Source organism: Streptococcus sp. bf_0095 (assembly GCF_004166885.1).
GTDB lineage: Bacteria > Bacillota > Bacilli > Lactobacillales > Streptococcaceae > Streptococcus.
In genome coordinates, this window is record NZ_RCYU01000001.1 from 344,572 (window position 1) to 402,242 (window position 57,671).

At 41.6% G+C, this 57,671-nt stretch carries 48 protein-coding genes, 1 pseudogene and 1 other annotated feature (2 of these 50 only partly in view); of the genes and pseudogenes, 43 read left to right on the top strand and 6 right to left on the bottom strand.

Translation table 11 applies throughout. From position 1 onward, the window contains the following. The 3 genes from EAI95_RS01765 to EAI95_RS01775 all read left to right on the top strand — a co-directional run. On the top strand, positions 1–563 hold the 3' portion of the coding sequence (locus EAI95_RS01765; RefSeq protein WP_048788845.1) for an aspartate carbamoyltransferase catalytic subunit. Its footprint begins 355 nt before the window's first position; the window shows 563 of its 918 coding nt (coding positions 356–918); its start codon lies off the left edge, out of view; its stop codon occupies positions 561–563. 90 nt (positions 564–653) lie between these two features. Continuing rightward, positions 654–1,751 (top strand): carbamoyl phosphate synthase small subunit, encoded by a 1,098-nt coding sequence (locus EAI95_RS01770; protein WP_129822014.1) that lies wholly within the window; start codon positions 654–656, stop codon positions 1,749–1,751. Beyond that, a complete protein-coding gene (locus EAI95_RS01775) occupies positions 1,748–3,475 on the top strand; it encodes an ATP-grasp domain-containing protein (RefSeq protein ID WP_238662881.1) in 1,728 nt (575 codons plus the stop codon). The genes EAI95_RS01770 and EAI95_RS01775 overlap by 4 nt, the downstream gene beginning before the upstream one ends. 55 nt (positions 3,476–3,530) lie before the next feature. Here the strand turns inward: EAI95_RS01775 and pepT are convergent, their stop codons facing one another. From pepT to EAI95_RS01790, 3 genes are read right to left on the bottom strand one after another with little or no spacing between them, the layout of a single operon-like run. Continuing rightward, a complete protein-coding gene (gene pepT / locus EAI95_RS01780; RefSeq protein ID WP_129822015.1) occupies positions 3,531–4,751 on the bottom strand; it encodes a peptidase T in 1,221 nt (406 codons plus the stop codon). A 14-nt stretch (positions 4,752–4,765) separates the two neighbouring features. Continuing rightward, on the bottom strand, positions 4,766–5,584 hold the full coding sequence (locus EAI95_RS01785; protein ID WP_129822016.1) for a Cof-type HAD-IIB family hydrolase: 819 nt from the start codon (positions 5,582–5,584) through the stop codon (positions 4,766–4,768). Beyond that, on the bottom strand, positions 5,581–6,333 hold the full coding sequence (locus EAI95_RS01790) for an XRE family transcriptional regulator (RefSeq protein ID WP_048716262.1): 753 nt from the start codon (positions 6,331–6,333) through the stop codon (positions 5,581–5,583). The genes EAI95_RS01785 and EAI95_RS01790 overlap by 4 nt, the downstream gene beginning before the upstream one ends. Positions 6,334–6,530: 197 nt before the next feature. Here EAI95_RS01790 and EAI95_RS01795 point away from each other — a divergent pair, with 197 nt between their 5' ends. The 40 genes and pseudogenes from EAI95_RS01795 to EAI95_RS02005 all read left to right on the top strand — a co-directional run bounded on the left by EAI95_RS01795 (position 6,531) and on the right by EAI95_RS02005 (position 54,922). Beyond that, the gene (locus EAI95_RS01795; protein WP_048716126.1) at positions 6,531–6,968 is read left to right on the top strand and encodes a GNAT family N-acetyltransferase; all 438 of its coding nucleotides are present in this window, start codon (positions 6,531–6,533) and stop codon (positions 6,966–6,968) included. A gap of 61 nt (positions 6,969–7,029) precedes the next feature. Next, the gene (gene lepA / locus EAI95_RS01800; protein ID WP_129822017.1) at positions 7,030–8,853 is read left to right on the top strand and encodes a translation elongation factor 4; all 1,824 of its coding nucleotides are present in this window, start codon (positions 7,030–7,032) and stop codon (positions 8,851–8,853) included. Between the two features lie 139 nt (positions 8,854–8,992). Then, complete coding sequence (locus EAI95_RS01805) at positions 8,993–9,652, top strand: hypothetical protein (protein ID WP_129822018.1); 660 nt, start codon at positions 8,993–8,995, stop codon at positions 9,650–9,652. 283 nt (positions 9,653–9,935) lie between these two features. Further along, complete coding sequence (locus EAI95_RS01810; RefSeq protein WP_129822019.1) at positions 9,936–10,577, top strand: hypothetical protein; 642 nt, start codon at positions 9,936–9,938, stop codon at positions 10,575–10,577. Between the two features lie 87 nt (positions 10,578–10,664). Continuing rightward, complete coding sequence (locus EAI95_RS01815; RefSeq protein WP_129822020.1) at positions 10,665–11,159, top strand: YkgJ family cysteine cluster protein; 495 nt, start codon at positions 10,665–10,667, stop codon at positions 11,157–11,159. Further along, positions 11,159–11,851, top strand: a complete 693-nt coding sequence (locus EAI95_RS01820) for a YjjG family noncanonical pyrimidine nucleotidase (RefSeq protein WP_129822021.1) — start codon at positions 11,159–11,161, stop codon at positions 11,849–11,851. The genes EAI95_RS01815 and EAI95_RS01820 overlap by 1 nt, the downstream gene beginning before the upstream one ends. A gap of 792 nt (positions 11,852–12,643) precedes the next feature. Further along, complete coding sequence (locus tag EAI95_RS01825; protein WP_129822022.1) at positions 12,644–13,384, top strand: hypothetical protein; 741 nt, start codon at positions 12,644–12,646, stop codon at positions 13,382–13,384. Between the two features lie 132 nt (positions 13,385–13,516). Further along, on the top strand, positions 13,517–13,789 hold the full coding sequence (rpsP, locus tag EAI95_RS01830; RefSeq protein ID WP_006596292.1) for a 30S ribosomal protein S16: 273 nt from the start codon (positions 13,517–13,519) through the stop codon (positions 13,787–13,789). A gap of 19 nt (positions 13,790–13,808) precedes the next feature. Next, entirely contained in the window at positions 13,809–14,048 is a 240-nt protein-coding gene (kphA, locus tag EAI95_RS01835) for an RNA-binding protein KphA (protein WP_003001620.1), read from the top strand. Positions 14,049–14,348: 300 nt separating this feature from the next. Next, positions 14,349–15,206, top strand: a complete 858-nt coding sequence (locus EAI95_RS01840; protein WP_129822023.1) for an alpha/beta hydrolase — start codon at positions 14,349–14,351, stop codon at positions 15,204–15,206. A gap of 76 nt (positions 15,207–15,282) precedes the next feature. Continuing rightward, positions 15,283–15,801 (top strand): ribosome maturation factor RimM, encoded by a 519-nt coding sequence (rimM, locus tag EAI95_RS01845; RefSeq protein WP_023023341.1) that lies wholly within the window; start codon positions 15,283–15,285, stop codon positions 15,799–15,801. Continuing rightward, positions 15,791–16,507, top strand: coding sequence for a tRNA (guanosine(37)-N1)-methyltransferase TrmD (trmD, locus tag EAI95_RS01850; RefSeq protein ID WP_023023340.1), 717 nt, complete (start codon positions 15,791–15,793; stop codon positions 16,505–16,507). Before rimM ends, trmD begins: the two co-directional genes overlap by 11 nt. A gap of 132 nt (positions 16,508–16,639) precedes the next feature. Beyond that, positions 16,640–18,847, top strand: a complete 2,208-nt coding sequence (locus tag EAI95_RS01855) for a CAP domain-containing protein (RefSeq protein ID WP_238662882.1) — start codon at positions 16,640–16,642, stop codon at positions 18,845–18,847. A gap of 623 nt (positions 18,848–19,470) precedes the next feature. Further along, complete coding sequence (locus EAI95_RS01865; RefSeq protein WP_129822025.1) at positions 19,471–21,258, top strand: CAP domain-containing protein; 1,788 nt, start codon at positions 19,471–19,473, stop codon at positions 21,256–21,258. Between the two features lie 425 nt (positions 21,259–21,683). Continuing rightward, entirely contained in the window at positions 21,684–22,427 is a 744-nt protein-coding gene (locus EAI95_RS01875; protein ID WP_129822026.1) for a DeoR/GlpR family DNA-binding transcription regulator, read from the top strand. Further along, positions 22,424–23,335, top strand: coding sequence for a 1-phosphofructokinase (gene pfkB / locus EAI95_RS01880; protein ID WP_129822027.1), 912 nt, complete (start codon positions 22,424–22,426; stop codon positions 23,333–23,335). Before EAI95_RS01875 ends, pfkB begins: the two co-directional genes overlap by 4 nt. Beyond that, a pseudogene (locus tag EAI95_RS01885) lies at positions 23,332–25,298 on the top strand (fructose-specific PTS transporter subunit EIIC). The gene pfkB and the pseudogene EAI95_RS01885 overlap by 4 nt, the downstream one beginning before the upstream one ends. 143 nt (positions 25,299–25,441) lie before the next feature. Then, entirely contained in the window at positions 25,442–25,816 is a 375-nt protein-coding gene (locus EAI95_RS01890) for a DUF1149 family protein (RefSeq protein ID WP_006596301.1), read from the top strand. 3 nt (positions 25,817–25,819) lie between these two features. Next, positions 25,820–26,668 carry a DegV family protein gene (locus EAI95_RS01895; protein ID WP_129822028.1) on the top strand — a complete coding sequence of 283 codons (849 nt, stop codon included), beginning with the start codon at positions 25,820–25,822 and terminating at the stop codon, positions 26,666–26,668. Between the two features lie 9 nt (positions 26,669–26,677). Continuing rightward, a complete protein-coding gene (dapB, locus tag EAI95_RS01900) occupies positions 26,678–27,445 on the top strand; it encodes a 4-hydroxy-tetrahydrodipicolinate reductase (RefSeq protein ID WP_129822029.1) in 768 nt (255 codons plus the stop codon). Further along, complete coding sequence (locus EAI95_RS01905; protein ID WP_129822030.1) at positions 27,442–28,662, top strand: CCA tRNA nucleotidyltransferase; 1,221 nt, start codon at positions 27,442–27,444, stop codon at positions 28,660–28,662. The genes dapB and EAI95_RS01905 overlap by 4 nt, the downstream gene beginning before the upstream one ends. Then, a complete protein-coding gene (locus EAI95_RS01910; RefSeq protein WP_129822031.1) occupies positions 28,659–30,530 on the top strand; it encodes an ABC-F family ATP-binding cassette domain-containing protein in 1,872 nt (623 codons plus the stop codon). The genes EAI95_RS01905 and EAI95_RS01910 overlap by 4 nt, the downstream gene beginning before the upstream one ends. Before the next feature lie 10 nt (positions 30,531–30,540). Further along, a complete protein-coding gene (locus tag EAI95_RS01915; RefSeq protein ID WP_129822032.1) occupies positions 30,541–31,071 on the top strand; it encodes a DUF308 domain-containing protein in 531 nt (176 codons plus the stop codon). A 135-nt stretch (positions 31,072–31,206) separates the two neighbouring features. Continuing rightward, positions 31,207–32,166 (top strand): ROK family glucokinase, encoded by a 960-nt coding sequence (locus EAI95_RS01920; RefSeq protein WP_129822033.1) that lies wholly within the window; start codon positions 31,207–31,209, stop codon positions 32,164–32,166. A 236-nt stretch (positions 32,167–32,402) separates the two neighbouring features. Beyond that, a complete protein-coding gene (locus EAI95_RS01925; RefSeq protein WP_129822034.1) occupies positions 32,403–33,242 on the top strand; it encodes a thymidylate synthase in 840 nt (279 codons plus the stop codon). A 238-nt stretch (positions 33,243–33,480) separates the two neighbouring features. Beyond that, positions 33,481–40,476, top strand: coding sequence for a CshA/CshB family fibrillar adhesin-related protein (locus EAI95_RS01930; RefSeq protein WP_129822035.1), 6,996 nt, complete (start codon positions 33,481–33,483; stop codon positions 40,474–40,476). 150 nt (positions 40,477–40,626) lie between these two features. Continuing rightward, positions 40,627–41,139, top strand: coding sequence for a dihydrofolate reductase (locus EAI95_RS01935; RefSeq protein WP_129269219.1), 513 nt, complete (start codon positions 40,627–40,629; stop codon positions 41,137–41,139). Positions 41,140–41,349: 210 nt separating this feature from the next. Continuing rightward, positions 41,350–42,582 (top strand): ATP-dependent Clp protease ATP-binding subunit ClpX, encoded by a 1,233-nt coding sequence (gene clpX / locus EAI95_RS01945; protein WP_023023314.1) that lies wholly within the window; start codon positions 41,350–41,352, stop codon positions 42,580–42,582. Between the two features lie 11 nt (positions 42,583–42,593). Further along, entirely contained in the window at positions 42,594–43,190 is a 597-nt protein-coding gene (gene yihA, locus EAI95_RS01950) for a ribosome biogenesis GTP-binding protein YihA/YsxC (protein ID WP_023023313.1), read from the top strand. Positions 43,191–43,363: 173 nt separating this feature from the next. After that, entirely contained in the window at positions 43,364–44,035 is a 672-nt protein-coding gene (locus tag EAI95_RS01955) for a glucosaminidase domain-containing protein (protein WP_232011430.1), read from the top strand. A 191-nt stretch (positions 44,036–44,226) separates the two neighbouring features. Beyond that, on the top strand, positions 44,227–45,024 hold the full coding sequence (locus EAI95_RS01960) for a formate/nitrite transporter family protein (protein WP_126404285.1): 798 nt from the start codon (positions 44,227–44,229) through the stop codon (positions 45,022–45,024). Between the two features lie 62 nt (positions 45,025–45,086). Further along, positions 45,087–45,222 (top strand) — a sequence feature (ribosomal protein L10 leader region). Positions 45,223–45,260: 38 nt separating this feature from the next. Beyond that, positions 45,261–45,761 (top strand): 50S ribosomal protein L10, encoded by a 501-nt coding sequence (gene rplJ / locus EAI95_RS01965; protein ID WP_048691273.1) that lies wholly within the window; start codon positions 45,261–45,263, stop codon positions 45,759–45,761. A 76-nt stretch (positions 45,762–45,837) separates the two neighbouring features. After that, a complete protein-coding gene (gene rplL, locus EAI95_RS01970) occupies positions 45,838–46,206 on the top strand; it encodes a 50S ribosomal protein L7/L12 (RefSeq protein ID WP_003016256.1) in 369 nt (122 codons plus the stop codon). Between the two features lie 606 nt (positions 46,207–46,812). Further along, entirely contained in the window at positions 46,813–47,265 is a 453-nt protein-coding gene (locus tag EAI95_RS01975; protein WP_129822036.1) for a hypothetical protein, read from the top strand. 185 nt (positions 47,266–47,450) lie between these two features. Beyond that, positions 47,451–49,187, top strand: a complete 1,737-nt coding sequence (locus EAI95_RS01980; protein WP_129822037.1) for an ABC transporter ATP-binding protein — start codon at positions 47,451–47,453, stop codon at positions 49,185–49,187. Positions 49,188–49,200: 13 nt separating this feature from the next. Then, entirely contained in the window at positions 49,201–50,982 is a 1,782-nt protein-coding gene (locus EAI95_RS01985; RefSeq protein ID WP_129269205.1) for an ABC transporter ATP-binding protein, read from the top strand. Between the two features lie 120 nt (positions 50,983–51,102). Further along, positions 51,103–51,657, top strand: a complete 555-nt coding sequence (locus EAI95_RS01990; RefSeq protein ID WP_048716068.1) for a GNAT family N-acetyltransferase — start codon at positions 51,103–51,105, stop codon at positions 51,655–51,657. Positions 51,658–51,852: 195 nt separating this feature from the next. Then, positions 51,853–53,172, top strand: coding sequence for a branched-chain amino acid transport system II carrier protein (gene brnQ, locus EAI95_RS01995; RefSeq protein WP_129822038.1), 1,320 nt, complete (start codon positions 51,853–51,855; stop codon positions 53,170–53,172). 447 nt (positions 53,173–53,619) lie between these two features. Next, on the top strand, positions 53,620–54,327 hold the full coding sequence (gene ccdA2 / locus EAI95_RS02000; protein ID WP_023023299.1) for a thiol-disulfide oxidoreductase-associated membrane protein CcdA2: 708 nt from the start codon (positions 53,620–53,622) through the stop codon (positions 54,325–54,327). A 22-nt stretch (positions 54,328–54,349) separates the two neighbouring features. Continuing rightward, positions 54,350–54,922, top strand: coding sequence for a TlpA disulfide reductase family protein (locus EAI95_RS02005; protein WP_125329398.1), 573 nt, complete (start codon positions 54,350–54,352; stop codon positions 54,920–54,922). A gap of 182 nt (positions 54,923–55,104) precedes the next feature. Here EAI95_RS02005 and EAI95_RS02015 read toward each other — a convergent pair whose 3' ends face one another. The 3 genes in view from EAI95_RS02015 to EAI95_RS02025 are tightly spaced (at most 24 nt apart) and all read right to left on the bottom strand, a layout consistent with a single transcriptional unit that may run on beyond the window. After that, positions 55,105–56,340 (bottom strand): NAD(P)H-dependent oxidoreductase, encoded by a 1,236-nt coding sequence (locus tag EAI95_RS02015; protein ID WP_048691258.1) that lies wholly within the window; start codon positions 56,338–56,340, stop codon positions 55,105–55,107. Positions 56,341–56,358: 18 nt separating this feature from the next. After that, the gene (locus EAI95_RS02020) at positions 56,359–56,964 is read right to left on the bottom strand and encodes an NADPH-dependent FMN reductase (protein ID WP_006596326.1); all 606 of its coding nucleotides are present in this window, start codon (positions 56,962–56,964) and stop codon (positions 56,359–56,361) included. A gap of 24 nt (positions 56,965–56,988) precedes the next feature. Continuing rightward, positions 56,989–57,671 carry the 3' portion of an FAD:protein FMN transferase gene (locus EAI95_RS02025; RefSeq protein ID WP_129822039.1) on the bottom strand. 241 nt of this gene lie beyond the right edge of the window, so only the last 683 of its 924 coding nucleotides appear in the window; its start codon lies beyond the right edge, outside the window; its stop codon occupies positions 56,989–56,991.

Here is a 57,671-nt window from a genome sequence, read left to right on the forward strand (position 1 = left end):
GTCCAACCATCACAGCCTCTATTGTCAACGGGGGAGATGGGTCTGGTCAACACCCAAGCCAAAGTTTACTAGACTTGATGACCATCTATCAAGAGTTTGGTCACTTTGACGGTTTGAAGGTTTGTATCGCTGGTGACTTGGATCACTCACGGGTTGCAAAATCCAATATGCAAATCTTGAAACGCTTGGGCGCAACCCTCTACTTTGCTGGTCCAGACGAGTGGAGAAGTGCGGAGTTCGAAGATTATGGAACCTTTGTGACGATTGATGAAGTCATTGAAGAGGTCGATGTCATGATGTTCCTCCGTGTGCAACACGAGCGTCATGACTATGAGTCTCTCTTCTCAAAAGAGAACTACCATCGTTTGCATGGGTTGACACAAGAACGCTATGATCGTATGAAAGATACAGCTATCTTGATGCACCCAGCTCCAGTAAACCGTGATGTGGAGATTGCTGACCACTTGGTAGAAGCTCCTAAATCACGCATCGTGGAGCAAATGACCAACGGTGTCTTTGTCCGCATGGCTATCATCGAAGCGGTTTTAGCTGGACGGAAATAATAGAGTTAGAAAATAGAAAGGAGAAGTGAGAGAGTCTACAAAAAGGTGGTCTTTTCTCACTTTTCTTTTTGGAGTCTGTAAGGAGAATTTATGGTAAAACGTCTCTTAGTATTAGAAGATGGGACGGTTTTTGAAGGAACTGGTTTTGGAGCTGATACCTATGTCAGTGGGGAATTGGTCTTAAATTCTGCCATGACGGGTTATCAAGAATTGATTACCGATCAATCCTATAAGGGTCAAATATTAGGCTTTACTTTTCCAGTTATTGGAACAACAGGAATCAATCGAGATGATTACGAATCGATTTTTCCAGGTTGTCTAGCTGTGGTAGTGAACCAATTAGCGAGCCATCCCAGTAATTGGCGCAAACAGTTATCCTTGAATGCTTATCTGAAGAAACACAACATTCCAGGGATTCAAGGAGTCGATACCAGAAGGCTGGCTAAAATTGTTTCTAAGTATGGGAGTATGAAGGCTACAGTGGTTAATGAAGGGGATGCGATCGAGCATATTTTGGACCAGCTACGGGCAACCGTCTTGCCTTTTGACCAAGTCCGCCAGGTGTCGACCAAAACCCCCTATGCTGCACCAGGGTTTGGTAAGAGTATCGTCTTGATCGACTTGGGCTTACGGCATTCCGTTTTGCGTCAATTGATTGCACGAGGTTGTAACGTCACGGTCGTTCCTTATTCAGTTAAATTGAAGGAATTAAAGGATTTGCAGCCAGATGGCATCATTCTATCCAGTGGTCCAGGGAATCCTCATCATATCGATGGTATTTGCCAGGTCATTGCTAAAATCGATCCTCATATTCCGATCATGGGAATCGGCTTAGGGGCAGAATTGCTGGCCCTTGCCCATGGAGGAAGCCTCACCAAACTAAAAAGCCCTCATCGAGGACTTAACATTCCTGTAAAAGAGGTGGCTACTGGAAAAGTCGAAATCACTAGCCAGAATCACCAGTACAACATCGAACGCGATACTCTTCCACGAGATTTTCTGATCACCCATGAGGAGCTTCATGATCACTCTATCGAGGCCTTTCGTCACCGCTATCTTCCCTTGATCGGTGTTCTCTACCATATTGAGTCCAGCCCAGGACCAAGGGAAAGTCTCTATTTCTATGACGAATTTATGGATCTGATTGAAAGTAAATTAGACGAAAGAAGGGAGGAGTTATGGTCATGAATCAAGTAACGCTTTTGTGTGCAGAATCCTTCAATGATGTCAGTTTGCTTGGAGCACTCACGTCTTGTCCCTTATTAAAAGAACGTGGCTACCAGACAGAAATCCTCTATTGTGGAGACGAGAACGACGTCACCAAAGAAGCAGGAGACGCTGTTTCGGTTATTCGTTTAAAGTTGGACAGTCTCAAAGAAGCCCTTCTAGCGACGAAAACAAAAAATTTACTGCTGTCATTTGCGGATAAGCAAGTCCTTGGTCTTTTATTCCGATTGGAAGAAATTGGGTTTCTCAAGGAACACAAAATCCGTATTCTAGGAACTTCGCTTAGGCAGTACCGTACCTTTTACCACCAGGCAGACCAAAAGTCATTTCTACAGGACTTAGGTTATCAAGTTCCTTCCTCATCCTTGGTTTCGACAGTGCGAGAGGCTATTGAGTTCTCAGAGCAGATCCAATTCCCTATTGTTGTTTGGCCACTTGCCAGCAAGCATGGGCAAGGTCGTCGGATTGCTAATAACTTGGATGATTTATGTGATGCTGTCGAAAAAGGACTAGAAGTATCGCCACAGGCTCAGTGTTTGTTGGAGCTCTCAACGGTTGGTTTCAAGGAGTTGGAATACATCGTCGTCCGAGATCGTCAGGATAATTATTATCTTGCGGGAAACATTGAGAGTATCGACCCGGTGGGGATCCATTCCAGTGATTCTTATCAAGTCATCCCAAGTCTGACGTTGACAGATACCGAGCATCAGACCTTGAGAGAGGCAGCTTTGTCTATTGTCCGGCACTTGAGACTGGTTGGAGCGACATCCATCAAGTTTGCGCTAGATCCAAAGAGTTACCAATTCTATATTCTTGAGGTCAATCCTTTTGCTTCGGATTCCTTCTCGACCATGTCCATGGCCTTAGGTTATTCGATTTACTACCAGGCCTTATGCTTAAAATTAGGCGACCACCTTTTGGACCTTCCTCATCCTACGATGAAGGGTCTTACAGCCCTGTTTGAACCTACTCTAGATCGTATTTTCTTTAAACTACCCGTCTTTCCAATGGAAAAGGTGACAAAAGTTCTCAATACACAAATTCATTCAGTTGGTGCAATTCATGGTTTTGGTAGTAGTTTGGAAGAAGCCTATCAGCAAGCTGTTGAAAATTTCGGTTCGAATCAATGGCCTAAGCATATTCTAAAAGAGATTTCGGACGATGAACTCATCCAACGGATCGCCAAACGAATGCCATATCGCTTTTCATCTATCTTAGAAGCTTTTCATCGAGGCTTCGAAAGGGAAGAAGTGAGTGACCTGAGTCGAATGGATCCGTTCTATCTCCAGTTTTTATATAATCTTTACTTGTATGAGCGACAAGAGAAGGAGCAACTATGTCCTGAGCTAAAATTACGTTCTTTGGATTTAACAGCTGGATTCGGTCAAGTTGGTGAAAAGGTTTCTTACTATAATTCGATCTGTGGCGAAGATGAGGTGCCAGATTGGAGTCAATGGAGCTTATTGGTTGATCAAGGCGCTCCAGAAGATTCGAGCCAGATTCTTAGACTGATAGATTGCTTGAAGCAGGAGCATGAAAAGGGAAGAAAAGTAGCCCTTCTGACACATCGTCCTTTTGCAGGACATGAAGCAGATACTTGCTTGCGAATCCCTCTCTCAATTTATGAGACTTACCAAAACCAGATTAACAGCCAGTTTGGTCAGGTAGTATATTTGGATGAATAGAATAAGAGCTTCGGTCAAGATAACCGAAGCTCTTTGTTTAATTCAATAGTGTGAATTAGAAATGGCTAACAATTCCGATGATGGTATCCACTGCACGTTCCATGGTTTGTAGGCTGATATATTCAAAGCGACCATGCATATTTTCGCCACCAGCAAAAAGGTTTGGAGTTGGAATTCCCATGAAGGAAATCTTAGAACCGTCTGTACCACCGCGGATTGGTTCAATAATAGGAGTAATGCCCAAATCTTCCATGACTTCCTTAGCCAGGTTGACTGGTGTCATGTCTTTCTCGATGACTTGTTTCATGTTATAGTACTGGTCTTTAAGGTTCAAGAGAACACGTTCAGCACCAAGTTCTTGGTTCATCTTGCTTGCGATGTCTTCCATCATGGCTTTACGGGCTTCAAAGTTCTCTGTTTCGAAGTCACGGATAATGTAGCTAGCATGCGCTTCCTCAACAGTCCCCTCGATATTCATTAAATGGAAGAAGCCTTGGTAGCCATCTGTTTTTTCAGGGCGGTCTTCTTCAGGGAGTTGATTGTGGAAGTCAATGGCTAACTGGAGAGCATTGACCATTTGGTTCTTAGCAGTACCTGGGTGCACATTGCGCCCTTTAAAGGTAATTTCAGCTCCTGCAGCAGAGAAGGTTTCGTATTGCAATTCACCAAGAGGACCACCGTCCACTGTATAAGCGAAGTCTACATTGAAATCTTCTGCATCAAACTTATCTGCTCCGACTCCGATTTCTTCATCTGGTCCAAAGCCAACTCGGATTTCGCAGTGTTTGATTTCTGGATGAGCATTCAAATATTCGATAGCTGTCATAATCTCAGCAATCCCTGATTTGTCATCTGCACCAAGAAGGGTCGTACCGTCAGTTGTAATCAAGGTTTGACCTTTGTAGTTATGGAGGTTAGCAAAATCAGCTGGATCTAGTGAATAACCAGAATCACCAAGAGGAATAGCGCCACCATCATAGTTTTCGATGACTTGAGGGCTGATATTCTCAGCATTAAAGTCAGCTGTATCCATATGAGAGATAAAGCCAATCTTTCGGGTGAGACTTGGATCGTTTGCTGGTAGCGTTCCGATAGCAAAACCATTTGGAAGGTAGTAGACATTCTGAAGTCCAACTCGTTCCATTTCAGGAATCAGTACATTCTTTGCAAACTCTACTTGAGAAGGTGTACTAGGAGTTGTTGTAGAAGTCTCATCAGAGCGAGTGTTGACTTTGACATAAGTTAAAAAACGTTCTAATAGTGTTGGGTATTTCATTTGTTTTTCCTTTTCTAGTTCTGTGCTTGTAAAACATAGCGCTTGATAGCAGTAGCGACACCGTCTTCTTCGTTAGAAGTGGTAGTGACATCAGCCAAGGCTTTGATAGCAGCTGGAGCATTGCCCATAGAAACTCCAAGACCCGCGTACTCAATCATTTCAATATCGTTGTTCTCATCCCCGATAGCCATGACCTCTTGCCTTGGTATTCCCAAGTATTCAGCCAGTGCCTTTAAGCCGGTCGCTTTATTTACCCCTTTAGGAAGGATCTCAAATAGGATCGGTTGGGAGCGAATAGTGTGGAAGCGCTGGGCTAATACTTCTTCATAGGTTTCTTGAAAGACATCAATCCGCTCTTTCTGATCGATAAACATTCCTTGGAAAATCGGTTGTGCCTCAAGAATTTCTTCTAGGCCAAGTGACACGGGGACTGCAGAAACGATGCTAGCATCCATTTTAGCTATTTCAGAAGGATTTCGATTCAAAATGATATAGCGATTTAAATCGAATAAACTTAATTGAGGATGGATCTCCTGAGTCAGTTGATCGAGATAAACCAAATCTTTTTCAGATAAGGCATCATAACTGATAACAGACCAATCTGATGATTTGACAGTTGTACAACCATTATTAATCACAGAGTAGGAGTGATTACTTTTGAAGGCGATTTCTTCAAAAATTGGACGAACACCAGAGAGAGGGCGACCTGTACAGATGACGACGTTTACACCAGCAGCTTCAGCATCCAAAAGAGCCTGCTTATTAGCAGGACTAATGGTTTTGTCTGGTGATAAAAGTGTCCCATCTAAATCAATAGCAACTAATCGAATCATAGCTCATCCTCCTTAGCTGGTAGAAAGCTAGCAATGACTTTTCCGATGACTCTTGGTTCTTCTTCTAAAGGAATAATCTTATCACTATACTTTTTATTGAGGGAAACGAGACGAATCCCTTGTGCTTCACGGAAGACACGCTTGATCAAGGTTTGCCCGTCGTACTCAATAGCATAGATGGCACCAGCAGTATCGTAGAAAGTTTGCTTGATTAGGGCAACAGATCCCTTTGGATATTTAGGTTCCAGCGAGTCTGTATGAATCCAAAGTGCTAGATCATAAGCCAGTTTTTGATCAAACCAAACCAAATCTCCCTTAGAAGCACTTTGACTTGCAGCATAACTGTCGAAGACCGTATATGGTGTGTATTTTTTCTCGATACGTTTCCGTTCAGCCTGTAAAACCAACAAGCGATTGGCTTCCTCTAAGAGTGAATCTTGAAAGTCCTCATCCAGTTGCTTATAGATAAACTCAATCTTAGAATCCTCCAAGGTATCTGGTTGACTATAACGAGGATCTAGGTCAGAGATGGGGATTTCAAAGAAGCTAGCAATCTTTTCTAAGTTCTCACTGACTGGAAGAGAAGTCCCTTTCACATAGCCGGTCAAAGTACTAGCTGGAATACCAGTTGTACGAGATAAATCGACCTGTTTCTTATTTTGAACCTTTAATAGTTCTCTTATTTTTTCGGAAATAATGCGCAAAGCCTCTTTATCTTGTGGGCTTGCTTTTCCACGTCCTCTTGCCAAGAGCTTCACCTCCTTTTACATTACAATTTATTATAGCGAATTAAATCGAAAAAGTAAATAGAAATCCTTTATTGTTCATTAATTATTTCAATTCGAATTAAATAGAAACACAAAATATACTATTAATATATTGTAAAACTTGATATTTTTAGGTATAAGGTCTAAAATAAAGGAAAAGACTTTATGGAGGTAGAAGTATGATTCGGACCGTTCAAATTAAAGATGCAGGTCAAATTCGTGATTTGTGCCACCAGGCATTGGGGTATGATTCGACCCTTGAGAAAGTAACAGCTCAGATTGATAAGTTTAATCAGCCAGATTCGGGTCACTTTTGCTTTGTTTACGAAGAGGACCAAACTGGAAATATTTTAGGCTATGTCGAAGCAGAAGCCTATGAGAGTATATATAGCGATCCAGGTTTAAATGTTTTAGGACTTGCTGTTTTCCCATCTGCTCAAGGACGTGGGATTGGTCGGCAATTGATGGAGCGAATTGAAACTCTTGCTCGAACTCATAACTATTCCTTTATTCGTTTGAGTTCTGCCTCTCATCGTAAAGAAGCTCATGTTTTTTATGAACATTTAGGTTATGAAGGAAATAAAACACAGAAGCGATTTTTGAAAATAATGGATTAAGATAGGCAAAGGCCTATCTTTTTTGTTATAATATACTGAATAGTTTTATAAGGATGAAAAAATGAATTTAGAAGAATTAAAGAAACGACAAGAGAAGATTCGGAACTTCTCCATTATCGCCCATATTGACCACGGAAAGTCAACCTTGGCGGACCGAATCTTAGAAAAAACCGAGACCGTTTCTAGTCGGGAAATGCAAGCCCAACTTTTGGACAGCATGGATTTGGAACGGGAACGTGGGATTACCATTAAGCTTAATGCCATCGAGTTGAATTACACGGCTAAAGATGGGGAAACCTACATCTTCCACTTGATTGACACACCGGGACACGTGGACTTTACTTATGAGGTTTCTCGTTCGCTGGCTGCCTGTGAGGGAGCCATTCTCGTAGTGGATGCGGCTCAAGGGATTGAAGCTCAGACCCTAGCAAATGTTTACCTGGCTTTGGATAACGATTTGGAAATCCTGCCAGTTATCAATAAAATCGATTTGCCAGCTGCCGATCCAGAACGGGTGCGCACAGAAGTAGAAGATGTCATTGGTCTGGATGCTAGTGAGGCAGTCCTAGCTTCTGCCAAGGCTGGTATCGGGATTGAAGAGATTTTGGAACAAATCGTCGAGAAAGTTCCAGCTCCTACTGGGGATGTTGCTGCTCCATTGCAAGCCTTGATCTTTGACTCAGTATACGACCCCTATCGTGGAGTTATCCTTCAAGTTCGGGTGGTCAATGGTATGGTGAAGCCTGGCGACACCATCCAGTTGATGAGCAATGGTAAGACCTTTGACGTGACTGAGGTAGGGATCTTTACTCCTAAAGCAGTTGGTCGTGATTTCCTTGCGACAGGAGATGTTGGTTATATTGCAGCCTCTATCAAGACTGTTGCAGACACCCGTGTCGGGGATACGGTGACCCTAGCGACCAATCCAGCAAGTGAGCCCCTTCATGGTTACAAGCAAATGAACCCAATGGTCTTTGCCGGTCTTTACCCAATCGAATCTAACAAATACAATGATCTTCGTGAAGCATTGGAAAAATTGCAATTGAATGACGCCAGTCTTCAATTTGAACCGGAAACTTCTCAAGCCCTCGGTTTTGGTTTCCGTTGTGGTTTCTTGGGTCTCCTTCATATGGATGTTATCCAGGAACGCTTGGAGCGCGAGTTCAATATTGACTTGATCATGACAGCGCCGTCTGTAATCTACAAGGTCAATTTGACAGATGGAGAAGTGCTGGATGTGTCTAACCCGTCTGAGTTCCCAGATCCAACCAAGATTGCTTCGATTGAAGAACCTTATGTCAAAGCACAAATCATGGTGCCGCAAGAGTTTGTTGGAGCTGTCATGGAATTGGCCCAACGCAAACGTGGGGACTTTGTAACCATGGACTACATCGATGAAAATCGGGTTAATGTCATCTATCAAATCCCACTAGCGGAAATTGTCTTTGATTTCTTTGATAAATTGAAATCTTCTACGCGTGGCTATGCAAGCTTTGACTATGAGTTGTCTGAATACCGTCCATCTAAATTGGTTAAAATGGATATCCTTCTCAATGGCGATACCGTCGATGCCCTCAGCTTTATCGTTCACAAGGACTTTGCCTATGAACGTGGTAAATTAATCGTTGATAAGCTTAAGAAAATTATCCCTCGTCAACAGTTTGAAGTGCCTATCCAAGCAGCCATTGGTCATAAGATCGTTGCACGTACAGATATCAAAGCTCTTCGTAAGAACGTCTTGGCCAAGTGTTATGGTGGGGACGTCTCACGGAAACGGAAGCTTCTTGAAAAACAAAAAGCCGGTAAGAAACGGATGAAAGCTATCGGATCTGTAGAAGTACCACAGGAAGCCTTCTTGTCAGTTCTGTCAATGGATGAGGAGTAAGCTTCTCTTTGAAATATTCGAACAAATCAAACGTCCCGCTAGGGGCGTTTTTGTATCGGACTAGACAAATAGCGCTTTCAAATCTTCATTGAACGTGATACACTAGAGGTATCAAAACCCATCACAAAGGAGAGGAAAGATGAAAAATAAGTTCCTACTAGCGACCGTCTCGCTCTTATCAGCTGTTGCCCTTGTAGCTTGTAGCACACCTAAAAATGAGTCTAGAAAACCATTGTCATCTGAATCTAGTTCCACTGAGGTGGTAAAAAAGAGCAAAAAATCCTCTAGTAAAAAGACTTCTAGCAAGGTAGAATCAAAATCATCGGATGATACCAAGAGTTCTGTCGAAACCAAACGGGTAGGTTCTGCAGATTATGGTTATATCGATATCCCAAGCAAGTGGATTAAATTTACAGATATAGATGGCGGAGACAGCATCCAATTTACAGATGGAAGTGCCTACAATATCGTTACCATGAACGGGTATACCAAAGAAAAAGCAAATGTCGGTGAAGGGGAAGTCTTCAACGCAGAGTTGATTGCGAACCGAATTGCTTACTATTGGAATGACAACAAAGAAGTAGAGAAAATGTGGGGAGCGAAGACCACTGTCTCAGGGAATGAAGCCTTGCAGCTCAATATTATCCTTAAATCTGGACAGTACCTCATTACTTGGGTCTTCCAAAAGGATGACAAGGTATACTTGATGTCTTTTGAAGGGGATCCAGAGACCTTGGCTCAATTCATTCCTTACATTGAGGAAACTTGGAGTTTGGATGAAAAAGGCCCAAAAGCCTAATGCATTCGTGAGGAAGTTTCTTTCATTGTCACCAATTTTCAATACATGATAGAATACGATTTGGACGCTGTCAGTAAGTTCTATTTTTGGAACATTTAACTTCTTACAACCTGGTTAGCAAAGAATCTCTCAGGTTGTATATCCTTAAGAAAGCAGGAACTAATTCAAATAGTTCATCAGTTTGAATTAGTTCTTTTTTTTGGTAAGAAATTTAAATGGTCCTTTTAAAATAGAGTATAAGATGTTAGACTAGTGTATATAATCTATCATAGAGGAGAGAAATATGAAAAATAAGTTCCTACTGGCTTCAGTTACGTTTTTGTCTGTTGTTAGTCTTTCTGCTTGTACCAGTCCAAAGAAAGAGTCCAGTAAATCATCGGCAGCGTCTAGCTCCAAGAATGTGGTGAAAGAAGCAACAAAATCAAGTAGCAAGGTAAAGGAAGAACTATCAGATAATAGTGAGAGTCTCGCAGAAACGAAACGAATTGGATCAGCAGATTTTGGGTATGTCAATATTCCAAGTGATTGGGTAAAATATACAAATGAAGAAGGTGGAGATAATATCCAGTACTCAGATAAAAGCGTGGATAATGTGATTATTTTGAACGCTACTACTAGAGAAAGAGCGGGTGTCGCTGAAGAGGAAGATTTTAATGAAGTGATGTCTCAAAGATTTGAGAATGACTTGAACGAAATAAATAAAGTAGTAAAATCGTGGAGATCTACTAGCAAAGTTGGAGGGAATGTAGCCACCCAATTAAACATGATTCTTAAGTCGGGTCGACATGTTACTTGCTGGTTTTTTCAAATAGATGGGAAGATGCATTACATTGCCTGTCTTGGAGATGAAAAAACATTAGCTCAATTAACCTCCTATGTAGAAAACACTTGGAGCCTTGATGGAACAGGTGCCGTGACGGATTAATGCAAAAAGATAGATTGATGAATCTATCTTTTTTTACGGCCTCTATGGTATAATGCTCTTATCCATTTAGCAATTAGAAAGTAGTTTATGTCTCAAGAAATTGACTTAGAAAAATACCATCAGTTAGCGCTTCAAAAACAAAAGAAGCACCGCAAGGTATTGGCGAATCTGAAAAAGAAGCCTCCTAAAAATCTAGATAAAATAGCCCAAGAGATTCACGATGAAGTCTTTCAAGAAATTGATTGTACAGCCTGTGCCAACTGCTGTAAGACCCTAGGACCCGATTTTAAGGAAGCAGATATCACGCGCATCGCCAAGTATTTCAAGATGAAGCTTCCCGCTTTTGAGGCGGAATTTCTTCAAGTGGATGAAGATGGAGATAAGGTTTTTAAATCCATGCCTTGCCCTTTCTTGGGTGGTGATAATCTCTGCTCCATCTACGATGTGCGTCCTAAGGCTTGCCGAGATTTTCCTCATACAGACCGCAAGAAAATCTACCAGATCAACCATCTGACCATCAAGAATACCCTCACTTGCCCAGCAGCCTATTTATTTGTAGAAAAATTGAAGGATCGTTTGTAATGACATATACATTTTTACTTTTTGACCTAGACCACACCTTGTTAGATTTTGACACAGCGGAGGAAGTAGCCTTAACACAATTTCTCAAGGACCAGGGGGTTCAGGATATTCAAGCCTTTAAGGATTATTACAAGCCTATGAATCAAGGTCTCTGGAAGAAGTTGGAACAAAAAGAGATCAGCAAGAAAGACTTGATAAACAGCCGGTTTGCGATCGCCTTTGCCCATTTTGGAAGACAAGTAGATGGTAAAGAAATGGCTTTGCGCTACCAGGATTATATTAGCCAACAGGGACAGAGCTTCTTAGGAGCAGAAGACATGCTGGAGGAGTTGGTAGAAAGGGGCTATCAACTCTATGGGGCTACCAACGGCGTTACTGCTATTCAACAAGGTCGTTTGAAGCAGTCGTCCATTACCCCTTATTTCAAAGAAATCTTTATCTCTGAACAATTAGGTACTCAGAAACCGGAAGTGGCCTTTTACGAAAAAATCAGTAGCTTGATCCCTGGTTTTACCAGGGAGCAAGCTCTCATGATTGGGGATTCTTTGACGGCGGATATTGCTGGGGGCAATGCTGCAGGGATTGATACCGTCTGGTATAATCCAGATTACAAAGAAAATACCAGCCCAGCCGTGCCGATTTATGAAGTGGATTCTTATGAGGCGTTATTGGCTCTCTTGCGAAAAGATTAGCCTAGTACTGATACCAGTTGCTTTCAGTTACAGGTGAAAAGGAATTGACCTGAAAAGAAGGAGATGTAAACGGGGTTAAATGATTAGAAGAAATTTATTTTTTCAATTTCTTATTCGACTAGCTTATATCCTCCTATTAGCTGGTGCAGCTTTCTATTTGTTATGCTTATTGAATGGGATGGATTGGGACCAAGCTACTGTTCAGGAAAGAAAAGGGTTTCGAGCGTGGATTATGCTAGGCTGCACGGTTTCTTTCATTCTCATTCGGCAAGTATTCGAATTTGTTCGTCTGATTTGTAAAACAAGCAGAAAAGGCAGAGAGTTTTCGCAGCAATGGAACGAATCAATCTCTTTGTTGGAGATAGAGAAGGAAGCAACATTTAGTGAACCGAGGTTGAAGTTACTAGTATATAAGGGCTATTTGATAACCTATCGCTCTTGTTTCGACTATCTGAGAATAGATGAGGACATTTGGAAAATCCAACTTCAGAAATTTCAAAAGTATAGTTATAGTAGGTACTCTGGTAGAAACAAATCACTTCTTCCTCCTAAGTATTTTCTTGTGTTAAGGGATTTTGACTACAAGGAATACTATCTCGCTATCAGCTATCAGAAAGAGGAGTGGCATCATTTTTGGACCTATCTGATGAAGCAATATCCCTGGATTGAATGTAGCGGTGATGTGGAGGGAACATCAAATATAAGCGTTTCTTTAAGAATCTGAACAAGTTTGTTCAAATTTCATTCCATTACAAACTAGCTCTCGGGCTAGTTTTTTGTTATTATGGATAAATGGATATATTTAAACAAATACCATTCAACATCAAGAAATGGGTCGGCTACCTGCTTCGTGCATTCTTCACAGTGGTCGCTCTCTTGATTTGTCTTCTCTTTTATTTTACTAATCAAGAAGAAAAGAAAATCCAAGAGCAAATTTCCACTTTTTATCAAGAAGCGGGATTTAAAGGAGACCTACATTTTAAAGCAGCTGAACTCCATGGGATGTCGACCAAATATGCCTATACCTATCAAGAAAGAGTTGAGGGAAAGACGGTTCAGTTTGACTTTCCCGATGCGACTCATCTATCAAAAGAAGAAACTGGGAAAAACTATGACACGGCACGAGAACTGGCTCAACATTACAACAGTTGGTTAGTAGCCCCGTTTTTTGAAAGAGCCTTTACGGAATCTCAAGGATTCAAACAATTAAAGCAAGAGATAAAAGAGCGATTTCATCAACAAGGCCTCGAGGTAAGCGAGGTTCGTCTTCAGTTACCAATCCAAAATCCCGATTTTGAAGATCAATTGGCAAGAGACTTACTGGCTGCTGAAAAAATAGGAGAAACAGATCTTCGAGGGATTCTGACTTTGGATTATGCTAACTACCGTCAAATCAAGGGATTCTCCTTTACCATTACAGTGACCACGCTTCCCAAAGAGTTTTCAGGCACACACCTAGATGTATCCGGTCTTCCTTCTGGAAACTATGTGATTGAATCCGATGCTAACAAGGCGGAATCCTATAGCTTTTAGATCGATTAAAAAAATTTAACGAGTGTCAAGTTTTTTTCTTGACAGGTCTTTGAAATGTGTTATAATAGATCATGTGCTAAATAGCTTGTCTATTTCACCGAAAATTAAAATATAGAAAAGAGACTTATAAAAATGGCAGTTAAAATTCGTTTGACTCGTATGGGTTCTAAGAAAAAACCTTACTACCGTATCAACGTAGCAGATTCACGTTCACCACGTGATGGACGTTTCATCGAAACAGTTGGAACTTACAATCCACTTGTTGAAGAAAACCAAGTAACTTTGAAAGAAGACCGCGTTCTTGCATGGTTGGCTGATGGAGCTCAACCTTCAGATACAGTTCGCAACATCCTTTCAAAAGAAGGTGTCTTGAAGAAATTCCACGATTCTAAATTCTCAAAATAATCATAAAGTAGGTTGACGTATGGATACGATTGAAAATCTTATTATTGCAATTGTGAAACCCTTGATTTCACAACCGGATGCCTTAACCATCAAGATCGAAGATACTCCTGAATTCTTGGAGTACCACCTTGACCTTGATCCTAGCGATGTTGGTCGAGTGATCGGTCGGAAAGGTCGCACCATTTCTGCGATAAGAACGATTGTCTACTCTGTCCCAACTGAAGATAAAAAAGTAAGAATCGTTATTGACGAAAAATAAAAAGGCGGGACATTGTCCCGTTTTTTTGTTACAAGGAGAAGCTATGAAAGAAGTGACCATTGGCCAATTGCAAGCCTATTTAAAAGAACATTGCTAAATACTTGTACTAAGGAAGGTTTGTTTATCGAATTAGATAGGAAATAGTAAGATTGTTTTGCAATCTTTTTATTTATATGAATAATTCAGAAAATTCAAAAATTCTAACCGAATGTGGTTTACAAAATAATTATTCTAATAGAGAATGATAAAATAGAAAAAAGTACAAAGACAAAACGAGGGAAAAAAGGAGAGAATGTAGAAGTGAGGCAAAAAGATACAACTGAAGCTATTGCTTTTTATAAGAGAGTACCTGAGATGTTGGAGCGTCATGTTATACCAGTCGCAGATTGTGATTTAGTTGTTTATCATCGCCCTGGAAGCTCAAGTAAAGGACATATTATTTTCTATCATGGAGCTTGTGGGCGTAGTCAGATGTGGGCTCATCAGTATGATGCTTTTGACGGTTTTGATCTCTACTTTGTTAATGTAAGAGGGCAGGGAGAATCCCCTATGAAAGTTGGTCTTCCCGACTTGGAAGGTGCTGTACAAGATGTCGATGATATTTTGAAGCATTTTCAGTTAGATAAGGTGATATTGGTCGGCCATTCTTGGGGAGGGAATTCCCTTCAAGTGTATACTTATCGTTATCCAGAAAGAGTCCGGGCTTTAGTCATGGTGGATAGTTGGGGACAGCACCGGTACCTATCAGACAAAGAAAAAAGTCGTATTAAATATAGTTCTCTAATGTATAAAACGATACCATGGAAAATAATTGCAGATAAAAACTCAAAAATGTGTACTGATAATCCTATCACTAGAGAATTGGTCAAGACTGCTATAATTGAAACCGGGCGAGATGTTTTTCTGAACCTTGGAATCACAGGTTTTTTGGCAGTCCATGAGATAGAAGGATACCTAGGGAATCCTCCCATGCTTTTAGTAAGAGGAGAAAATGACTTTCCAAAACATCTAAATAAAATTTATGAAGGAATCATTGCTCTAAATCCCAATGCATATCAAGTGACAATTTCTGGTAGCAAACATCAACCTATGAATGATCATCCAGAAGAGTTTAATCGGCTAGTTGGTGAATTTTTTGAAGAAGTGTTTGCCCAATAATGGAGGATTTATCCAACTTGAGTAAATCTCTAGAACATGATAAAATAAAGCGAAAAACAGATATACTGGAGAAATCATGAATTACTTTAATGTTGGGAAAATAGTCAATACCCAAGGCTTACAAGGAGAGATGCGGGTCTTATCTGTGACAGACTTTGCGGAAGAGCGCTTTAAAAAAGGAGCAGAGTTGGCTCTCTTTGATGAGAAGGACCAGTTCGTCCAAACGGTGACCATTGCTAGCCACCGCAAGCACAAGAACTTCGACATCATCAAATTTAAGGATATGTACCATATCAATGCCATCGAAAAATTCAAGGGCTTTAGCCTAAAGGTTGCGGAAGAAGACTTGACGGATTTGGACGAGGGCGAGTTTTATTACCACGAGATCATTGGCCTTGATGTTTATGAAAATGACCAACTAATCGGTCAGATCAAGGAAATCCTGCAACCAGGTGCCAATGATGTCTGGGTCGTGAAACGCAAAGGCAAACGCGACCTTCTCTTGCCTTATATCCCACCAGTTGTGCTCAATATCGATATCCCAGGAAACCGGGTGGATGTAGACATCTTAGAAGGGTTAGACGATGAAGATTGATATTTTAACCCTCTTTCCAGAAATGTTTTCGCCTTTGGAGCACTCTATTGTCGGAAAGGCGCGTGAAAAGGGACTTCTCGAGATCAACTACCATAATTTCCGTGAAAACGCAGAGAAAGCCCGTCATGTGGATGATGAACCTTATGGTGGCGGGCAGGGCATGCTCTTACGCGCTCAGCCCATTTTCGATGCCTTTGATGCTATTGAGAAAAAGAACCCGCGCGTGATCTTACTTGATCCAGCAGGTCGGACCTTTGATCAAAGTTACGCAGAAGAATTAGCTCAAGAAGAAGAATTGATCTTTATCTGCGGTCACTATGAGGGCTACGACGAACGGATCAAGACCTTAGTGACAGATGAGATTTCTCTCGGCGATTATGTCTTGACCGGTGGTGAGCTAGCTGCCATGACCATGATTGATGCGACAGTTCGCTTGATTCCAGAGGTGATCGGAAAAGAGTCCAGTCACCAGGATGATAGTTTCTCGTCTGGGCTTCTAGAATATCCTCAATACACTCGGCCCTATGAATACCGAGGGATGACAGTTCCAGATGTCCTCATGAGTGGTCACCATGAAAATATCCGTCAATGGCGTCTCTATCAGAGTTTGAAAAAGACCTTGGAGCGTCGTCCTGATCTGCTAGAAAACTATAAATTGACAGCAGAAGAAGAGAAGATATTGGAGAAAATTAAACAAGAAGAATAACAGCCTTTGCTGTTTTTCTTTTGCCATAAAAATAATAAAAAATCTTCCTCATCCTACTAGTTATTGGTAACAAAATGTGGTATTCTAAAGTGGAGAGAGAAGAGATATGAAAAAGTTTTGGTGGTATTTGCAATGGGCAAAAAAATAAGAAAATCAGTCTTTACAACGGGTGTCGCAGAGACAACCCTCTTTTCAGGTTTGGCTGGACATAAGGCGCAAGCAGAGGAGATCGCCCAGAAGGACACTGCTGATCAGCAATCGACGGATGTGATTGGAATGGATACAAGTTTTATGGATGTGGATATCTTAAATGAACAGTTGTTAAAAGCTGAAAAAAGAGTAGAAGACCAACGTTTGCGCTTGAATCAAGCTCAATCTGAATACAATGTAGCCAAATCTGGTCTGGAAGCTGCGGAAGCGAACCTGCAAATCACTGAAACAAGGATTCAAGACTCCAATCTAAGCTCCATTGGCAAAACTGAGAATGAAGTTGCGGTTGCTGAAGCAGTTGTTATTTTAGAAGAAGAGAAGGTACGCCAAGCAACAGAATCTGATCAACAAGTCCGTTCTGCTATAAAGAATCAAGAGAATAAAATCGCTGCTCAACAGTTGCTTGTTGATATTGCAGGTAATGAATTGAGAAAAGCCAAACAACCCATCCAGAACGATGAGACAGTATTAGCCAATGCACAGCAAAAAGAGGAGCAGGCGCAAAACGAAGTAAAAATAGCTCAAGCATTAGTGGTTAATTTGACAGAAACTCATGCCAATGTGCCCCAGGTCTTAAAGCAGGTTTCCAGTGAGATTGCTGGTGCACAGGAGAAAATTGAGAGATTAGCCCATCAAATTTCCCTAAAAGAAGTGGAGTTAGAACAGGTCCGTGAAGCGGCAATGCTGAGTCCCATCAATCTTCAACAGGCAAGCTATGAGACCTTACTTCAAGAGTGGGCCAAGGCAGGTGACCAAGGCGCTGTCGAAGCCTTGGCTCTTTATCGCCGTAGGAGTGAAGAGGACCAGCTGGCAGGTGGAAAGGTCACTAGATTAGATAACGTCTTAAAAGCGTTAGAAATTGTTGATGCCGTCAATCAATATCGGCGCCAGGCTGGTTTAGCGGAACTTTTGGTAGCTCCTTATCAGTTACCTGCTAGTCAACTCCAAACAGAGTACTATGTAAACCATCGGTCAGAACAGTCCAACTTCCAGGAGAATGAAAATGTGGCTTGGGGGTATCGGCCTAGAGAAGCTGTTGCCATCTGGTATAGTGAAAAAGACCTCTATCGTCAACTGGCTCATCAATATGGTTTATCGACGGATGAAAGTCAGTTAGATCCTAGACAAATCTCCAGAAAAGTGGAACCGGAGCTATTTGCTAAGGTTGGACACTATGTCCACATGATGGGAAATCAATACAAGGCCATTTCAGTTGCCTATGATCCAGATTTAGAAGTATCTCAAGCAGCTTTCTTTGAAGAAGGAAGTCCGCTTTATACCAGTGAAGAACTGACCAAGTGGATGAGAAAAGTTGCCGATGCAAGGACGACAAAAGCAGATGTGAAGGCTGTAAAAAATACATTGGAGAGTCTAAAGGTCGAAAAGATTAACCAAGAGTCTCGCATCAATATTCTTTCTGGTCATTTATTCGATGTCAAGAATTCTCTTGCAAGTCATGAGCAACTATTGGCGCGTGCTCAACGTAACCTAGCTTCAGCAATGAAGAAATGGCAGGCTGCGTCGATAGAAGTCAAGGAAGCGGAAAACTCACTGGCAGTATCACGGGCTCGGATACAAGGCAGTATTAGCCCGAAAGAAGAAGCCTTGAAAAATGTTACTCTAGCATTAGAAGAAGATAAAAAGAAATTAGATGCTTTACAGAATGCAGCAAAAGAGACTGCATCTAAGCTTGAAGGAGCACATGTCCAACTTCAAATCGCTCAAAAACAATTAACGCAAGCTAAAGGTCATCTTAAACTGTTTACCAATTCATCTGAACTGCTAATTGATGCCCAAGCCTTGGTGGCTTCCGCAAAAACTGAACTTGAAGAGAAAAAAGTAGAATTTGAAACAGCCTTTGCAAGTTTTATGGCTTATCAAAAAGAAGCTAGTGAGTTCAGAAGTCGGATAGAGAAAATTCAGTCAAATGAGGATGGAAATAAATCTGCAGTAGCAGGAGAGGAAGAAGTTACTGATCAGGCCCCAGTTTCGTTACTGGCTTCTACTCAATCAGCAGATCACTTGCAAGACGAAGCTAACCTTGAGAAAGCTACTGGAAAAGACGAACACAAAAGTAAAAAGGGATTATCCAAATGGTTCCGAGGGCTTGGGTTTAAAAAAGATGAATAGTTGTTAAAGTGAGAGTGGGACAGAAATCGGTAATTCGTTAGAATTCGATTTCGTCGTCCTGCCTCCGCACAGTTGAGTAGGGCTGTAAAAGCTGATGAAATCAGCGTAGTAGAGCCCACTCAACTACTGCGTCTTGCTCGATAATCCAAAGACAATTGAGAGGCTAGGACTTTTGTCCCAGCCTCTTTTTGTATAATCTAGCAGTAATAGAAACAGGATAAAACAATAGTATAATACTATCCTATTGTTTTATCCTTTATAACCCTACCATTTAACCAGAGAATAGTAGGGTAAAAATATCTGTATAAAGAATGAGTATAGTTCTATGAGTAAAATAAGAAGGTTCTCAAATTATTTGCTATTCAAAACTTTCTGTGCTATAATTTTCACAAAGGAAGAAAAAGTGTCGATACAAAATATGCCGTCATTATCAGTTTTTTAGGCAAAAATATGTGGGAATCTGACTGATGTGTTCATTTTTAAAATAGGCCTTAAAATAAAATGAACGTCTCATTCAGGAGCTCTCTTTACCTATATAAACTGGAAGAATGGTTGAATTACACTTATGCATAGGTTTTTTCATCCTTTTTATTTATAATACTATCCTAATGGAGATTATTGATATGGATAAAAAATATAGATATGTAACTCGGGCTATCTTAGCCTCTGCTGTAGCAGTTCCAGTATTTGCCGCGTCGAATGTTCAGGCTGAGAGCTATAGCTGGAACACCAGTCGTTATATCTACAGTTACTATACTCCAAGTTATGGTTACAACAATTACAACTATAATTACGGCTATAATAACTATGATTATTACTATGGTTATAACAATTACGGCTATAATAATTACAATTATGGCTATAACTACGGTTATAATAACTGGAATAACTACTATGGCTATAACAATCTCACACATGATGAGAATTACATTTACTGGAATGGCAACCACTACTATCGCATGAGTGATGGAAGTTACCGGATCTATCGCAATGGGCAATGGCTACCGTTGACCAATCGTAACAACTCTAGAAATAATCTAGCCAACGATCCTCATTACCTTTACGAGAATGGTTACCATTACTATATATTAGATAATGGGGATTACTATTACTATCAAAATGGTAAGTGGGTATTTGTGAAGAATTCTAGCGAAACAGAAAATCCTGTAACGCCGGATACTCCAACCCCAACTCCAACCCCAACACCGGAGGAACCAAATCCGTCTGATAAACCAGATCAACCGGTGGAACCATCAGAACCAGCTACACCTGAAGATACAGGTAACTTGGTCTTTCCTGAGAATCCGCCATTTGTAGGCGCAGATGGTGAATTCGATCCATTCGCTCCAACTCCTGAGAATCCAGCTGAGCCGAAGCCAGAAGTTCCGGTTCAACCAGAAGTACCTGGTAATGACGGATTGGTAACAACTGACCAACCAAGTGAAAACCAAATTCCACCATACGTTGAGACACCAGCAGAAGGATTGGAACACCTTCCTTGGGCGCCAAATGGTCGTGTACCTAAGCTAGTCTACCCACCTGGTAAGCCTGGATCAGCTGCTTTGCGTAACGATAAGAACTATTACTTTGATGGGACAACTCATTACTACTATGTTCCATCTGATACAGAGGCTACAGGATATTCTGCATACTGGAAGTGGATTGATGGTAAATGGAAACTTCAAGGAATGACAGATCCAAATGACCCTGTCGTCGATCCAAAATTCCATGAAGATGCAAAAGATGACGAGTACGCTTATAGCGATCGTGACTCAAGTGTGAAACTATACTCTACCAATGTAGTAGAAACAGTCAAAGCTGGCCAACCGTTACCGTTCAAAAACGTCGAAGAATTTAAGAACTATGTCATTGAAAAAATGAATCCTAAGTTCGTTGACAACGCTGGTTGGGATTGTAAAGTTGAGTGGGAAATCGAAGACCCTGAACTTTTTGAACAATCAAAAGAAAATCCTTGGGCAAAAGATTATGTCTTGATTGCTAACTTGAAGAGTGGTGTCGACGAAAAAGAATACAAGGATGTTGAATTTGGTTATGTGAAATTCGTCTTCCGTGTGGAAGCGACAGACGATACCAACTATATTTCTTTAGATAAGGCCAAAGAAGCATTTGCTAAAATCAATGAACTAAGAAAAGCTCAAGGCTTGAAAGAGTTGACTTGGTCTGATGATATCTACAACAAGCTTTCTCTTCCAAAGGCAAACCAAATCTCAAGACAATATGATAGCACTGGATTTGTGGCTCGTCGTGAAGAAGACCCAGCAACTGTAGCAACGAAATGGTTCAACAGTGGCTTGCGTGAATTGTTACTAGATCCAAACGCAACTGAAGGAGCTGTAGCAGCAGTTGTAAATGGAGATGGTTACTATTACTGGGCTTATAATTATAAATAATGTTTACTCTGGATAAACATTTCCAGAATGTATACATGACATAAAAGAAGAGAGTGGGACAGAAATCGGTAATTCGTTAGAATTCGATTTCGTTGTCCCACCTCCGCACAGTTGAGTAGGGCTGTAAAAGCTGATGAAATCAGCGTAGTAGAGCCCACTCAACCACCGCGTCTTGCTCGATAATCCAAAGACAATTGATAGGCTAGGACTTTTGTCCCAGCCTCTTTTTTGTTCTGTCAGAAATTTGTTGCTGAGTTTAAGGGGATGGAGGAATTGTTTAAGCGTTAAGTAGCTAGATTTAAAGAGAGAACAATGGACATTTTTGGAGAAATTGATAGAAAATGAAAGAAATTGATATTTAGTGCTTGACTTTGAAAGATAAGAGAGTATAATAGTCCTTGTAATCGTTTCCGAAAGGAGGTTATATGTTAAAATCTGAACGAAAACACATCATTTTAGAAAAGGTTATCAAAGAGCGAATCGTCTCTATTGAAGATTTGGTTCAAGAGTTAAACTCTTCAGAATCAACGGTTCGGCGCGATTTAGATGAACTAGAAGCTGAGAATAAACTAAGACGAATTCACGGTGGGGCAGAAAGTCTTCATTCCTTGCAAGAAGAAGAAAGCAATAAAGATAAAGCAATCAAAAACGTGCAAGAAAAATCTGCTATTGCAAAGAAAGCAGCAGAATTGATCAAAGATTTTGAAGTTATCTTTATTGATGCAGGAACCACCAATGAATTATTAGTCCATGAATTGGCCAATCCAACCGTTACAGTTGTGACAAATTCCATTCACCATGCAGCGAGTTTAGTTGAGAGAGATATTCCGACGGTCATCATCGGAGGGATGGTCAAGACGTCGACTGACGCTAGTATCGGAGGGATGGCCTTGAATCAAATCGGTCAGTTAAGTTTCGATCGAGCTTTTATTGGGATGAATGGCGTCGACCTAGAGTCGTACAGCACTCCGGATCTTGAAGAGGGGGCCGTCAAACGGGCCATTTTAGAGAATGCAAAGAATACTTACATTCTTCTAGACTCGTCAAAACTTGGGCGGACATCTTTTGTTAAGGTAGCTCCGGTGAAGAGAGCAACCATCATTACCAATGCTTCAGATACGGAAATCCTTTCTAAATTAAGAGAAAAAACGGAGGTTATTGAGGTTTGATTTATACAGTTACATTAAATCCAGCGATTGATTACATCGTCCGTCTCGATCATGTAGAGACAGGGGCGGTGAACCGGATGGCTTCGGAAGATAAATTCGCCGGTGGTAAGGGAATCAATGTCAGTCGTGTCTTGAAACGTCTCGATATCGAGAACACAGCGACTGGAATTATCGGTGGTTTCACAGGACGCTTCATTAAAGACGTACTGACCAGCGAAGCCATTTCAACCAACTTTGTGACAGTGGACCAAGATACACGGATCAATGTCAAGATCAAAGCTGATGAGGAAACAGAGATCAATGGGAATGGCCCAGAAGTCACGGAAGCTCAGTTGCAAGAATTGCTCAGCATCCTCTCAAGCTTAACAGCGGATGATGTGGTAGTTTTTGCAGGATCTGCTCCATCTTCACTTGGGAATGCCGTTTACAAACAATTGATCGCAGCAACTCGTGCGACAGGTGCGCAAGTGGTTTGTGATTTTGAAGGGCAAACCTTGATTGATTCCTTGGAGTTCAATCCCCAATTGGTTAAACCAAACAACCATGAGTTGGGAGCTATTTTTGGAGTTACCTTGACAGAGTTGCCAGAAATTGAACGCTATGCCAAAGAAATCTTGGCCAAAGGAGCGCAAAACGTCATTATTTCCATGGCGGGTGATGGTGCTCTTCTGGTAAGCCCTAGTGGCACTTACTTCGCAAAACCAATCAAGGGTCAAGTGAAGAATTCTGTCGGGGCTGGAGATTCCATGGTGGCTGGTTTCACTGGGAAGCTCGCAACGACGGGAGATGTCATCGAAGCCTTCAAATGGGGCGTGGCTTGTGGCACATCAACCACCTTCTCAGATGATTTGGCGACAGCTGACTATATTAAAGAAACTTATGAAAAAATAGAGGTAGAAAAACTATGAAAATTCAAGACGTTTAAATAAAAACGTGATGTTGTTTGACCTTCAGGCAACAGATAAAGAGGGCGTGATCAATGAGATGGTCCAATCGCTCGTTGACAATGGTGTGGTGACAGATTTTGAAACCTTTAAAACTGGAATCATGAACCGTGAAGCACAAACTTCAACTGGTTTGGGTGACGGAATTGCTATGCCCCACGGCAAAAATGAAGCAGTCAAAGAAGCAACGGTCTTGTTTGCAAAATCAAACAAGGGTGTGGACTATGCATCACTTGATGGTCAACCAACAGACTTGTTCTTCATGATCGCCGCTCCAGAAGGAGCAAATGACACTCACTTGGCAGCCCTTGCTGAATTGTCTAAGTACTTGATGAAACCAGGATTTGCGGACAAACTTCGCCAAGCAAGCACTCCTGATCAAGTGATCGCAGCCTTTGATGCAGAAGAGCAAGAAGCTGTAGCTGAAGAAGCGAAAAAAGCAGAATCAGTCAAAGAAGCAGCTTCATCTGACAAACCGCTCATCGTTGCTGTTACAGCATGTACAACTGGTATCGCCCACACTTACATGGCGGAAGAAGCCCTCATCAAAAAAGGTGAAGAAATGGGTGTTACAGTCCGTGTTGAAACCAACGGGGCATCAGGTGTCGGCAACCGCTTGACAGCTGAAGAAATCGCAAAAGCTGAAGGGGTCATCATTGCTGCAGATAAGGCAGTTGAAACCGCACGTTTCGATGGCAAAAAATTGATCTCTAAACCAGTCGCAGCTGGTATCCGTCAGACAGAAGAATTGATCCAAACCATCTTGGATGGCAAAGCAGAAGTCTTCCACGCTGAAAATGCTGCACAAGCTAGCGCAAGCTAAGAAAAATTGAGCTTGGGTGGAGCCTTCTACAAACACTTGATGAGTGGGGTTTCTCAAATGCTTCCATTCGTTATCGGTGGTGGTATCTTAATTGCTCTTGCCTTCTTGATTGACCAAATTCTTGGAGTGCCTCAAGATCAATTATCTCAACTTGGTTCATACCATGAATTAGCAGCTCAATTCAAGACAATCGGTGGTGCAGCCTTTGGCTTCATGCTTCCTGTACTTGCAGGTTACATCGGATTCTCAATCGCTGAAAAACCTGGTTTTGTAGCAGGGTTTATCGCTGGATCTATTGCTAGCTCAGGGTCAGCATTTGGAAATATCGCCTACGGCGCTGCTAAAGGTGAGTTGCCAGGTGCAGTATCATCTGGTTTCCTTGGTGCCTTAGTTGGTGGTTTCTTAGCAGGTGGAGTGATTCTTGTTCTTCGTAAAGCTCTAGCAGGTCTTCCTCGTTCTCTTGATGGTATCCGTTCAATCCTTCTCTTGCCATTACTTGGTGTTGGTTTAACAGGATTCTTGATGTTCCTCATCAATATTCCAATGGCTGCTATCAATACTGGTCTTAACAACTTCCTTTCAAGCTTGTCAGGTAGCTCAGCTGTCCTTCTTGGACTTCTCGTCGGCGGTATGATGGCTGTCGATATGGGTGGACCAGTGAACAAAGCCGCTTATGTCTTCGCTACAGGTACACTTGCTGAATCTGTTGCTTCAGGTGGTTCTATTGTTATGGCAGCCGTTATGGCAGCTGGTATGGTTCCTCCATTGGCAGTATTCGTAGCAACTGTCTTGTTCAAAGATAAATTCACACAAGAAGAACGTGATTCTGGTTTGACAAACATTGTCATGGGTCTTTCCTTCATCACAGAAGGTGCCATTCCTTTCGGTGCAGCTGACCCAGCTCGTGCCATCCCAAGCTTCATCGCAGGTTCAGCATTGACAGGTGCTCTTGTTGGTCTTGCAGGCTTGAAACTGATGGCTCCTCACGGAGGAATCTTCGTGATCGCCCTTACTTCAAATCCACTTCTTTATATCTTGTTCGTATTGATCGGTGCAGTTGTAAGTGGTATCTTGTTCGGATTGCTTCGCAAACCTAAAAACTAAACATGACGAAAAGGCTGGGATTTCCCCAGCCTTTTTTCTTCTCTCTCTGAGAGAAAACAGTGTGAAAAGACATGGTTCTGCAATAGAATCTTGTTTTAATTTATGGTATAATTTTCATAACGCTTATTTTTAGGAGAACAAGTATGGATATCCAACGTGAAAAAGAATTCGTCAGCCAGTATCATTATGATGCTCGTAACTTTGAATGGGAAAAAGAGAATGGAACTCCCGAGACCAAAGTAGACGTCAACTTTCAATTGATTCAACGCGATACAGAGTTAAAGACAACCTCTTTAATCGTTATTTTGACCTATATGATTGTCTTTGATGGTTTTGTCATCAGCGGGACCATTACCCAAATCAACCACATTCACAATCGTTTGGTCAGCGAGCCAAGTGAGTTCAGCAAAGAAGAAGTGGAAGAACTAGCTCGTCCTTGCTTGAATATGCTGAATCGTTTGACCTATGAGGTAACTGAAATCGCCCTTGATTTACCAGGGATTAATTTGGAGTTTTAATGCATGAAATTAGCAGTCATCACAGATTCTTCTGCCTATCTATCAGATGAATCAAGAGGACACGATAATTTATTTGTCCTAGATATTCCAGTTGTCATTGATGGAGTATCTTATGTAGAAGGTAAAAACCTGACAGCAGAAGAGTTCTATCAAAAGATGGAAGCTTCCTCTGAGCTTCCGAAAACGAGTCAACCTAGTATCGCGGAATTAGAAGAACTCTTGTCGCAATTAGAGGCTAAAGGCTATACCCATGTTTTAGGGATTTTCCTTTCTTCTGGTATTTCTGGTTTCTATCAGAATATCCAGTATATGAAAGACGAATTCCCAAATTTTACGATCGCTTTTCCAGATTCTAAGATTACCAGCGCTCCTCTTGGGTGGATGGCTGAAGAAGCTGTTAAATGGGCTGATGAAGGCCGTTCTTTTGATGAAATTCTAGCCAACATCCAGACACAAATCGATGGGACTTCTGCCTACATCATGGTTGATGATCTCAATCACTTGGTCAAAGGGGGGCGTCTTTCCAATGGAGCGGCGATTCTAGGGAATCTCCTCAGCATCAAGCCCATCCTCTATTTTAACGAGGAAGGCGTGATTGAGGTATACGAGAAAGTTCGGACTGAGAAAAAAGCCATCAAACGCTTAGCTGAGATTGTCAAAGGAGGAACTGCGGATAAAGACTATCAGATCATTATCATCCATGGGAATGCACTGGATAAAGCAGAAACGCTTCGCGATATTCTTCATCAAAACGGTTTTGCTGGTGAGATTCCATTTGCGACCTTCGGCAGTGTCATTGGTACGCACTTAGGAAATCACAGTGTTGCTATCAGTTTTGTACCGAAAGTATAAGGAGAAAACATGCCAATTAGAGTAGTGATTGCAGGTTTTAAAGGGAGAATGGGCCAAGCGGCTTGTCACATGGTGTTAGAAGACCCCGAGCTTGAACTAGTTGGCTTGGTTGATCCCCATGCGTCTGAAAACGAGCTGGCGGGTGTTCCGGTCTTTCATGACAAAGAAGGGGTTTTGTCGCTGGATGCGGATGTGTGGATTGACTTCACCATCCCTAAAGTGGCGTATGAACATACCCGCTTTGCTTTGGAGCATGGACTAGCGCCTGTGGTTGGGACAACTGGATTTACAACAGAAGAAATCACTGATTTGATTGAATTGTCTCGTGAGAAGAATCTTGGAGGCCTCATCGCGCCAAACTTTGCTATTGGTGCAGTCTTGCTCATGCAATTTGCAGCGCAGGCAGCTAAGTATTTCCCGAATGTAGAGATCATCGAGTTGCATCATGATAAGAAGAAGGATGCACCGAGTGGGACTGCTGTGAAGACAGCTGAGCTGATTAGTCAGGTCCGTCAACCACAAGAGCAGGGAGCGCCAGATGAAGAAGAGAGTCTTCCAGGTGCTCGCGGTGCTAACTACCAAGGCATGCACATCCATTCGGTTCGTTTGCCTGGTCTGGTAGCCCATCAAGAAGTGATTTTCGGTAGTCAAGGAGAAGGATTGACCTTACGCCACGATTCCTACGATCGGGTGTCCTTCATGACAGGGGTTAATCTAGGAGTAAAAGAAGTAGTCAAGCGTCATGAGCTTGTCTATGGTTTAGAACATCTATTATGAGATTAAAAAAACTGCCTTCTGAATTTCAGGAGGCTTTGCCAATATTAGAAAAGATTCGAAAAGCTGGATATGAAGCTTATTTTGTCGGGGGCTCTGTACGGGATGCCATTTTAGGTCGTCCTATCCACGATGTAGACATTGCCTCCTCCTCTTACCCGGAAGAGACCAAGGCTATTTTCGAGCGGACCATTGATGTCGGGATTGAACACGGGACGGTCCTGGTTCTTGAGAATCATCAAGAATATGAAATTACCACCTTTCGGACAGAGGATGTCTACGTCGACTTTCGAAGACCCAGTGCGGTTAATTTTGTCCGTTCCTTAGAAGAAGATCTCAAGCGCCGCGATTTTACCGTCAATGCCTTTGCCTTGAGTGAAGAAGGGGAAATTATTGACCTCTTCAAGGGACTAGAAGATTTGGAGAATCGGATCCTAAGAGCCGTTGGTGTAGCGACAGAACGCTTTAACGAAGATGCCCTTCGGATCATGCGTGGTTTTCGCTTTCAGGCCAGTCTTGGTTTTGATCTAGAAGAAGCAACCTTTAAGGCCATGACAGAATGCGCTCCCTTGTTGGAGAAAATCTCTGTCGAGCGAGTCTTTATTGAGTTAGATAAGCTCCTTTTAGCTCCTTTTTGGCGTAAGGGTTTGGAGGGTGTGATTGCTAGCCAAAGCTATCAGTACCTCCCTCTCTTACAAAACAGCCAATCGTCACTAGAGAAACTGTTCCAGCTGTCCATGGACTATACCTTTACGAGTTCCGAGCAAGCTTGGGCTGCTTTACTCTTGACCTTAGATGAGAATAAGGTCTCTGCTTTCTTCAAGAAATGGAAAACCTCACGTGACTTCGCTAAGAAGGTGGAGCAGTTGGTTGAAATCTACCGTTTGCGTGAAAAGGCTAGTTTAAATCGTCGGGATGTCTATCGCTATGACCGTAGCCTTCTCTTGTCAGCGGAAGAACTGCGTCAGGCTCATGGATTGCCCGTAGATTTCCAAGTCATCGAAGAAATGTATGATTCTCTAGCGATCCATGATAAGCACGAAATCGTGGTCAACGGTGGGATGTTGATGAAGGAATACGGCTTAAAACCAGGTCCAGGTCTAGGACAAGTGCTTTCTGCCATAGAATGGGCCATTGTAGATGGTGAATTAGAGAATGACAAACAAGCGATTGGTGATTTTTTGAGTCGCTATCTTGAAGTCAAGAAGGGGGAAGCATGAGCGATTTTATTGTTGAAAAACTAACCAAGTCCGTCGGGGATAAGACGGTCTTTAAAAATATTTCTTTTATCATTCATGAGCTGGATCGGATTGGACTAATCGGGGTCAATGGGACAGGGAAAACAACTCTCTTAGATGTTTTGTCGGGTCGTGCAGGCTATGACGGAGATCGTTCCCCTTTTTCTGCAAAGAATGACTATAAGATTGGTTATCTAACCCAAGAACCTCAATTTGATGATAGCAAAACTGTCCTTGATACAGTTTTGTCAGAAGATGTGAAAGAGCTCCAATTGATTCGTCAGTATGAGTTGTTGACGAGTCAGTACGATGAGAGCCAGCAAGCGAAACTGGAAAAAGTCATGGCGGAGATGGACTCTCTCAATGCTTGGGAAATCGAAAGCCAAGTCAAAACAGTCCTGACCAAGCTGGGGATTCAAGATTTGTCTGCTAAGGTTGGTAGTTTGTCTGGTGGACTGCGTCGCCGTGTCCAGCTAGCACAGGTTCTCTTGGGAGACCATGATTTGTTGCTGTTAGATGAGCCGACCAACCATCTGGATATTGATACCATCGAATGGTTGACCAATTTCTTGAAGAACTCTAAGAAAACCGTACTTTTCATCACCCATGACCGCTATTTCTTGGACAATATTTCAACTCGTATTTTCGAATTGGACCGTGGCGGTCTAATCGAATACCAAGGAAATTATCAGGATTACGTTCGCTTAAAAGCTGAGCAGGACGAACGGGATGTGGCTCTTCTTCACAAGAAGCAACAACTCTATAAGCAAGAATTGACTTGGATGCGTCGCCAACCGCAGGCGCGTGCTACTAAGCAACAGGCTCGGATCAATCGTTTCCACGACCTCAAAAAGGACCTATCTCATCAGGTTACAGAAACAGATCTGGAAATGTCCTTTGAAACCAGTCGAATCGGTAAGAAAGTCATCGAATTTCAAGATGTCGATTTCGCCTATGATCAAGGACCGATTCTCCAGCGGTTTAATCTATTGGTTCAAAACAAAGATCGGATTGGTATTGTAGGAGATAATGGAGTTGGGAAGTCAACCTTGCTCAACCTCATTGCTGGGAAACTTCAACCAACTGCTGGGAAGGTCATTATTGGAGAAACGGTACGGATTGCCTACTTCTCGCAACAGATCGAAGGCTTGGACGAAAGCAAGCGGATGATCAACTTCCTGCAAGAAGTGGCGGAAGAAGTCAAGACCAGCGCAGGATCTACCTCAATCGCTGAATTGCTGGAGCAATTTCTCTTCCCTCGTTCGACCCACGGCACCTTGATTGAAAAACTATCTGGTGGGGAGAAGAAGCGTCTTTATCTCTTGAAACTTCTCATCGAAAAACCAAATGTCTTGCTCTTGGACGAACCGACCAATGATTTGGATATCGCGACCTTGACAGTGTTAGAGAACTTCCTACAAGGATTCGGCGGTCCGGTCATCACGGTTAGTCACGACCGTTATTTCCTAGACAAGGTTGCTTCTAAGATTCTAGCTTTTGAAAATGGTGGCATTCGTGAGTTCTTTGGAAATTATACGGATTACCTAGATGAGAAAAAGTTTGAGCTAGAAATGGTTGCTGAAAGTAGCAAACCTGAAAAAGAAAAGGTAGTCAAAGTCCGAGAAGAAAAGAAACGGATGAGCTACCAGGAAAAGCAGGAGTGGGCGACTATTGAGAGTGAGATCGAAGAGATTGAAAACAAGATTGCAACCATCGAGGCTGAGATGAATGAGAATGGTTCTGACTTCGGTAAGTTGTCCAGTCTCCAGCGTCAGATGGATGAAGAAAACGAGCGGCTCTTAGCCAAGTACGAACGCTATGAGTACTTGAGTGAGCTGGCAGAAAACTAAAGGAGGAAGGATGCACCATATTAGTAAATACAGTCTTTTGCTGTCATCATTTTTATTCTGTGGCATTGGTTTTGTTCTTTTTGTAAATCCAATCGAAAAAATTGCCACCTTTAGTTGGTTGATTTCTCTGGGATTTTTATTGATTTCTGTTTCGCGTTTGTCGCGCTACTACCGTCTACGGACCCAAGCGACCTTGTCAGATCCTTATTTGTTCCAAAGTGTGGTCTCACTGGTCTTTGCAGTCTATCTCTTGCTATATGGCTACAAGACCTTGCCGATTGTCTTTCCGATCACACTTGGAATTTGGCTCTTATATAAGTCTGCTTTGAGTTTGCGTAAGGCTCACTATCTTTCCAAACGATCTGAAGAATTATCCAAGAAGTTTACTTTTTGGGGACTCATTCAACTGTTTATAGGATTGTTTCTCATTGTCAGTCCTCTATCGATTAGTGTCTTCTTGTTACATATTTTGGGATTGTTCTTCTTCGTCATTGGTGTTCAATCCTTGAGACTCTTTTTAAAGCTTCATAACGAAGAGTAAGAAAATCCTGTCTGTGTTTTTACAGACAGGTTCTTTTTTTGCAAATGAAATTGAGAGAAATCTTGAAAAACAATTGAAACCCTTTTCACATTTTGGTATACTAGTGTCAAGAGAATAGGAACAAAGGAGTGTAAAATGTCCAAAAAAATTATTGGTATTGACTTAGGTGGAACATCTGTCAAATTCGCTATTTTGACGCAAGAAGGAGAGATTCAAGAGAAGTGGTCTATCAAGACCAATATTCTTGACGAAGGAAGCCACATCGTTCCTGATATCATCGCTTCCATCCAACACCGCTTGGAATTGTTGAACTTATCTGCAGAAAATTTTATTGGGATTGGGATGGGATCTCCTGGTGCAGTAGATCGCTTTGAAGGAACAGTTATCGGGGCCTATAACCTTAACTGGAAGACTCTTCAGCCAATCAAGAAAGATATTGAGTCTGCCTTAGGAATTCCTTTCTTCATAGATAATGACGCCAACGTTGCTGCTCTTGGTGAACGTTGGAAAGGTGCTGGCGAAAATCAACCAGACGTCGTTTTCATGACACTTGGTACAGGTGTTGGTGGCGGTATCGTAGCGGAAGGAAAACTCTTGCACGGTGCTGGTGGTGTAGCTGGTGAACTTGGCCATATCACAGTAGACTTCGATCGTCCATTTGATTGTACCTGCGGTAAGAAAGGTTGCTTGGAAACAGTAGCTTCAGCAACTGGTATTGTCAATTTGACCCGTCGTTATGCTGATGAATATGCAGGTGATGCGGAGTTGAAACGCTTGATTGACGATGGGGAAGACGTTACAGCTAAGACAGTCTTCGATCTTGCTAAAGAAGGGGATGAGTTGGCCTTGATTGTCTACCGTCATTTCTCTCAATACTTGGGTATTGCTTGTGCCAACATCGCAAGTGTCTTGAACCCAGCTAACATCGTCATCGGTGGTGGTGTATCAGCAGCAGGTCAATTCCTCTTGGATGGGGTTCAAAAGGTCTTTGATGAAAATACCTTCCCACAAGTTCGGACATCAACCCAACTGGTGCTTGCTAATCTTGGAAATGATGCAGGTGTGATTGGTGCTGCATCACTTGTCCTACAATAGAATTTATTTGAAAGAGGCTGGGCAAAAAATGTCCAGCCTTTGATGTTTGATAGTAATAGCAGCAAGACGCAGTGGTTGATTGGTATCTTTGTACGCTTTTTAAGCTTCAAAGATGACCTAATCAACTTTGCGGGGGTGGGAAGACGAACTCTTTTTAACTAGCCGAAGTTCTTTCCCACTCCCTTTTTATTTATCCTGTGTTATAATGTAGGTATTACAGTATTTAAGGAGATTGAATGACAAAAGCAGATATCCTTTTTAAAGAAAATATTCGAAGAATTATGGAAGAAGGTGTCTGGTCTGAGCAGGCTCGGCCTAAGTACAAGGATGGCACAACTGCCAATTCCAAGTACATCACTGGGGCTTTTATGGAGTTTGATCTAGCCAAGGGCGAGTTCCCTATTACGACTCTTCGTCCTATTGCCATCAAGTCAGCCATCAAAGAGTTGCTCTGGATCTACCAGGACCAGTCCAATAGTCTGGAACTCCTAAACGACAAGTACCAAGTTCATTACTGGAATGACTGGGAAGTAGGAGATACGGGAACAATTGGAGAGCGTTATGGTGCGGTTGTTAAAAAGCACGACATCATCAACAAGATTCTCAAACAGCTGGAAGCCAATCCCTGGAATCGTCGCAATATCATTTCTCTCTGGGACTACCAAGCCTTTGAGGAGAGCGAAGGACTCTTACCTTGTGCTTTTCAAACCATGTTTGATGTGCGCCGTATAGATGGGGAAATCTATCTGGATGCGACCTTGACCCAACGTTCCAACGATATGTTGGTAGCGCACCATATCAATGCCATGCAATACGTGGCTCTTCAAATGATGATTGCCAAGCACTTTGGCTGGAAGGTTGGTAAGTTCTTTTACTTTATTAACAACCTCCACATCTATGATAACCAATTCGAACAGGCAGAAGAATTACTTCGGCGCGAGCCATCTGATTGCCAGCCTCGTTTGGTATTGAATGTACCAGATGGCACCAATTTTTTTGATATTAAAGCCGAGGACTTTGTTTTGGAAGATTATGATCCAGTCAAACCTCAATTGAAGTTTGATTTGGCTATTTAGGCTTTAAACAAAAAATCACTATATAGATTGGAAGAAAGTTTAAGTTTTTTCATAAAAATGAACCATACTTCCTATTATTTAAATTTAATGATTAGTAATATCATCAAAAATTTTAAAAATGATTAGTTTTTTGAGTCATTTCACTTTGATATTTTTAACTAATCTGATAGAATATATAAGGTTTAAAATATAGGCCAATAAATTAGCTTATTAATTGTAAAAAATTATGGAGGAAAATATGGGCAAAGATTTATTTAATGATCGCATTAGCAGATTTTCGATTCGTAAATTGAACGTCGGAGTTTGCTCTGTCCTTTTAGGAACACTCGTTATGGTTGGTACAGCGTCTAGCGTAGCAGCCGAAGAAAACGCAGAGAACCCAGCAACTGTTGCAAAGGCAACAGAAGAAGGGGCTCAACCTGCTACAACAACAGAAGCTGCTGCTTCTACGACAACTGAAGCACCCACTACAACAAGTGAAGCTCCAACTGCAGCTACAACTTATAAAGCTGAAGCGCCAGTAACTGCTGCAGGTGTCGCACCAGTGGCAACTACTGAACCAACAACTGCAGCAACTACTGAAGATAAAGCGGCTGTAGCAACTCCTGCTGCAGCAGAAGCTTCAACAAACCCTAACAACAAGGCAACTGAAGCAGCTGCAACAGATAAGAAAGAAGAAGTGGCTGCAGGTGTGGTAGCACCAGCAACTGAAACTCCTGCTGTGACGGCAGAAACATCTGGTGGTAAACGCCGTACTCGTCGTGCAATCGGGAATCCTAATGATGAAAGCTTGATTGGGGATGACGTTGAAGACGCAACTTCAACTCCAAAAGTTGAAAAACCAGGCTTTACAACAGATCTTGATGCCAAATCTATGACTAGCCAGATTACTTGGTTGGACTTTGGAGATGTAGCCAACTGGACAGGTGCAAAAACAGTCATTGTTCCTAAAAATGACCAATTTCCTGATAAAGATTTAGAAGAAAGACTGGCTCTTCAAGTTGGGGCAACCTATACCAAGGAAATCATGCCTGGCTATGTGGTCACTGTAAAAGTTAAATCTTTGAAACCATTCCAAGCGACTGAAATCTATAAAAAACGGATGGAAGAGCAAGGGGCTACAGAAACTGAAAAAGCAACCTATGATCCAAATGCAAAAAATGGATATGTAAAGGGTGTTACTTCAACAGGGGCTCGAAACGCTTTTAACAATGGCGAAGAAGCCGACGTTGTCGCTGATGCTCAAAATAGTTGGACTGAAATTAGACATGAAAACGTTGATACCAAAGCCAAGAAGACTACCATAAGTTCAGCTATGAATGGTGGAAATATTGGGGTTCAGTTTGAAATCTCTGCAACCTTCCGTGGTAAGACAGTTAAGCCAGCTGTTGTTATGGCTGATGGAGAGTCTGCTAACCCTGGTGAATTTGTTATGTTCACTACCAACGGACAAGGTTGGCAGCACATTGGGGAATGGAAGAAAACTACTAGACCAACCACCACTGTTCCTTATGAACCACAAGATACAGAGAATCTTTTTGGTTCTAAACCTAAATATAATAACCTTAACCTAAGACAACTTCGTGATAATTCTCCTGTAGCTGGACCAGATAAGAAACCAGTAGCATGGAAGTACTTTGGAAATCCTGACAAAGTTACGAGTGGTCTAGGAACCGGTGTCTTTGGACCAAACATTTCTGAAGGAACTAGAGCAGTTCCACTCGTGATGACGCGTGGAGCATCTGAAGTGGGACTTTATATCGCTTCAGCTGGTAAACAGTCAGCAATGCTAGGATTCTTCCCACTTGATGAAGGGGATGCTCCTGAGTCATACGGTAAGGCAGTTCATACCATTGCAACTGTAGATGGCGTTACTGGAGCTAAAGTAAATCAACCGTATCTTGGTAACGTGAGCCCAGATATGGATGAAAATACGACTCTCGACTGGTTCGGTGATGATAAGGCAACTACGGCCGATGAAGGAATTAACCAATTGCTCCCAAGCGATCTCAAAGGGACAACCAATGAGATGATCAAGATGGATCGTACACGCCCAGGGAACTACAAGATGTCAGTTGAAGCCCATTTGGATGGAGCTTCAGAAGCACATATCTATGGTTGGGTGGACTTTAACCAAAATGGTAAATTCGATGAGGATGAACGCTCAAATCTCGCTACAATCACACAAGATGGCACTGTTGAGTTGACCTTCGCCAACAGCAAAACTTTTATTGATCCTAGCGTTAACGAACTAGGTGCTCGTGTCCGTATTGCTAAGAAAGCTACTGAGATTGAAAGCCCAACTGGCATGGCCTTCTCAGGTGAAGTAGAAGACTTCAAGACTCAAATCACCCACCCACCAAAAGGGGAATTTAAGGAAACTTCTGGTCCTCAAGCTACTAAACAAACAGCAACAGTAACCTTTACAGCTCGTGGTGAACACAAGTATGAACGTAACTCTAAGGCAGTCATCGACGAAACTGTAGAACCATACATCGTTGATAAAGATGGCAACCGTGCAACGCTTGATGCTGAAGGTTACTATGTCGTACCAGGTCAAGGGAAATACAAGATTACTGCCCATGGTAAAGACGTAGACGTTGAGTTTATCCCAGAAGATAACTTCCTAGGAACTGCAGATGGTATCTCTATCCGTCGTGTAGATAACAATGGTTACGATACTGGATGGTCAACCAAATTCCCAGACCAAGAACCAAACATTAATGGTCAGTTGAATACTATGGATGGTCAATATGTTCCAACAGTCACTCCGATTGAAATCGAAGGGGTTGACAAGACATCGACTGATGTTCAAGGAGCAACTCAAAAAGAAACACCAACCTTCAACACAACTGCTACTAACTTAAATGGAGATAAGATTGCGATCACACCAAGCGCAGAATATCCTGCTAAGTTGGTAGACCCAGCTACAGGTCGCACGATTGATGAACCATCTGTAACAGTTGAAGGTGAAGGAACATACACCATTAATCCTACAACAGGTGAAGTAACCTTCACTCCAGAACCAAGCTTTACTGGTACAGCTAAAGGTGTGGAAGTTACATTGTCAGCGCCAGTTGGACGAAATAAAGACGGTAAGGTTCAAAAGGAGTACGTTAAGACAGCTACAGCTAAGTACACACCAACAGTAACTCCAATTGCAATCACTCCAACAGACAAAGTTTCTGAGGATATCCAAAACGTTCCACAAACTCAAACTCCTACATTTGAGTTGAGCAACGACAAGACTGCGAAAATCACAAGCAAGAAATTGGTTGATCCAGCAACTGGTCAACCTACTGATGAAACAACTGTGACAGTAGAAGGTGAAGGAACATACACAATCGATCCTACTACAGGTGCGGTAACCTTCACTCCTGAGAAAGACTTTGTCGGAACTGCTAAAGGGGTTAAAGTTCAAGCAACTGCGACTGTTACAAATGCTAATGGTAAAACTGCAACTATCACTTCTGATGCAAGCTACACACCTACTGTAAAAGCAGCTGAACCAACAGCAAATCCAGCTACATCTAAAGATATCCAAGGTGCTACTCAAACAGGTAAACCAACCTTTGCGGGTACAACTGTTTCTGTAAATGGTGAAGACAAAGAAATCACTATTAAAGATAACAGCTACAAACTTTTGGATAAAGATGGTAACGAAGTTTCAACTACAACAGCTTACGCTGAAGATGGAACAACACCAATCGGTACATTCACGATCGACCCAGCAACTGGTACTGTAACCTTCACACCAACTGATAAGTCTTACACAGGTAAAGTAACGCCTGTTAAGGTTCAAGCTGAAAGCTCAAACGGAATCAAGGTTGATACAACTTACACTCCAGAGATTGTTCCAGTAACACCAACTGCAACACCAGTTGAAACAAAAGATGTCCAAGGTGCCACTCAAACAGGTAAACCTGAATTCAAGGGTGGAACTGTAACGGTTGATGGTGTTGAGAAGACTGTTGAAATCAATGAAGATGTTCCAGCAACATTCGACGACGGTTCAACAACTAAGACCGTTGAAGGTGTTGGTACTTACACAGTAGCAGCAGACGGTACTGTTACATTTGTACCAGAAAAATCATTCGTAGGAACTGCACCAGCAGTGACAGTTGTCCGCGAAGATAAGAATGGAACAAAAGCTTCAGCAACCTACACACCAACTGTAACTCCAGTTAAACCAACTGCCACACCAGCTGAAACTACAGATATTCAAGGTGCTACTCAAACAGGTAAACCTGAATTTACTGAAGGTGATAGCCGTGTACCAATGAATGATGACGTTCCAGCAACATTTGACGATGGATCAACAACTAAGACAGTAGAAGGTGTTGGTACTTACACAGTAGCTCCAGATGGAACAGTTACATTTGTTCCAGAAAAATCATTCGTCGGAACTGCACCAGCAGTAACCGTTGTTCGCGAAGATAAGAACGGAACTAAAGCTTCTGCAACCTACACACCAACTGTAACTCCTGTTAAACCAACTGCTACACCAGCAGAAACAACAGATATTCAAGGTGCCACTCAAACAGGTAAACCTGAATTTACTGCAGGTGATAGCCGTGTACCAATCAACGAGGATGTTCCAGCAACATTCGACGACGGTTCAACAACTAAGACCGTTGAAGGTGTTGGTACTTACACAGTAGCTCCAGACGGTACTGTTACATTTGTACCAGAAAAATCATTCGTAGGAACTGCACCTGCCGTGACAGTTGTCCGCGAAGATAAGAATGGAACAAAAGCTTCTGCAACCTACACACCAACTGTAACACCTGTGACACCAACAGCTGAAGATGCAACTTCAACTGACAAACAAGGTCAAACACAATCTGGTAAACCAACCTTCACACCAGGTAACGAAAACGTCCCAATGGATGATGATACACCTGCAACCTTTGAAGATGGATCAACTACGAAAACAATTCCAGGAGAAGGAACTTACACAGTTGCTCCAGATGGAAGTGTAACCTTCGTACCAGAAAAATCATTCACAGGAACAGGAACAGGCGTGACTGTTAAACGTGTCGATAAGAACGGTACTCCAGTAACAGCTAAGTACACACCAACTGTAACACCAGTAACACCAACTGCAACTCCAGCTGAATCAGAAGCACCTCAAGGTGTGGTTCAAACTGGAACTGTGACCTTCACTGAAGGTGACTCAGTTGCACCAATCGACAAGGATACCATTACTCTTCTTGATGAAAATGGTCAACCAGCAGAATCTGTAGTTGCTAAATCACCAGAAGGTAAAGAAATCGGTACTTTCACAGTTGATAAAGAAACAGGCCTTGTAACCTTCACACCAACTGATAAGTCATACTCAGGTGATGTAGTTCCAGTTAAGGTTCAAGCCAAGGATGCAAACGGCACTCCAGCTGAAACATCATACACACCTAAGATTACTCCAGTTGTTCCAACAGCTGAACCTGCAACATCTACAGACATCCAAGGTAAAACACAAACAGGAACACCAAGCTTTACACCTGGTAACCCTGCAATTCCAATGGATGATGAAGTTCCAGCAACCTTTGAAGATGGATCTACTACGAAGACAATTCCAGGAGAAGGAACTTACACAGTTGCTCCAGACGGAACTGTAACCTTCGTACCAGAAAAATCATTCACAGGTACAGGTACAGGCGTAACAGTGAAACGTGTTGATAAGAACGGTACTCCAGTTACTGCAACTTACACACCAACAGTAACACCAGTAACACCAACAGCTGAACCTGCAACATCTACTGATGTACAAGGTGCAACACAAACAGGTAAGCCAACCTTCACAGAAGGTAATCCAAATGTACCTATGAACGATGAAGTTCCAGCAACATTTGATGATGGCTCAACTACGAAGACAGTTGAAGGCGTTGGTACTTACACAGTAGCCCCAGATGGAACAGTTACTTTCGTACCAGAAAAATCATTCACAGGTACAGGTACAGGCGTAACAGTGAAACGTGTTGATAAGAACGGTACTCCAGTTACTGCAACTTACACACCAACAGTAACACCAGTAACACCAACAGCTGAACCTGCAACATCTACTGATGTACAAGGTGCAACACAAACAGGTAAGCCAACCTTCACAGAAGGTAATCCAAATGTACCTATGAACGATGAAGTTCCAGCAACATTTGATGATGGCTCAACTACGAAGACAGTTGAAGGCGTTGGTACTTACACAGTAGCCCCAGATGGAACAGTTACTTTCGTACCAGAAAAATCATTCGTCGGAACTGCACCAGCAGTGACAGTTGTCCGTGAAGATAAGAACGGTACAAAAGCTTCTGCAGCCTATACACCAACTGTAACTCCTGTTACACCAACTGCAGAATCAGTAACTTCAATTGGTAACAAGGGACAAACCCAAACAGGTAAACCAACCTTTACTGCTGGAAATCCAAATGTTCCAATGAACGATAAAGTTCCAGCAACATTTGAAGATGGTTCAACTACGAAGACGATTCCAGGTGTTGGTACTTACACAGTAGCAGCAGACGGAACTGTAACTTTCACTCCAGAACCTGAATTTACTGGTACTGCACCAGCAGTGACAGTAGTTCGTGAAGATGTGAACGGAACCAAAGCTTCTGCAACTTACACTCCAACTGTTCTTCCTGTGACTAAGTTTGTTGATAAAGAAGGTAAGGAAATCCCAGGATATCCTACAGTTGATGGTGAACAACCAAAAGCTGAAATTCCAGGTTACCGCTTCGTTGAAACGAAGAAATTACCAAATGGTGATACAGAGCACGTCTACGAGAAAGTTACAACTTCACACGTAGATGAAAATGGAAAACCAATTCCTGGTTATCCAACAGAAGATGGTGAGCAACCGAAGAAAGATATTCCAGGTTACGAGTTTGTGAAGACAATTGTTGATGAGAACGGTAATACTCAACACATCTACAAGAAGACGGTGACACCAACACCAGTTCCAACACCAACTCCAACTCCAACACCAACTCCGGTTCCAACACCAACTCCAACTCCTACACCGGTTCCAACACCGGCACCTACTCCGGATCCAGTTCCAACACCAGATCCAAAACCAGTTCCAGAAACTAAGGAAACTAAATTCATCAATCCATCTGATGAAACAGCAGTTCTTCCTGAAACTGGTACTGAGGAAAGTTCAAAAACTGGTCTTGCTTTTCTTAGCGCCTTGACAGGTCTCTCATTATTCGGACTTGCTAAACGCAAAAAAGAAGACTAAGGTTTAAGAAATTTCTCATAAAAAACCGCGTTAATTCGCGGTTTTTTTGATGGGAAAAATAGGCAGTTTTGCTCAAGGAAGCAATAGTTAGAAACAGTCTTTTCTTGAAAAATTTGATAAAATAGAAGTATCAGTATAAAGGATGTAAAAATGAGTAAGAAAGTAATTGGCATTTGGGCTCAGACGAAGAATGGAGTGATCGGCAAAGATCAGGTCATGCCTTGGCATTTACCAGCTGAATTGCAGCACTTTAAACAAACGACTACAGGCCATGCGATCCTCATGGGAAGAGTCACCTACGAAGGTTTAAACAAACGTGTCCTCCCAAATCGGACCAATATTATTCTCTCTAGAGATGACAAGTATGATGTAGAGAATGAAAAGGTTTTGCTAAAAACCTCAGTTGAAGACGTTTTAAACTGGTATAAGGGACAGGATTTGTCACTCTTTATTATCGGTGGTGAGAAGGTCATCCGTCTTTTCGAGCCTTATCTAGAGGAGCTCTATCAGACTGTCATCGATGCCGAATTGGAAGGAGATACCTACTTCCCGGAAGACTTCCGGTGGGACCAGTTTCAATTATTAGATGAGCGGACAATCGAAAAAGATGAAAAAAACCCTTACGACTTTACTATTAGACATTTTGAAAGAAAGGAAGACTAGTTGATGGAACGTAGTATCTTTGGCTTTTTTACAGCAGTTTTATGCGTGATTTGCCTGGTATGTGCTTCCCAGACTCTTCGGAAAAAGCGCTATGGCTTAGCCACCCTCTTCTTATTAAATGCCTTTACTAATCTTGTGAATTCTATTCACGCCTTTTATATGACTTTATTTAAATAAATTACAAACAGACTATAGAATCGGGAGAAGAAAATGCCTACAAATCAATCAAACGATATGATGGTTTATTGTTCGTTTTGTGGTAAGAACCAAGACGAAGTACAGAAGATTATTGCTGGGAACAATGCCTTTATCTGTAATGAATGTGTTGAGTTAGCTCAAGAAATCATTCGAGAAGAATTAGCTGAGGAAGTCTTGGCAGACCTTTCAGAGGTTCCAAAACCAATCGAACTTCTCAATATCCTTAACCACTATGTCATCGGTCAAGATCGTGCTAAACGAGCACTAGCAGTAGCTGTCTACAATCACTACAAACGGATTAACTTCCACGAAAATCGTGAAGATGACAACGATGTGGATCTACAAAAATCAAACATTTTGATGGTCGGTCCTACAGGTTCAGGAAAAACTTTCTTAGCTCAAACGCTTGCTAAGAGTTTAAATGTGCCATTTGCCATCGCCGATGCAACAGCCTTGACAGAAGCGGGTTACGTCGGAGAAGACGTTGAGAACATCCTTCTTAAGCTCTTGCAAGCAGCTGATTTCAATATCGAACGTGCTGAGCGAGGCATCATCTATGTTGATGAAATCGATAAGATTGCCAAGAAGAGTGAGAACGTCTCGATTACTCGTGATGTATCTGGTGAAGGGGTACAGCAAGCCCTCTTGAAGATCATCGAGGGTACTGTAGCGAGTGTTCCACCTCAAGGCGGACGCAAGCATCCTCAACAAGAGATGATCCAAGTTGACACCAAAAACATTCTTTTCATCGTTGGTGGAGCCTTTGATGGAATTGAAGAAATTGTGAAACAACGTCTAGGTGAAAAGATTATTGGGTTTGGTCAAAACAACAAAGCCATTGATGAATCCAGCTCTTACATGCAAGAAATCATTGCAGAAGATATCCAAAAATTCGGTATTATTCCTGAGTTAATCGGTCGTCTTCCAGTTCTTGCTGCATTAGAGCAATTGACAGTGGATGACTTGGTTCGTATTTTGAAAGAACCAAGAAATGCCTTGGTGAAACAATATCAGGCTCTCTTATCCTTCGATGATGTTGAATTAGAATTTGATGACGAAGCGCTAGAAGAAATTGCAAGTAAAGCCATTGAACGCAAGACTGGTGCTCGCGGACTACGCTCCATCATCGAAGAAACTATGTTGGATGTGATGTTTGAAGTTCCAAGTCAAGAAGACGTCAAAATGGTTCGGATCACCAAAGAAGCAGTTAACGGAACTGAAAAACCAATTTTAGAAACTGCCTAGAAAGAAATTCTATGAAAGTAAATACTCATAATGCGGATATCCTCTTGAGTGCTGCTAATAAAAGCCATTATCCTCAAGATGATATCCCAGAAGTTGCACTTGCCGGTCGATCAAATGTCGGCAAGTCTTCTTTTATAAATACCATGCTAAATCGCAAGAACTTGGCCCGTACATCTGGAAAACCAGGAAAAACACAGTTGTTAAACTTTTTCAATATCGATGACAAACTTCGTTTTGTCGATGTACCCGGCTATGGGTATGCCCGTGTCTCCAAAAAAGAACGCGAGAAATGGGGCAAGATGATTGAAGAATATCTGACAACGAGAGAAAATTTAAGAGCGGTTGTCAGCTTGGTAGATCTTCGTCATGAACCCTCAGCAGATGATGTCCAGATGTACGAGTTTTTAAAATATTACGAGATCCCTGTTATCTTGGTTGCGACGAAAGCCGACAAAATTCCAAGAGGAAAATGGAACAAGCATGAATCCATGATCAAGAAGAAATTGGATTTTGATAAAACAGATACCTTTATCATCTTTTCATCGGTCAATAAAACTGGAGTAGAAGAAGCTTGGGATGTAATTTTTAACTTTAGTTTCTCGGAATAAATCGTATTATTACTGATCTGTTATTTATTTGTTTGATTTATCTCGATATTGTAATTAAAACGTAATATTGAACTCAACAATTTAATGCTTTTCTGTGCTATAATCATCTTAAAGAGTTTTCATTAAAACATTAGGAGATTATCACATTGAAAAAAATACTAAATAAATCGAAATTGATTGGATCCTTAGTAGCTCTGGTAGCTGCAGGAACAGTAGCAGCAGCCATGAGTGAGCACGTAGGAAACGTTGGAGCAAATGATGAAGCATATTCTCAATATGCAGATCCGACAGAAGCCTTCATCTCACAAATCGGTGAATCTGCTCGCCAACTTGGTCAAGAAAATGATCTGTATGCATCTGTTATGATTGCTCAAGCCATTTTAGAAAGTGGTTCAGGTCAATCTGGTTTGTCATCGTATCCACACTATAACCTTTTTGGTATTAAAGGGAGCTATGCTGGTCAATCTGCAGTGATGCAAACTTGGGAAGATGACGGTGCTGGAAATGCCTATACCATCAATGATGCTTTCCGTTCATACCCTAGCTACTATGAATCATTGCAAGACTACGTTGCGGTTTTGAAACAAGGTCATTTTGCAGGAGCTTGGAAGAGCAATACAACAAGCTATCAGGATGCAACAGCTGCTTTAACTGGTGTCTATGCTACTGACACTAGTTACTATGCAAAATTGAACCATATCATTGAAACTTACAACCTTACTCAGTATGATTCACCTAGTGTGTATGGTGGCTATGAAGGTACTGTCTACAACCCTTATCGCCAACAATATACAACTCAAGAAATCTTGAACTTGGATATCGCTTGGGCGAATCGTTTCTTGTAAGATATGATTTAAATTGAATTTCAAACAGACTCTCAAAGTCTGTTTTTTTATTTTATCGTTTTAAATCGATTTATTTATTTTTCTTGTGGGACTCAGGATTTTTACTTTAAATTTTTCTGAAAACCTTTTCAGAAAGTCTATTCTATGATATAATGAAGAAGTTCACAAATTCAATATATAAGGAGATTCAGATGGGAGAATCAAATTTTGTTCTTAAGGTAGAAGCAGCATGTCAGAAGAAGGAAGAATTGTATACGGCATCTAAAGCTCGTTATGCGGTTCGCTCTATGTTCGCGGGTGCGTTTTTGACAATGAGTACTGCTGTAGGGATTGTGGGGGCAGATCTTCTCAACACTTTCTTGCCAGGTTCTGGTCGTTTCTTATTCCCATTTATTTTTGCGTGGGGATTGGTTTATTTACTATTCTTAAATAGTGAGTTAACGACTTCAAATATGATGTACCTGACAGCTGGTGTTTATCTAAAGAAGATTGATTGGAAGAAAGCTTTAGAAATTTTACTCTATTGCACATTTTTTAATCTAGTTGGTGCCTTGTTACTCGCATTTCTCTTCAGTCAGACAAGTGCTTTTGCTAATTTGAATCCAAAGGGCTTCCTTGGTTCGGTTGTAGAGATGAAATTGCAACGCTCTAATCAATTGGTCTTCTTTGAAGGGATTATTGCCAACATCTTTGTTAATATAGCTATTTTGTCCTATTTATTCTTTAAAGATGAAACAGCGAAAGTTCTGATGGCTTTGTCAGCAATTTATATGTTTGTTTTCCTTACCAATGAACACATTGCTGCAAACTTTGCTTCCTTCTCACTGGCTACGTTTAATTCTATTTCTAAAGATTTGCCTCACCTAGAGTTCTTCAATGTTCTTCGTCATTACACTGTCACTTTTGTAGGGAACTGGGTAGGAGGAGGAGTCATCATGGGCTTGGCCTATGCATGGCTCAATCGTACCCAGACTATTTACAAAGATTAATTATTTTTAAAAAAAGTTTGCAAAAATACTTGCATTCTTTTTTTTTATGTGATACACTAAATAACGGTTTGAAAAAACTGCCTAAGACAGTAGGGGAGCTCGACTCATAAAGATCCTACCGAGGACAAAACGTATCATGTAAAAAGAAGCGTATTGTACTTTCGTGTCTAGGTTTGGGCGCGTTTTTCTTTTGGAAAAATTCCCCAAGCAAAATAATTACGGAGGTGAACACACTAATGAGTGAAGCAATTATTGCTAAGAAAGCGGAACTAGTTGACGTAGTAGCTGAGAAAATGAAAGCTGCTGCATCAATCGTCGTTGTGGACGCTCGTGGTTTGACAGTAGAACAAGATACAGTTCTTCGTCGTGAGCTTCGTGGAAGCGAAGTTGAGTACAAAGTGATCAAAAACTCAATCTTACGTCGTGCAGCTGAAAAAGCTGGTCTTGAAGATCTTGCATCTGTTTTTGTTGGACCATCTGCAGTAGCATTTTCTAACGAAGATGTTATCGCTCCAGCGAAAATCTTGAACGACTTTTCTAAAAACGCTGACGCACTTGAAATCAAGGGTGGTGCAATCGAAGGCGCTGTCGCATCTAAAGAAGAGATTCTTGCTCTTGCAACTCTTCCAAACCGCGAAGGACTTCTTTCTATGCTCCTTTCTGTACTTCAAGCGCCAGTGCGCAACGTTGCTCTTGCAGTCAAAGCGGTTGCAGACAACAAAGAAGACGCAGCTTAATCTTAAGCTACGCAGCGTAGCCTAGCTACAAAAATTATAAATAAAAAAATTTAAAACTTATTTGGAGGAAATAACAATGGCATTGAACATTGAAAACATTATTGCTGAAATTAAAGAAGCTTCAATCCTTGAATTGAACGACCTTGTAAAAGCTATCGAAGAAGAATTTGGTGTAACTGCAGCTGCTCCTGTAGCTGTTGCTGCAGCTGGTGCTGCTGACGCTGGTGCTGCTAAAGATTCATTCGATATCGAATTGACATCTGCAGGCGACAAGAAAGTCGGCGTTATCAAAGTTGTACGTGAAATCACTGGTCTTGGTCTTAAAGAAGCTAAAGAACTTGTTGATGGTGCACCTGGCGTTATCAAAGAAGGTGTTGCTACAGCTGAAGCTGAAGAAATCAAAGCTAAATTGGAAGAAGCTGGAGCTTCAGTTACTCTTAAATAATAGAGTTTCCAATCAAAATGTAAACCGAGGTTTAGGCCTCGGTTTTTTTGTGTACATTTTTGAGATTAAGTTTTTTTTAAAAAATTTATTCTGTACTTTGTCTACTGTAGGATTCTATCTAAATTTTTCAAGATTAGAAAGCTGTTTTCGATTGCATTTAAGTCCGAAAGTGATATTAGCAGCTTTTTAACCGAATGAAACTATTAAACACAAAATAGGAATCAGAAATCTTTGAGGATTAAATGATTGTCTATTTTTTTAAATCATACTTCTTTAAACTTAATTTCTGTCAATCAAAATATCTACAATTCTTTTATATTTGATGAAATAATATAAATTAGGAAAATTTAAAATTCAAACGTCAAAAATAAAATATATAAAGTAGATAGTATAGGGCTATCTACTTTTTGGGTCTCCAGAAAATAGGTATTGAGCTAATCAAAATGCTGATTTCTGTTGGATTTATCAAATCGAAACCCTAATTTTTGGGAGTGTGTTGCCTCCACCGAATAGTGTTCTACTTTCCAAGTTTTTACTAATTTATTATGTTGTTAGACTTTTATTTTTTTGATAGAATAGTTTTTATAAACAAAAAGGAGATTTCTGATGAAATACTTTAAACGTCTTGTCTTTGCTGCTTTATTGGCAGTTGGTGCAATTTTCCTTGTAGCTTGTGGTTCTACAACTAGCGACAATGGGAAATATGTCTATAAAGCTGAGAAGGATCAAATTAAAAGTATCCTTAAAAAGCAAGGGGCTACTGATGAGCAACTTGAGCAGGTTATTGATCAATTTGATTTGACAATGACAATTGAAATCAAAGATACAAAAGCTAAGATGATTATCAAAATGAAAGCTCTTGGTGAAAGCAAGGAGAAAACAATTGACCTGAAAGCTGATCAGAATGCTAAAACTCTTGAATCAGCAGAAGGTGGTAAAGATAAAGTCAAGTATAAGATTGATGGTGATGTTTTGACTTTGGATGTATCAAAAGCTGATTCTAGTGATTATGAAGTTTTTGCTTTCTTCAAAGATGCAAAATTCAAACGTCAAAAATAATCGTATATAGAGAGGATAGCGGAGGCTATCCTCTTTTTTATTCTTTGCTTTTCATCAGCTCTTTTCCTTGCTAGCCTAGGGGGGATCTGATATAATAGGGATGACTTGAAGGAGCCAACGTGCTTTGTAAAATAGCTTAAAAAGTGCTTGAGGGTGCTTTTTTATTGTATAGAGAGGAGAAAGGTATGGGATATATTTGGTCCTATTTGAGAAAATATCCAAAATGGTTGTGTTTGAATTTTACAGCAGCCATCTTTTTTGTGATTGTCAATCTCGGTTTGCCAACTGTTCTAGCTCGTATGATTGATGAGGGGATCAATCCGAGAGATATGGAACGGGTTTATTTTTGGGCCTGGATTATGTTTGGTGTGATCATTGTGGGGATTCTCGGTCGAATCGTTCTGGCCTATGCAGTTGGGAAGATCACTACCACCATGGTCATGGATATGCGAAATGACCTTTATGAGAAGCTTCAGGAGTATTCTCACCACGAGTATGAAAAGATTGGGGTTTCTTCCTTGGTGACGCGAATGACCTCAGATGCCTTTGTCTTGATGCAGTTTTCTGATCAGATGTTGAAGCTTGGCGTCATCACTCCTATCATGATGCTGTCCAGTATTCTGTTAATTTTACAGACGAGTCCATCGCTTGCCTGGATTGTGGCGATTTCGATGCCATTTTTGGCTGTGGTCGTCTGGTATGTAGCTATCAAGACCAAACCTTTGTCAGAGAAGCAGCAGGAAACCCTGGATAAACTCAATCAATATGCGCGCGAAAACCTTACGGGACTTCGGGTGATTCGTGCTTTTGCGCGTGAAGAATTCCAAGAAGAAAAATTTGGCCAAGCCAATGCAATCTATGCGGACAACTCCAATAGACTCTTTAAATTGACCGGCTTGACGGAGCCGCTCTTTGTCCAAATCATCATCGCCATGATTGTAGCTATTGTGTGGTTCGCCTTAGATCCCCTAGGCGATGGCAGTTTAGAAATCGGGAATCTTGTCGCCTTTATCGAATACAGTTTTCACGCCTTGCTTTCTTTTCTTTTCCTAGCTAATCTCTTTACTATGTATCCACGGACGGCTGTCTCCAGTCATCGTTTGAAGGAAATCATGGATATGCCGATTTCTATCGATCCAAATGAAAATGGAGTTACTGAGACAGAAACCAAGGGTTATCTGGAGTTTGACAATGTAACCTTCGCCTATCCTGGTGAGACAGAGAGTCCAGTCCTTCATAATATTTCCTTTAAAGCTAAGCCGGGTGAGACCATTGCCTTTATCGGATCGACCGGTTCTGGGAAATCTTCTCTGGTCCAGCTCATTCCTCGATTCTATGATGTGACCCTAGGGAAAATCTTAGTGGATGGTGTAGATGTGCGTGATTTCAACATCAAAGCCTTGCGCCATAAGATCGGATTTATCCCACAGAAGGCCTTACTCTTCACGGGGACTATTGCTGAAAACCTTCGTTACGGAAAAGAAGATGCCAGCATTGAGGAGCTAGATAAGGCAGCAGATGTGGCCCAAGCTAAAGAGTTTATCGAAAGCAAGGAAGAGCAGTTTGACACTCATTTAGCAGAAGGGGGAAGTAACCTTTCTGGTGGACAGAAACAACGTCTATCCATTGCGCGTGCAGTTGTTAAAGAGCCGGATATCTATATCTTTGATGATTCCTTCTCGGCTCTTGACTACAAGACAGATGCTACACTTAGAAAACGTCTCAAGGAAGTAACAGGAGATGCGACCGTCTTGATCGTAGCCCAGCGGGTTGGGACCATCATGGATGCGGATCAAATCATCGTCTTGGATCATGGAGAAATCGTCGGTCGTGGTACCCACGAGGAACTCCTGGCAACCAATGAAATCTACAGTGAGATCGCTCGCTCTCAGTTGAATAACCAATCATTAACAGAAGAATAGGAGGGAGGAGAAAATGAAAGAAAAACGTTCCAGTTTTGTACGTCTTTGGGGCTATTTAAGAGCCTATCGTTTTGCCGTTATTTTCGCTACACTCCTAAAGATTCTGAGTGTGATCATGAGTGTTATTGAGCCCTATATTCTTGGACTCGCTATCACAGAATTGACCGCTAACCTGACAGATATGGCTAGAGGAGTAGCGGGAGCTGAGATTAACGCTGGCTATGTTGGTTGGGTCATGATCGTCTATCTCTTCCGTGGAGTTTTATATGAGCTTGGATCTTATTATTCCAACTATTTCATGACCAATGCCGTCCAAAGCATGATCGAGGATATGCGTAATGACCTATCTGAAAAAATCAATCGCATCCCTGTTTCTTACTTTGATCAGCACCAATTCGGAGATCTTCTTGGTCGCTTTACCAGCGATGTCGAAACTGTTTCTAATGCCTTGCAGCAGTCCTTCCTTCAAATTGTGAATGCCATTTTCACCTTAAGCTTGGTCATCGCTATGGTGCTCTATCTCAACCTCACTTTGGGTCTAATCGTGATTGCCTCTATCCCAATCACCTTCTTCGGTGCCCAGTTGATTATGAAGAAATCCCAGCCTTACTTTAAGGAGCAGGCTGATGTCCTTGGAGCTCTAAATGGTTTTGTTCAGGAAAACTTGAGTGGCTTCAACGTCTTAAAACTCTATGTACGGGAAGAATCATCGCAAGAAGACTTCCGTGACATTACCCGTCGACTCCAGCAAGTTGGATTTAAAGCGAATTTTATTTCTGGACTGATGATGCCTATTCTGAATGCAATCTCTGATTTGACCTATCTTTTGGTCGCAGTTATTGGTGCTATTCAAGTTCTTGCAGGTCGTCTGACAGTAGGGAACATGCAGGCTTTTGTCCAGTATGTTTGGCAGATCAATCAGCCTATTCAAAACTTGAGCCAGTTGGCTGGAACCTTGCAAAGTGCCAAATCTTCACTGGATCGTGTCTTCCAAGTCCTTGATGAACCAGATGAAGTACTCGGTAAAAATGAAGCTCTATACAAGGAATTGACTGGACAGGTTAGCTTTAACCATGTGGACTTCCAATATGTGGAAGATAAGCCATTGATCCGTGATTTTAACCTGGAGGTCAAGCCTGGTGAGATGGTGGCCATTGTCGGACCGACAGGGGCTGGGAAAACCACGCTCATCAATCTGCTGATGCGTTTCTACGATGTGACCAAGGGGGCTATTACGGTAGATGGGCATGATATCCGCGACCTATCTCGCCAAGATTATCGCAAGCAGTTTGGGATGGTTCTTCAGGATGCTTGGCTTTATGAAGGGACCATTAAAGAAAATCTGCGCTTTGGAAACTTGGATGCAACAGACGAAGAGATTGTCGCTGCTGCCAAAGCTGCCAATGTAGACCACTTTATCCGGACGCTTCCGGGGGGCTACAATATGGAGATGAACCAAGAGTCTAGTAATATTTCTTTGGGACAGAAGCAGTTGTTGACCATTGCGCGTGCCCTGCTAGCTGATCCTAAAATTTTGATTTTGGATGAGGCGACGTCTTCAGTGGATACCCGTCTGGAACTCTTGATTCAAAAGGCTATGAAGAACTTGATGAAGGGACGGACTAGCTTTGTCATTGCTCACCGCTTGTCTACAATCCAAGAAGCGGATAAGATTTTAGTTCTTAAAGAGGGGCAAATCATCGAACAGGGGAACCATGAGTCTCTTTTGGAAGCAAAAGGATTCTATTACGACTTGTACATGAGCCAATTTTCCAAGAAAGTAGAAGCTCAATAAAACCGTCAAAAAAGAGCAGTCGCTCTTTTTTGTTAGGCAAAACACTTCATTTTGTTAGAAGTCGGATTTCTTGAAGGTGGTTGTTTTATTTGCTATAATCGTAGCAGAAATGGAGGCTTTATGCGCTTAACCAGCCAATTAATCACTGAAACGTTCCCAGATTTGGATAAGGTCGAAAGGCTTAACATTGAAGCTTTTCCAGAAGAGGAACGGATTCCTTTATCGGAGTTTTTACGCTATACGGATAATGATGACGCTCACTTTTTCGCTTTTTACAATGAGGAAGAATTTGTCGGATTTGCCTTTGCTATTTCAAATGCTAAGGCCTTTTACGTCAGTTTCTTTGCCATTATGCCTCACTTGCGGAGTCACGGCTATGGTCAAGAAATTATTGAAAAATTAGTGGAATTTTACCAACGGACCATGTTGTTAGAAGTTGAGCGATTGGATGAAGAATGTGATAATCTAGAGCAACGTCAAGCTCGGATGGATTTCTATATCCGAAATGGCTTTAAAACAGCCAATGCTTTTCTTGAATACGAAGACCTTAGTTTCGAGATTCTCTACCGAGGAGAGGGCTTCGATGAGGAGGCCTATCGTGATATCTTCCGTAAACTTCAGGAAGAGAATTATTTTGATTTCCGCATCCAATACCGACGCTTTAGTGAAGATTAAAAACAAAAAGTGCTCCTCTGTTAGATAGCAGAGAAGCACTTTTTTAATTAATGGATGAAGAAGTATATAAGAATCTACAGTAGAGTCTTCTTTGTCTTAAGTTATTTTTAAATGCAATTATTCCAGTAAAAAGAATTGCCGTGGTGGAAGAAAGCTGATATACTAGATAAGATTGAAAAATGTAAAGGAGAACACATGTTACGAAAAGGTTCCTTAACAGGTTTACTGTTATTTGGTATTTTCTTCGGTGCAGGGAACTTAATCTTTCCGCCTGCACTAGGTGCCCAATCGGGTAGCCATTTTTTGCCAGCTATTGCTGGATTTGTCTTATCAGGAGTAGGAATTGCGATTATTACCTTGATCATTGGGACGCTCAATCCTAAAGGCTATATTCATGAGATTTCACGTAAAATCGCCCCTTGGTTTGCTATCGTTTATCTAGTAGCCTTGTACCTCTCTATTGGCCCTTTCTTTGCCATTCCGAGAACGGCTACCGTTTCCTACGAAGTTGGGATTGCCCCCTTGTTAGGAAATTCAAGTGGAAAACTTAGTCTCTTCGTTTTCACCTTGGTTTATTTCTGTTTAGCCTATTTGATTGCCCTTCATCCTTCTAAAATCTTAGATAGTATTGGTCGGATTTTAACTCCTGTCTTTGCTATCTTGATTGTTGTATTGGTTGTCCTCGGCACCCTCAAATACAGCGGACACGCGCCACAAGTAGCAACAGAAGCCTACCAAGCATCTGCCTTTGGTCAAGGTTTCCTTGAAGGGTATAATACCTTGGATGCCCTCGCTTCAGTGGCCTTTAGTGTGATTGCGGTAACCACCCTCAATCAACTTGGTTTCACCAGCAAGAAGGAATACATTAAAACCATCTGGATCGTTGGGATTGTCGTAGCCATTGGCTTTAGTATTTTATACATTGGTTTGGGTTACCTTGGAAATCATTTCCCAATTCCAGCAAAAGTAATGGCATCTGATGCCAATAAAGGGGTCTATGTCCTTTCAGAAGCGACCAAGGCTATCTTTGGCCCAGCTGCTCAAATCTTCCTTGCGGGTATGGTGACGGTGACTTGCTTCACTACAACAGCCGGTTTGATCGTGTCAACAGGGGAATTCTTCCATAATACCTTCCCTAAAATCTCTTACAAGGTCTATGCGACAATCTTCACTTTGATTGGTTTTGCGATTGCCAATCTTGGCTTGAGCGCCATTATTGCCTATTCATTACCTGTCTTGATGATCCTCTATCCAATCACCATTACTATTGTGTTGATTGTGATTGTAAACAAATTTACTCAACTATCAAAACCAGGAATGCAACTAACTATTTTCTTAGTTAGCTTGGTGGCGATTGCAGATGTTCTTGCAAGCACCTTCAAATTTACAGGTCTGGCAAACGTCATTAAAACTTTACCATTTGCTGCCCAATCCCTCCCATGGTTACTCCCAGCAGTAGTTGGTATTGTCCTCTCTCTTTTCTTGCCAAATAAACAAAGTGCAGAAGAAGAATAAGTCGTCAATTGAACTCCAAAGTGATATGCTTTGGAGTTAGAAAGTAGACAAACTGTATTATATCCAGTAACCTAAGTGATGCTGAAAAAAATATAATGATAAACACTGAGCTCGTTAGGCTCATTCAAACATACACTGAAACTTTCCGCCGTGAGAAAAGTGCTAGAAACACTGTTGTTTCTAGCACTCGGGAGTTTTGAGACCTCAGGCTCAAAACTAAGTCATGGAACTTCTTCGAAGTTCGCTGACGTCCGTACTCACTTAAGGAAAAGATTCTAGAATGACTTTGTTTTTAATCTGATTCCAAAGTGATATGCTTTGGAGTTTTTGTTTGGCTTTGAAACTAGTTTCTAAATGATCGTTTAGAAATCAAAGCGTAGCAGAAATTTTTAATTTAGGAGTTGGAATGTTATACTAGTTGTAGCATATCAATATACGGAGTGTTTTATGAATCAAATCGTTTTCTCCTTCACTGTCTTTCTGGCAGGGATTCTCTCTTTTTTCTCTCCTTGTGTCTTTCCTTTGCTTCCGGTATACATCGGGGTTTTGCTAGGAAGTGATCAGGAAAAATCCATCCAAATTTTCGGGAAGAAGATTCGCTGGCATGGTCTTGTAAAGACCTTGTGTTTCATCGCAGGGATTTCTGTTATTTTCCTCATTATTGGTTTCGGGGCAGGTTTGCTTGGTCAAATTATGTATACCAACTGGTTCCGATACCTGATGGGAGCGCTGATTATTATTCTTGGCCTTCATCAGATGGAAGTCTTTCACTTTAACTTCTTAGAAAAGCAAAAGACAATGGATTTCGGGGCGAACAAGCACAAGAATGAATTACTTTCAGCTTTTCTGCTTGGGCTTGGTTTTAGCTTTGGCTGGACGCCATGTATCGGTCCGGTTCTAGGCTCTGTCCTTGCCTTAGCAGCATCCAATGGTCAAGATGCCCTCATGGGTGCTCTCTATCTCTTTATCTATACACTAGGGATGGCTATTCCGTTTTTACTTTTGGCCTTAGCGTCTGGGATTGTTCTCCCATACTTTAATCGTCTAAAACCCCATCTCTTGTTACTGAAGAAAATTGGTGGATTGATTATCATCATTATGGGGATTTTGTTACTCTTGGGACAATTGAATAGCTTGTCTGCTATCTTTTCATAAATTAAATGGAGGTTTACTCATTATGAAAGTTATTAAATACGCCTGTTTTTCGCTTCTTTCTCTATCCATTCTGACTGCTTGCTCTATGAATCGGTCCGAAGGTGGCATGAACAATCAATCCATGGATAATCAATCAATGACCAATACTAGCACAAGTAAACATCCTTTAGTAGGAAAAGAAGCTAGTGACTTCGAGCTAAAGGATATGAAGGGGAATACGGTCAAACTTTCAGACTATAGAGGCAAAAAGGTTTACTTGAAATTCTGGGCAACTTGGTGTGGTCCTTGCCGGCAAAGTATGCCTGAACTGAATAAACTGGTCGAAGAAAAGGACCGAGACTTTGAGATTCTTACCGTTATGGCACCGGGGATGCAAGGGGAAAAAACTGAAGAAGAGTTCGTCAAATGGTTTGCCGAACAAGACTATCAATCAGTTCCTGTTTTGTACAATCCGGATGGATCTGCCTTTATGAATTACCAAGTCCGTTCGATCCCTACGGAAGTCTTTATCGATAGCCAAGGAAAGATTGGACATGTTCAATTAGGGGCAATTTCAAACGAAGATGCTAAGAAGATTATCAAAGAGTTGAAATAAAAGAGGCTGGGACAAAAGTCCTAGCCTCTCAATTGTCTTTGGATGTCGAGCAAGACGCAGTGGTTGAGTGGGCTCTACTACGCTGATTTCATCAGCTTTTACAGCCCTACTCAACTGTGCGGAGGTGGGACGACGAAATCGAATTCTAATGAATTACCGATTTCTGTCCCACTCTCTTTTTATTAGTTGCTTGCACCAGATGTAGCATCAGCAGCTCCGTCACCGTGTCCTCCAGCATCTGAAGCACCTGAAGTTGCGTCTGCATCCCCATGGCCGCCAGCAGGAGCGAATGGTCCGCTACCGCCTACTAAGCGTTGACCAGTTGTTTGAAGGTACCAGTCCAACCATGGCTGGAAGTTAAAGACAATTTCGTTGATACCAGCATATGAACCATCTGGATAGTACATAGCTTGATAGTTGTGAGTATTGATCACGCCTTCAGGAGATCCTGGAACAATGGTACGAACATATTCCTGGTTTCCATTGCGAAGAGTACCGATGACCCATTCAACGTTTTTCATACGTGCTGGTGGAAGAGAACCGTGAACGGTTGACATCCGGCTACCTGATTGAGGTGGCACGCGTTTTGCAAACATGGTATCTGGATCTTGGTGGGCATTGTTGTAGTAGAGGAACTGGTTGTTATCATCAGCGTATGTCAATTCGAAAGGCATAGCTTTCAAGAACATATCGATTTGATTAACAGTCAGGATACCGTGGTCCAATTTGACATAAGTATCACCAGATACAGCTCCTGTAATTTCTGCTACTTTTTCTACCCAATCTGGATCATCCGGATCAACCTCAGTAATAGTAGTAGCGATTGGTTTTCCGCAATCCAAATCTTCTGGTTCAATTGGTTTTGGTTTTTTCAATTTAGAAACGACTCCTACGTATTTCACAAAGTTATCTAAGCAAGTTTCAAGGAATTTTACAGTCCCTTCGTTGATGATGTTGCCATCTGCGTCAAAAGCTTCTTTCGCTTTTCCTAGAAGGAATTCGTTCCCTGGAAGGGTATAGGCATTGACACCTGGAGCATCCAGAATCTTACGAAGGTGAACTTGGGCACGAGAAGTCCCTTGGTCATAGTAAGAAGCACCCACGATCATGACCGGTTTGCTTTCAAAAGGATGCACTTCATAGGAGAGCCATTCCAGTACAGATTTGAGGGAAGCGGAAATAGTGTGGTTGTGTTCAGGAGTTGCGATAATCACACCGTCAGCACGGGTAATTTTATTGTTGAGGAGACGCAATTGGAAGCTTTCGTCCCATTTCTCATCTTGGTTAAACATTGGAACTTCATCGATTTCAAGAACTTCCAATTCAAATTTGATCTTGAAGTGACGACGGATGAATTCCAAAAGTTTGCGGTTATATGATTGATCGTAGTTCGATCCTACAAGTCCTACAAATTTCATGCTAATATGTCTCCTATCTTACAAGTTTTCCCAGTCGAAGTCTTCGGCATCTTTGCGAAGCAGTTCTTGAGCGTTGCGCAATTTTTCAGTAACTTTTACAAAGATACGGAAGTCATCAAAGATGGCATCCAATTTCTTGATGACATCAAGGTCTACCAAGTCACCATTTTGATCAAATGCTTGAAGAGAGTGAGAAAGCAAGAATTCGTCTGGAAGGACAGTGGCTTTGATTTCTGGTGAGTTCAAGATTTGACGAAGTTGCAATTGAGCACGAGATGAACCAAGCGTACCATAAGAAGCACCTGTAATCATCACTGGTTTGCTTAAGAGTGGGTAAATCCCATAAGATAACCAAGCAAGGGCACTCATCAAGACAGCAGGGATGGAATGATCGTATTCTGGTGTGCCAATGATGACACCATCAGCTTCCTCGATTTTAGCAGCAATTTCTAAAATAGCCTCAGGGACTTGTTTGTTGGCTGGCTTGTTGAAGACAGGGATATCTTTAATCTCAACCAATTCAATCTCTGCCTTATCAGCAAAATGCTTTTGCATGTATTGAAGTAGTTGGCGGTTTGTTGAACGTTTGGAGTTTGTTCCAACGATCGCAATAAGTTTTGTCATGGAAATTCCTTTCTGAAATTAAAATTACAAATAATCATGTAGCCCACTGGTATAGGCGAGGCGACCTGACTGATAGACTAGAATAGCATCCATGCCAGGTAAGGTTTCAACAATATTTAAAATGTTGGTCGGTTCTTCACCGAACAAGCGCGTGGTCCAAATCTCCCCATCCACTGATCGATCAGAAATAATCGTGAGACTTGCCAGTTCTGTTTCGACAGGATAGCCAGTTTGAGGATCAAAAATATGATGGAAGGACCGGCCGTCAATCTCAAGGTGACGAACATAGGTACCTGATGTCACAACGGACTTATCTGTAACAGATAGAACTAGTAAATGTTCCCCTCTTGGAAGCTGAGGATCTTGGATCCCAATTCGCCAAGGGCGATGACTGATAGGGTTTTGACCAAGGGTAAGGATATTGCCCCCCAAATCAATTAAAGCCCGCTCGATCCCCTGACTCCTGAGATAACTAGCTAGTAAATCCGCACTAAATCCCTTAGCTAAAGCACCTAGATCAATTTTCATCCCTTTTCTTTTGAGAAAAACAGTTTGTTGATTCGGATCTAAGCAAATCTGATGAGGGTCAATGACTGTTAGGGCTTGTTCAATTTCTACTTGATCAGGCTTCCTAGCATCTGAAAAACCAATTCTCCAGGTTTGGACAAGTGGACCAATCGCAATGTTTAAATGACTTCCTTGCGCCT

Bases quoted from the DNA above. Each gene is read 5' to 3' on its own strand.
- EAI95_RS01770 (WP_129822014.1), top strand. From the start codon at position 654: ATGGTAAAACGTCTCTTAGTATTAGAAGATGGGACGGTTTTTGAAGGA.
- EAI95_RS01775 (WP_238662881.1), top strand. From the start codon at position 1,748: ATGAATCAAGTAACGCTTTTGTGTGCAGAATCCTTCAATGATGTCAGT.
- pepT (WP_129822015.1), bottom strand. From the start codon at position 4,751: ATGAAATACCCAACACTATTAGAACGTTTTTTAACTTATGTCAAAGTC.
- EAI95_RS01785 (WP_129822016.1), bottom strand. From the start codon at position 5,584: ATGATTCGATTAGTTGCTATTGATTTAGATGGGACACTTTTATCACCA.
- EAI95_RS01795 (WP_048716126.1), top strand. From the start codon at position 6,531: ATGATTCGGACCGTTCAAATTAAAGATGCAGGTCAAATTCGTGATTTG.
- lepA (WP_129822017.1), top strand. From the start codon at position 7,030: ATGAATTTAGAAGAATTAAAGAAACGACAAGAGAAGATTCGGAACTTC.
- EAI95_RS01805 (WP_129822018.1), top strand. From the start codon at position 8,993: ATGAAAAATAAGTTCCTACTAGCGACCGTCTCGCTCTTATCAGCTGTT.
- EAI95_RS01810 (WP_129822019.1), top strand. From the start codon at position 9,936: ATGAAAAATAAGTTCCTACTGGCTTCAGTTACGTTTTTGTCTGTTGTT.
- EAI95_RS01815 (WP_129822020.1), top strand. From the start codon at position 10,665: ATGTCTCAAGAAATTGACTTAGAAAAATACCATCAGTTAGCGCTTCAA.
- EAI95_RS01820 (WP_129822021.1), top strand. From the start codon at position 11,159: ATGACATATACATTTTTACTTTTTGACCTAGACCACACCTTGTTAGAT.
- EAI95_RS01825 (WP_129822022.1), top strand. From the start codon at position 12,644: ATGGATATATTTAAACAAATACCATTCAACATCAAGAAATGGGTCGGC.
- rpsP (WP_006596292.1), top strand. From the start codon at position 13,517: ATGGCAGTTAAAATTCGTTTGACTCGTATGGGTTCTAAGAAAAAACCT.
- kphA (WP_003001620.1), top strand. From the start codon at position 13,809: ATGGATACGATTGAAAATCTTATTATTGCAATTGTGAAACCCTTGATT.
- rimM (WP_023023341.1), top strand. From the start codon at position 15,283: ATGAATTACTTTAATGTTGGGAAAATAGTCAATACCCAAGGCTTACAA.
- trmD (WP_023023340.1), top strand. From the start codon at position 15,791: ATGAAGATTGATATTTTAACCCTCTTTCCAGAAATGTTTTCGCCTTTG.
- EAI95_RS01855 (WP_238662882.1), top strand. From the start codon at position 16,640: ATGGGCAAAAAAATAAGAAAATCAGTCTTTACAACGGGTGTCGCAGAG.
- EAI95_RS01865 (WP_129822025.1), top strand. From the start codon at position 19,471: ATGGATAAAAAATATAGATATGTAACTCGGGCTATCTTAGCCTCTGCT.
- EAI95_RS01875 (WP_129822026.1), top strand. From the start codon at position 21,684: ATGTTAAAATCTGAACGAAAACACATCATTTTAGAAAAGGTTATCAAA.
- EAI95_RS01890 (WP_006596301.1), top strand. From the start codon at position 25,442: ATGGATATCCAACGTGAAAAAGAATTCGTCAGCCAGTATCATTATGAT.
- EAI95_RS01895 (WP_129822028.1), top strand. From the start codon at position 25,820: ATGAAATTAGCAGTCATCACAGATTCTTCTGCCTATCTATCAGATGAA.
- dapB (WP_129822029.1), top strand. From the start codon at position 26,678: ATGCCAATTAGAGTAGTGATTGCAGGTTTTAAAGGGAGAATGGGCCAA.
- EAI95_RS01905 (WP_129822030.1), top strand. From the start codon at position 27,442: ATGAGATTAAAAAAACTGCCTTCTGAATTTCAGGAGGCTTTGCCAATA.
- EAI95_RS01910 (WP_129822031.1), top strand. From the start codon at position 28,659: ATGAGCGATTTTATTGTTGAAAAACTAACCAAGTCCGTCGGGGATAAG.
- EAI95_RS01915 (WP_129822032.1), top strand. From the start codon at position 30,541: ATGCACCATATTAGTAAATACAGTCTTTTGCTGTCATCATTTTTATTC.
- EAI95_RS01920 (WP_129822033.1), top strand. From the start codon at position 31,207: ATGTCCAAAAAAATTATTGGTATTGACTTAGGTGGAACATCTGTCAAA.
- EAI95_RS01925 (WP_129822034.1), top strand. From the start codon at position 32,403: ATGACAAAAGCAGATATCCTTTTTAAAGAAAATATTCGAAGAATTATG.
- EAI95_RS01930 (WP_129822035.1), top strand. From the start codon at position 33,481: ATGGGCAAAGATTTATTTAATGATCGCATTAGCAGATTTTCGATTCGT.
- EAI95_RS01935 (WP_129269219.1), top strand. From the start codon at position 40,627: ATGAGTAAGAAAGTAATTGGCATTTGGGCTCAGACGAAGAATGGAGTG.
- clpX (WP_023023314.1), top strand. From the start codon at position 41,350: ATGCCTACAAATCAATCAAACGATATGATGGTTTATTGTTCGTTTTGT.
- yihA (WP_023023313.1), top strand. From the start codon at position 42,594: ATGAAAGTAAATACTCATAATGCGGATATCCTCTTGAGTGCTGCTAAT.
- EAI95_RS01960 (WP_126404285.1), top strand. From the start codon at position 44,227: ATGGGAGAATCAAATTTTGTTCTTAAGGTAGAAGCAGCATGTCAGAAG.
- rplJ (WP_048691273.1), top strand. From the start codon at position 45,261: ATGAGTGAAGCAATTATTGCTAAGAAAGCGGAACTAGTTGACGTAGTA.
- rplL (WP_003016256.1), top strand. From the start codon at position 45,838: ATGGCATTGAACATTGAAAACATTATTGCTGAAATTAAAGAAGCTTCA.
- EAI95_RS01975 (WP_129822036.1), top strand. From the start codon at position 46,813: ATGAAATACTTTAAACGTCTTGTCTTTGCTGCTTTATTGGCAGTTGGT.
- EAI95_RS01980 (WP_129822037.1), top strand. From the start codon at position 47,451: ATGGGATATATTTGGTCCTATTTGAGAAAATATCCAAAATGGTTGTGT.
- EAI95_RS01985 (WP_129269205.1), top strand. From the start codon at position 49,201: ATGAAAGAAAAACGTTCCAGTTTTGTACGTCTTTGGGGCTATTTAAGA.
- EAI95_RS01990 (WP_048716068.1), top strand. From the start codon at position 51,103: ATGCGCTTAACCAGCCAATTAATCACTGAAACGTTCCCAGATTTGGAT.
- brnQ (WP_129822038.1), top strand. From the start codon at position 51,853: ATGTTACGAAAAGGTTCCTTAACAGGTTTACTGTTATTTGGTATTTTC.
- ccdA2 (WP_023023299.1), top strand. From the start codon at position 53,620: ATGAATCAAATCGTTTTCTCCTTCACTGTCTTTCTGGCAGGGATTCTC.
- EAI95_RS02005 (WP_125329398.1), top strand. From the start codon at position 54,350: ATGAAAGTTATTAAATACGCCTGTTTTTCGCTTCTTTCTCTATCCATT.
- EAI95_RS02015 (WP_048691258.1), bottom strand. From the start codon at position 56,340: ATGAAATTTGTAGGACTTGTAGGATCGAACTACGATCAATCATATAAC.
- EAI95_RS02020 (WP_006596326.1), bottom strand. From the start codon at position 56,964: ATGACAAAACTTATTGCGATCGTTGGAACAAACTCCAAACGTTCAACA.